Origin of the sequence: Flavobacterium adiutor (assembly GCF_048282555.1) — a bacterium.
GTDB lineage: Bacteria > Bacteroidota > Bacteroidia > Flavobacteriales > Flavobacteriaceae > Flavobacterium.
Genome location: NZ_CP182487.1, coordinates 519,041 through 576,711, shown reverse-complemented (window position 1 = coordinate 576,711; position 57,671 = coordinate 519,041). Strand labels below are relative to the sequence as shown.

Here is a 57,671-nt window from a genome sequence, read left to right as displayed (position 1 = left end):
CGCATGCTCATCTTTTACCGTTGTGACTTTAATAGTAGGTTGATGCCAACTCACTATACTATGGGGTATTAATCCAAATTTCTCTGGGCTATCCCCCTGTAAAAGGTAGATTGCATACGCGTTACGCACCCGTGCGCCGGTCTCAAAGCCCGAAGACTTCTACCCCTCGACTTGCATGTGTTAAGCCTGCCGCTAGCGTTCATCCTGAGCCAGGATCAAACTCTTCATCGTATATTTTAATATTATATTGCGATGAATATCTATCGGTTCTTCCCTAATCTATCGATTCCATTACTCTTATTCTTTTGTCCTAACATCTCTGTTAAAACGGCTGTCAATTCAATATGTCTACGAACGTAATTTTCTTTATTTTTTTCGCTTATCGTTTGTTTCTCAAAGCGGGTGCAAAAGTAAAAATTCTTTTTGTTTCCTGCAAGAAAAATTTAAAAAAATTGAAACTTTTTTTTCGTTTCTTTTTTCTCCTTTTTCTTTCAATCTCTCAACGAACTTTCCGTGTTTTGCGGGGTGCAAATGTAAAAGCATTTTTCAAATCTCGCAAGCTTTTTCTAATCTTTTTTTTGAAAATCTCTTTTCTCTCAATCAGCATGCTTGCCAGTATTTCAGTGAACGTCTTTCGTTATTGCGGGTGCAAAAGTAACACCTTTATTTACATTTACAACTCTTTTTTTTTATATTTTTTCAATATTTTTAAACCTTTTTTATTAACTAACTCATAACAAATTCCTTACAGATTAGACTTTTTTGAAAAATTGTAAGTTTTTTCTATTTTAAACTGATTTTCCCTTATTTCAGCATGCTTTTTGAATTCCGTTTTTGAGGAGTTTTTAATCTTTAATACTGTTTGCTTAACAAAAGTTATGTTTTGAAAAAACTTCTTTTCACCCTGAAAAGCTTTGATTATATCTTTTCTACAGCTATTTCTCTTTAAAAAGCACTTCATAGCCCCGATAGAAGTGAAAATACTTTTGCTTTTTTCTTTAAAAAGCAAAAGATTGAAACCAATAGCGGGAAACAACTCCTTATTAAATAAAATCTTAAAAGAGTTTCGAACACAATAATCCGAACATTTTATTTCTAGATATATAATAATAAAGCCGGAGAGTTTTAAAAACACTGCCGGGCTCTCAATTACTCATATATGTTAGTTAATCAAAACGGATTGCTTTTACCGGAGAAATCTTTGTTATTATATAGGATGGAATTAATAATACTAAGAAACAAATCGTAACGGTCATTAAATTCAATAAAACCACATAAACCCAATTTATATAAACTGGTGCCTGATTGACATAATAGTTTTCTGGATTCAATTGGATAATACCAAATTGCTGCTGAATTAACAATATTGAAATACCAATTAAGTTGCCCCAAAACAATCCTCGTATTATAAGATAGAAGGCATTGTACAAAAATATTTTTCGAACTGTCCAATTGTTAGCACCTAAAGCCTTTAAAATACCTATCATTTGTGTACGTTCCAAAATAAGCACCAATAAAGCAACTACCATATTTATTGTTGCAACCAAAATCATGACAGCCAAAATAACAATAATATTGAAATCAAAAAGCTGAAGCCAATCGAATATATAACTGTACTTCTCAATTATGGTTTTTGTATCTAAACTTGAGGAAGTTTGTTCATAGATTTCATTTCCTGTAGTTTTAATATTATCGAAATCTTTTACAAAAATTTCGAATGCACCAACCTGATCAGAAGCCCATTTATTAATTCTCTGAATATGACGAATATCACCAATTATATAAGTTGCGTCAAAATTCTGAAAACCGGAATTAAAAATACCCGTAATTTTGAATCGGCGACTATTGGGCATCTTCCCTTGTTCATCTTTAATAAAAAAAGTATTAAAGCTATCGCCTACTTTTAAATTTAATCTGTCTGCAAGAAATCTAGAGATTATAACATCTTCATTTAATGATTTAGAAAAATCCGGTAACTTTCCCTCTACTAGATATTCTTTTATATTATTCCAGTCATAATCTGATCCAACTCCTTTGAAAACAATTCCCTCGAAAGCATTTTCGGTTCTGATGATTCCGGCTTTACTTGCGATTGCCTGGATATGACTTACCTCAGGAACTGATTTGAAATCAGGATAGAAATCCTGATTTTTAGAAACAGGAATCAATGTTACATCAGAATTATTATTGTCATAATTCGAAATAATGATCTGACCGTTGAAAGCGGAAACTTTGTCCCGAATTTTTTGCTGTAATCCGATACCGGTAGCAACTGAAACCAACATCATGATAATACCAATAGCTATAGCCGAAATAGCAATTTTTATAATAGGAGCCGAGATACTACTTTTATAATCTTTAGCAGTGATAAGTCTTTTAGCTATAAAATATTCGAGGTTCAATTTATAAGTTCTATTATATTTATAAAATCAGTTTATTTCTCTCAGTAAAAATACATTTTAAAAAGTAAAAAAGAATTGTAACGCGGAACAATTACAAATTATTTAAGCCTATCATAATGGCATTTTCTTCTTCATTTCTTCCACAATATTATAAGCAGCAGGGCAAATTGCTACATTCTTCAAAGTAAGATCTGCTATTTGATGAAACTTTTTTCTATCGGTATGCGGAAATTCTCTACATGCTTTTGGTCGAACATCATAAATCATGCAGTAATTTTCATTATCCAGAAAAGTACAGGGAACACTTTTTAAAACATAATCGTTGTCTTCATCAATTCGAAGATACTGTTCAATAAATTGTTGTGGTTTTTGCCTGAAAGATTTTGATATTCTCTCAATATCTGCCAAAGTAAATAATGGACCGGTCGTTTTACAACAATTGGCACACTGCAAACAATCTGTTTTTTTAAATTCTGCATCATGCAAATCCTGCATAACATAATCTAAATTCTTAGGCTGTTTCTTTTTCAGCTTATCAAAATACTTTTTATTTTCGATATGCTTATCTTTGGCTAACTTATTTAAGTTATTTAAAATTTGTTTCAAGAGTATTCATTAAATATATCTGCAAAATTAAACAACTTTAAATTCCAAACCTTAAACTTTGAACTAAATTACAATGAAAGATCTTTTCGGAAAAGCCATGTTTGATTTTCAAACTAATAATTCACCAGAAGACATTATTACCGAGACTTCAATTTCAGAAGAAGATGAAATGAGCGTTGCCTATCTGTTCCGCTCTTATAAAGACATGCCGAAATTAGAACAAAAAGCTTTACAATTGGCTTTCGGAAAGACTTTAGATGTTGGCTGCGGAGCCGGAAGTCATAGCCTTTCACTGCAAAAAGACCGCAAATTAGATGTGACTTCGATTGATATTTCAGAAAAAGCAATTGAAACTTGTAAATTGCGAGGTATAGAAAATGCCAAAACTTTAAATATATTAGATTTTGAGGGAGAAAAATTTGACACGATACTTTTGCTAATGAACGGCACGGGGATTTTCGGAAAATTACAGAACTGCAATAAATATTTATCTAAACTAAAATCACTTTTAAACGAGGGCGGTCAAATTTTGATAGACAGTTCAGACATCATTTATATGTTTGATGAAGATGAAGATGGAGGAAAATGGATTCCGTCCGATAACGATTATTATGGTGAACTTGTCTTTACTATATCTTATAAAGGAGAAAAAGGAGAACCTTTCGACTGGCTTTATTTAGATTACAATACACTTCAGAATGCTGCGACTGCAAATGGGCTTAAATGTGAACTGATTCTAGAAGGTGATCATTATGATTATTTAGCCAGACTATCTATTTAACAATTTAAAAAAATACTTTATGGAAGAATTAGATTTGGAAAAACTAAAATATCCTTTAGGGAAATTTGAAATTCCTGCAGAATATACCTCGGGATACATTTCAAGCAAAATAGAAGAAATAGCAACTTTTCCTGAAAGACTTAAAAAAGAAACCATTCATTTAACCAATGAACAGCTGAATACTCCATACCGTCCTGGAGGCTGGACTATTCGCCAAGTAATTCATCATTGCGCAGAGAGCCATATGAATTGTTTTATCAGAATTAAATGGACTTTGACTGAAAATAATCCAATAATAAAAGCTTATGATGAGACTTTATGGAGTGAACTCCCTGATAATCTACAAATGCCAATCGAGCCTACGCTGAATTTATTAAGTGGATTGCATTTTAGAATAGCTTATCTCCTGAAAAGTTTATCCGAAACCGATTTAAAAAAGTCTTTTATTCATCCTGAGAGCAAATCAGAAATCAGTCTAAAACAAATCATTGGATTATATTCTTGGCATGGAAATCATCATTTAGCTCACATTACATCTTTAAAAAAATATAAAAACTGGAAATAAACATTATTTAGAATAATCTAAAACAAAAAAAAATCTCTTCAGACAAAGAGATTTTTTTGTTTTATGGAATATTCAAATACTTATGTGTCTGTAAGGAAACTCTCCATTTTGGATTATTCATTACATATTCTACAATCAAAGGAGTCATTTCCTCTTTTTTGCTCCATTCCGGCTGTAGAAATAAAATTGCGTTGCTATTTACCAATTCTGCCTGTTCTTCAGCAAAAATAAAATCATGCTTATTATGAATAATTACTTTTAGCTCATCTGCATTATCATAAACAGTCTGGGTTGGTAATTTATTTTTTTTAGGAGAAAGGCAAATCCAATCCCATGAACCAGATAAAGGATAAGCACCTGACGTTTCTATATGAACTTTTAAATTTTTATCTTTTAATTTACCTGTAAGCAAACTCATATCCCATGTTAGAGGCTCACCGCCTGTAACAACAACCGTATCAGCATAAACTGAAGCATTTTTTACAATTAAATCCACATTTGTTGGCGGATGCAATTCTGCATTCCAGCTTTCTTTCACATCACACCAATGACATCCTACATCACAACCCCCAATTCTTATGAAGTAAGCAGCTGTTCCTGTGTGAAAACCTTCTCCCTGGATAGTATAAAATTCTTCCATCAAAGGCAACATTGCTCCTTTATTTACTTCTAATTGTATTTCTTTTGATAACATTATTTTATTTTAAAGTGCAAAGATAGTCAATTAAATATGGAACAAAAAAACCGATAGCTTTTGAAAACTATCGGTTTTATATTTTAATAATTGTATTTTACTATTTCAAAGCTTTCACAGATTGAGCTGCATAAGTATTTGCAGGATCTAAGGCTAAAGTTTTATTGAAGTATTCAACAGCTTTCGCTTTGTCTGTATTGGCATAAGCAGCACCAATTGAATTATAAGACTCAACAATTTTTTTAACTGTCGCAGGTTTAGCTAATTCTTCAGCTCCTTTAGCAGTAATTTTATTAATATACTCTGTATAATACTTAATAATCAAATCATCTTTATCCAATAAACTGTTGATTCTGGCTTTGTAAATGTAAGCCTCATCATAAGTAGGAGAAGCTACTAAAATTTTGTCAAAAGTAGCATCTGCATTTGCTAAAGCGGCTTTATCACGGCTCTCTGCCGGTTTTCCAGCATTCCCGTAGTAAACAGAAATTCCATAATATACGGAGTCATCTAAATAATTCTTAGATTCAGTGTTAGCAGCTCCAAGTTCAAAAATAGCGGCAGCCAGAGCATATTGTTTTTTCCCGAATAAAGCTTTTCCAAAATCTGCAAGCTCTTCTACAACTAAAGGCTCTAATTCAATTGCTTTTTTGATATCAGCAAAACCAGCATCAAAAGCAGCCTGATCTACAACACCTTCGGCATTTGTTCCTTTTTTAATTTTAGACAAACCTAAATATAAATAATCTCTTCCAATTACTTTATTAGTTGGCACTTTAATAAAGTCCTCAATAGATTTAATCGCCACATCAGGGTTTCCGTTTTCATATGCAGCATAACCCAAATATCTGAAAATTCTAGGATTCACTTTATCCTCTGCAATCATTTTATTTGCAACCTCTTCAAGTTTTTTATAATCTTTGACCAAGATTAAGAAATCTGCATGACGCATTTTAGAATCTAAAGAATAGTCTGTCAGACTTAAATACTTTTCGTAATTTGTAATTGCATTTTGTAAATTCACCTTTGCAGTTGATGGCTTATTTCTTGCCCATTTGTAATATGTTTCAGCCAACTCTCTGTAAACAGGTCCATAATTAGCATCTAAAGCAATAACCTCATTAAATGATTTTATTGCTTCATCATATGATTTGGCTCCTTTCAATAAAACTCCTAATTGCATTTTTGCTCTTAAAAGTGTCGGATCAGCAGTAAAGGCATCACGATATGCTTTATAAGCATCATTCTGATTATTCGCGCCATAATACGCATCCCCAATTGCTAAAAGAGCAGTCGCATTTTGTGGTTCAATCGCCAAAGCACGCTTAAGAACAGCGATAGCATTATTGTAATCTGGATTATCAGAATTAATGTAGGCACGTCCGATATAAATAAATTCTTCTACATCTTTACGTTTCATATCTTTTGTTGCCAAGCCGAAATTAGCCTGGGCAGCAGCAGCATTTTTCTGATCCAAGTCTAGCTGACCTAATCCAATATAATTTAAATTCTTTTTATCTGATGCCTCTAGCCCATTTAAATAATAGATTTTAGCAGAGTCAACTACACTTTCATTTAAATATATATTCCCTAAAACAAAGTTAGCTTCACCATCAGAAGGTTTGGCTTTTATGATTGATTTCAGTAAAGACTTTGCTTTCTGAAATTGTTCTGCATCGATTGCCTTTTTAGCCTCTTTGATATCTTGCGCTTTTACAACAGAAGCTGAAGCAACTAAGGCAAGACTTAAAATTTTGAATTTGTTCATCTTTATTGTAATTAATTATTTTCTTTATCGTTTGTAATCTGATTTCTAATCTGGAGTTTTCTTCCCGGAGTTTTAACAGGCATTAGTCCAGACTTCAAAACAATACGCTGACCAATGTCTCCGGCAATGAAGGAAGCAAAACCCATTCCTAATCCTGTATATCCTTGACAATTTATGATATACAATTCACGTGCCAAAGGATATTTACCTTCAGCAATGTCATTCTGAGTAGGACTGTAATAATTATTATCTTTCTCTCCTTTAACACTCAGAACGCTTATATTATGAACTACATCCTGCATTTCGGGAGCAGGCTGTGAAAGCCAATTAACTCCTACTACACCTATCATTCCATCATTTTCTGAAACAAATTTTATTACTTCATCGTTAGTTTTAAAAGAAAAAACACCGTCAGCAGGAATATCTTTAACTTTAGCCAAATCTTTGATGTAACGTACTGTACTTGAGTTAGGATTATCAAATACAAGTCCTTTTATTCCAGAACTTGGTATTCCTTTCATAAAATCAATTACAGTTTTCAACGCAATTAGTGTATCTTTATTGCTCTTATTGGAAATAAAAGCGATCGCATCAATCGCAAACGGTGTAACTCTTGGATTTATTTTAAGCTTTATAAATTTATCTTTTTCTGCCCGAGTTAAATCTCTAGCTGTAATAGCAACCTTAGTTTTTACATTCAGCAGATCATTAATCACTTCCGCTTCAGATTTAGCCTTAGTATTTACTTTGGCATTATAATATGTCCCTTCAAAAACAGCAACCTGATCATCCACAATTGGCTTCACAGTTTCATCAACTGCAATTTCTATTGTTCCTTTTAAAATTGTTTCATTATTAGAATCACTTTTACTTTTTTGATTACACATTGCAAACAACAAAATAAAAATGACTAAGCCCAAAACTTTAACATTCTTTAACATACTTATTCAGTGTTAGAATTTATTAATCTCAAAAATCGAATTGCGGAATATACTATCAATAAGATACCAAATGCGTATCTGTACATAGGATCCATGTTCAATGGCAGCTTCTTCCAAAACATAATCATTAAACCCAGTACAAGATAAATTAAAAAAAACAATATTCCTAAAACGAGAAGAAATCGCTCTTTGAGCGATTTCTTCTGAATACTATTAAGTATATTTTTTAACATTATTCTGCAGATTGAATAGTAATTGGTAGAGAGTAAAGTACCCTTACTTTTTTACCATTTTGTTCGCCTGGAGTCCATTTTGGGCATTTTTTAAGAACCCTGATAGCTTCTGCTCCAGTTCCGTAACCGATATCTCTCAATACTTTAATATCTGTTAATGAACCATCTTTTTCAACTACAAAAGTAACATATACTTTACCTTTTAAACCTTCTTCTTCCGGAGTCTTATAGTTGTTTCCTACGAATTTGTAGAATTTCTCCATTCCTCCAGGAAAGTCTGGTTTTACTTCGATACCAGCTGTGTTGTATACGTTGTTGTCTTCCTGAACGATTTCAGCAACCGGACCTTTACCTACTGGCTCATCAACAGTTAAAACTGCATCCGGATCACCTTTGATCGTTTCAGAACCGATTTTCTTTTCCTTAAGATCCACAATTTTTGGTGGTTCCTCGGTAATCTCCTCAGTCTTAGCCACTACTGGCTTAACAAATTTCACCTGATCCACTTTTGGTGGTGGTGGTGGTGGAGGTGGCAAATTTGGTTTTACCGGCTCTTTTGGCTTAGGCGGTAATTTTACCGTCGTAATTTTAATATCGTTATTTACTTCGTCTTCCCCTGACTCAGGTAAAAAGCTGGCAATAAGAGGGGCAGCAATAGCTAAGCTGAAAATAACAGAACCAATGATAAGTGCTCTTACCGTAGTTTTTGTATTTGACTTTCTCAGCTCGTATGCTCCATATATCTTATTACGTCCTTCGAATACGATATCAAGCCACTGATTTTTAATAATATCTAATTTCATATTTCTTAATTATTAGGTTATTGACAAAATAAAATTGCTTTTATTTTTTCTCTAACAATTCTGTTTCTTTAGGTTGAAAGTCATTAACAATTGCATAAGTTCCAACTCCTGTAATAGCCATTTCATCCAAAATATCTACTAAGTTTTTATACTTAGATTTTTTACCCGGCTTGATGATTACAATGATACCTTTATCCTTATTTCCTGTGTATTCAATTACAGACTTTTTACGAGCCAGTAATTCTTTACGAATACCGTCTTTTCCATAAGCGATATCTTTAGGTCCAGCTATAGGAGAATCTAATAATCCCATATAATAGATAAGTTTATTATTCTCACCCATCATAATGGTCATAGTACGTTTTTCATCAACTTTTATGTTCTTATTTTTAGTTTCATCCTCATCTTTATCTGGCAAACCTAAACTCATCGATTGAGGTTTTGACAACGTCGTGGTCAACATAAAGAACGTGATTAATAAGAACGCCAAATCTACCATTGCCGTTAAATCGACTTTAGAGTTTTGCTTTTTACTTCTTACTTTGCCACCTTTCCCGCCGCCACCGTCGCCGGTATTTAATTCAGCCATTTTAGTGTATCTTTTTTAATTAAAAATCTTTCCCTCTCATACCTGTAACCAAGTTAAAGGTATTAACTTTCTGATCTTGTAAGATATCCATAATCTTTTTGATTTGTGGATAATCTTCTTTAGCATCTCCTTTTATTGCAATCTGCAATTCCTTATCATCTAAATCAATCGCAGCTCTTCTTGAAACTAAAAGCCATTCTTTTAATTGATTGTTTAAAGAATCAATCGGAATACCTGGCTGATTAGCCTTACTTCTGTCAGCAGCTTTCATATCGATAATCTGCTTTAGATTTGCAAGAGGTACACCAAAGTCATCCATTAGTGCAAATTTCTCTTTATCCTGATCTGAAAAAGAAACGCCTAATTTATTCCCCATTCCTTCAAGAGTTTTTTTACGCAACTCTCTTCCTTTTAGATCAAAAAACACTTTGCTTTTTCCGTCTTTTCCTTTACCTACTGAGATAATAGCCAAATCTGAATCCGGCAGTTTAGTTTGTACAGTAGATGATGGAGTATCAACAGGAAGTGCCTCTGGCACCTTAGCAGTAGCGGTCAAAATAAAGAACGTAAGCAAAAGGAACGCAACATCACACATGGCAGTCATATCTGTCGATGTTGACTTTTTTTTCATTTTTATTTTAGCCATTCTCTTTTTATTTTATTTTGATAATTAATTGCAATTATTATCAAAAATTAATTATTGTCTTAAGCTTCCTCTGAATTTTCTGTAAGTATTAACGATTGTAGTACCAGCCTCGTCGATAGAGTAAGTTAAATCGTCAATTTTAGCAGTAAAGAAGTTGTAAGAAATGATTGCTAATACAGAAGTAGAGATACCTGTTGCCGTGTTGATAAGTGCCTCAGAGATACCTGTTGCAAGAGCAGCCTGATCCGGAGTACCAGCAGAAGCTAACGCACCAAACGCTTTAATCATACCAGATACAGTTCCTAATAATCCTCCTAATGTTCCTAATGATACTAAAGTAGAGATGATCGTCATGTTTTTCTCTAACATTGGCATTTCTAATGAAGTTGCCTCTTCAATTTCTTTGTGGATTACTTCTGAAGCTTCTTCACTGTTGAATCCTTCTTTTTTAACGTCCTGATATTTAATCAAAGCAGATTTAATTGCATTTGCAACAGAACCTTGTTGTTTGTCACATGAAGCGATAGCAGCCTCGATGTTTCCTTCCTTAATACTTCCTTGTACATTTTTCATGAATGTATCTAAGTTAGCTTTACCTGCAGCTTTTGAAATAACGATAAATCTTTCAATAGAAAAAACAACAACCATTAAAAACATACCTAATAATGCAGGTACAATAAAACCTCCTTTATATACCATTCCAAGTGTATTGATTGGGTGACCTGTTTCTGGATTACCTCCTTCAAAGTTAGCAGGAGATCCCATAACGTATTTCCAGATAATAATTCCAACTATGATACACGCCACAATAATAATCCCTGAAACCATTCCTCCCCCATTTGAAGTGCTCTCTTTTTTAGCTTTAACGTTTGCCATTTTTTTTAATTTTAATAGTTTTAAATAATTTTTATTTTTAGTTATAATTTAACTTGTAGGGTAGCAAATTTATACGTTTAGTTTAAATAAAAAAACTTTTTTTAATTTAATTGAAGCAAATTTAACTTGAATTTAAAAAAGTTCTCATTAAATTGCCCTCATCATTTTTTTAATAAACCAAAAAAAAGGTCGATTTATGGAAAAATTACAACGTTTTAGTAAATATTCAAATATTCCTTTGCTATCTTCTTAAAATGTTGCGAAATTTTTTTTTACATTATTTTCAACTAAAAAAAGGACTTTAGTGTTAAAAAAATCACATCAAAACTATTAAACCCTAAGCAATACTCTTATAATCATCTAAATCACAAACAAAAAATGAATAAAAAGGACAGTTTTATTGAGGATATAAATAAAGGATATTCTTTTAAAGGAGACAGCATCATTTTAGGTGGCGCCATTCTGGACGGAGAAGCAATACCGGGAACACATGTAAAGGTACCTTTAAAAACTTTAAATCGTCACGGACTCATAGCAGGTGCTACCGGTACAGGTAAAACAAAAACAATCCAGGTTTTTTCCGAGCAGCTTTCAAATGCAGGAATTCCTGTTCTGATGATGGACATAAAAGGTGATTTTAGCGGTATTGCAAAAGAAGGAAAAGAAGAAGGTTTTATTACGGAACGTCATGCTAAAATAAACCTACCTTATACTATAGCTGCTTTTCCTGTTGAGCTAATGTCATTATCTAAACAAAACGGCGTACGTTTGCGTGCCACTGTTTCTGAATTTGGCCCCGTATTATTTTCAAGGATTTTAGATCTTAATGATACACAGGCTGGCGTCGTTGCTGTAATTTTCAAATATTGTGATGACAAAAACATGCCTTTATTAGACTTAAAGGACATTAAAAAAATCATCAACTATATTACAGAAGAAGGCAAAGAGGAAATTGAAGAAAATTATGGAAAAATCTCAACCTCTACAACAGGAACTATTTTAAGAAAAATAATTGAACTCGAGCAACAGGGAGGCGATTTGTTTTTTGGAGAATTATCTTTTGAAATCGATGACTTGATGCGAATTGATGAAAATGGAAAAGGATACGTAAATATCATTCGCCTGACCGATATTCAGGATAAACCCAAATTGTTCTCTACCTTTATGTTAAGCCTACTCGCGGAAATTTATCAGCAAATGCCCGAAAAAGGAGATCCTGAACAACCTGAATTAGTTATTTTTATCGATGAGGCCCATTTAATTTTTAATGAAGCCAGCAAAGTCTTGTTAGAGCAAATTGAAACGATTGTAAAACTAATTCGTTCTAAAGGCATTGGTATTTATTTCATAACACAGAATCCGATGGACGTTCCAAGTGGTGTTTTGGCGCAGCTGGGATTAAAAATTCAGCATGCCCTTAGGGCTTTTACCGCAAATGACCGTCAGGCAATTAAAAAAACAGCAGATAATTATCCAACTTCTGAATATTATAAAACCGATGAATTGCTTACAAGCTTAGGAATTGGGGAAGCACTGGTGACTGCTTTGAGCGAAAAAGGAGTTCCGACTCCATTGGTTGCAACCATGTTGCGCGCTCCTCAAAGCCGAATGGATATTTTAACTTCTGATGAAATTGAAGAAATAAACAACAAATCCAAATTAGTAAAAAAATATAGTGAAGAAATCGATCGTGAAAGTGCCTACGAAATTCTGAACAAAAAAATTGAAGAGGCCGCAAACGCAGCTACAGAACAAGAAAAGCAAGCTCCGGCTAAACCTTCAAAAACAGAACCCAGCACTACCGAAGTGGTTACAAAATCAGTTCTTAAAGTTGTTACAAGCGCTACATTTATAAGAGGAGTCTTTGGAGTTTTATCGAAAATATTAAAAAAATAAAAAACAATTACAATGTCAAAAATCAATTACAATAGCAATTTCTGAATTGATTTTTGACATTGAATTTATTTGTGAAGCAATTCCAGAATCTTGTTTTCAACTTCTGGTGAATTCCAGATGTTTTCGATATTATCTAATTTTAAAACTTCTTCCATGATTTCGTTTTGGAAATCTCCTATCGCCAAGGCTTCTGCGTAAGGACGATCACTAAATGTTACACGACTATAAAGCGGAATCCATTTGTCTGGGTGTTTGTCTGAAAAAACTTTTTCTATCTTCTTTTGCAACAGAAATTTTTCATCTGCCGTTTTAGTGCTCATTTCTATAAAATTGCGATACGAAAGTTCTGCAATAGCATCTGCATTTGGTTTTCTTGAAATTTGATATTCTGAGAAAATCTTTATCCAGTCGTCGGCGTACTTTTCTATCATTTCATTTAAAACCGTAATATCTTCAAAACCGGCATTCATTCCTTGCCCGTAAAACGGAACAATAGCGTGACATGCATCTCCAATTAATGCAATTTTATCTTCATAAGTCCACGGAAAACATTTCATTGTTACCAAAGTACTCGTTGGGTTTTTAAAGAAATCATTTGCGAGTTCTGGAATTACCTCAATCGAATCCGGGAAGTTTCTCGTAAAGAAATCTTCTACCATTTTTCGGTCTGTTAAAGACGCAAATGAATTTTCTCCTTCGAAAGGCATAAATAAAGTACAGGTAAAACTTCCATCAAGATTAGGAAGTGCAATCAGCATATATTCTCCTCTTGGCCAGATATGAAAAGAATTTTTATCCAGTTTATGAGATCCATCTGCATTTGCCGGAATATTAAGCTCCTTATACCCCATATTCAAAAATTCCTGTGAATAATTGAACATGCTTTGTCGCTGCATTCTGTGACGAATCCTCGAAAAGGCTCCATCGGCTCCAAAAACCATATCAAATTTTCGTTCTTCCCACTCACCTCTTTCGGTTTCTCCAATGTGCAAAGTCGCATCGCTCAAAGTAACATCCCAAACTTTCTGTTCAAAATAAAATTCGGCACCTGCTTCTTCGGCCAGGTCAATCATTCTTCGGTTTAGTTTTCCTCTTGAAATTGAATATATCGATTCTCCTTCCTGACCGTAATTCTGAAAATTAAGTTTATCAACCAAATGAATCGCACGTTTGTCCATTGGAATTGCAATTTCACGAACCGAGTCTCCAATACCAACAGCATCCAGCGCTTTCCAGCCCCGATTGGACATGGCAAGATTTATAGAACGTCCGGAGAAATTAATTTGGCGAATATCCGGACTGCGATCATAAACATGAACTGTGTGTCCGGCTTTTTTAAGATAAATTGCCAAAAGTGATCCTACGAGTCCGGAACCGACTACAGCAATTTTTAATGAAGTTTGCATCAAGGGAAAATCTAATATTGGGTCGTAAAAATAAGTAATAATTATACATAAGCTTTAAAACACAGCAATTATTTACCGTAAAGGCTACGAAAATCTAAATATTTACATGGGCATGACCCGTTGAAAAAGCGGGCCGGGCTATTCGCTAAATCTTTTGTTGCGTTTCTCTTCACAGAAGGATACCGCTGCTATCCCTCATGCGGCACTCTCTTTCATAAGGAAATCCTTTTAATGATTTATCAATAAAAAAATGACCGATGTTGAAACCAAAAACTAAATCAATCGTCTAATATTTTATGAGATAAATCAATTCATTAAAAAACCGTAAATTGAACACAACTTATTGAATATCTAACAATTAAAAAACAATCATCAATCAAAAAACGAATCAGTCATTATGAAAAAATCAATTAAACTTATCTTGTTCGTGGTAATTATCCACATCTGCTCACCAACTATTTTTGCCCAGGATAAGGCAAAAAAAATCGAACAGCTTTTAAACAAATACAACGAGTATGGCCTTTTCAATGGTTCGGCCTTAGTTGCTGAAAACGGAAAAGTTATTTTTAAAAAAGCGTACGGTTTTGCCAATATGGAATGGAATATTCCAAATAAAACAACTACAAAATTTAGGTTAGGCTCAATCACTAAACAATTTACAGCCTTCTTAATTGTGAAACTTGCCGAAGATGGAAAACTAAAACTTGATGCCCCTGTTACCACTTATTTGCCGGATTACCCGAAAGAAAACGGCAACAGAATAACGATTCATAATTTACTGACACACACATCCGGAATTCCAAATTATACTGATGCCCCTGATTTCTTTAAAGATAAAAGCCGAAATCCTTATACTCCTGAAGAATTTGTAAAAACATTTGATAAACTGCCTCTTCAGTTTACGCCAGGAGAAAAATTCAGTTACAGCAATTCTGGTTATTTTTTGCTAGGTTATATTATTGAAAAAGTTTCGGGTAGAACATATGAACAATATTTGCAGGAAACCATACTTACGCCTTTAAAAATGGTTAATACAGGCTATGACCATAGTGATATTATCATAAAAGACAGAGCCTCGGGTTACGAAAAACAAGGAAAAAGCATTCACAATGCTCCCTATATAGACATGAGTATTCCGTATGCAGCAGGTTCTTTATATTCGACTGTTGAAGATTTATATCTTTGGGATCAGTCACTTTACACAAATCAATTGCTCTCTGAAAAATCCATGGATTTATTGTTTAAACCTTATATTACTACAGGCGGAAATGATTCCTATGGCTACGGATGGTCTGTAGAAGAAGCTTCAAACGGCACTCAAAACAACGTAAAAATCATCGGACATGGTGGTGGCATTAATGGCTTTAATACCTTTATTTCACGAATTCCTGCCAACAAGAATCTGGTCGTTTTACTGAACAATACAGGCGGAACAGTTTTAAACGAAATGAACGATGCAATTCGCGCAATTTTATATAATCAGCCTTTTGATAAGCCTAAAAAATCATTAGCACTTGAATTACTGGATGTTTTTATGACAAATGGCACTATTGACGGCCTTGATACTTATACAAAATTAAAAAATGATCCGACCTATAAAATCAAGGAAGGCGACATGAACCGGGTTGGATACTTGTTATTAACGGCGGGAAAAAAGAAAGAAGCAATCGAAGTTTTCAAAATCAATGTTGCTACTTATCCTAAATCAGGAAATGCTTACGATAGTTTAGGAGAAGCTTATTTAGCCGATGGTAACAAAAAACTCGCGATTGAGAATTACTCAAAATCTGTAGAATTTGATCCGACAAATGAAAATGGGAAAAAAGTTTTATTAGAAATTTCAAAAAACTAACTATAATAGAATCATTTATTAAAAAATCCTCTCTCAGTAAAAAGTTATATTTTAGATTATTGCTAACGAATAAATAATTAAGATGAAATTCCATACTACAAATTATCAAAATACATTTATTGAAGTTGTAGAAGATTGCCCTGTAACAAATGGGGAAATCCCACCACTAAAAGGTGAAAATAAAACAATAGCCAATATTGAATTTGATATGATTAGTAAAAACCCCTACAAATATTCATCGGATGATGTTTTGTTTCAGGTCTTTGCAGAGAAAAATGATGTAACAAAATCAGATTACAAAAATGCGAGGGCAACATTTTTTTCTAAAGGACAAGCATGCCTAAGAGCTTCTCCTTTAACGAAACGTTATGGTTGGGGAATTCATAATGATGAAAATGGAAAAAAGCCCTTTACGGAATGGAAACTACTGAATATGAGAAGTATTCAAAAGAAAAAAATATTAAAGTTGTAAAAGCAATGCGAAGCTCCAGAAAATAATTATACAATAAGTATATCATTTATTCTAACCATTACACTGCTTACTCCGACAGTACTTTTTTTTTAATTTGTATTGTCGTTTTTTTTATTAAAAGTCATTATTGTAAATCGAATATTTAAAGCAAAAATATTATTTTAGCGCTACCCTAATCAATTTGCAACTTTAATAACCTATGAAAAACTTTACTAAGTACCCTTCTTTGATTTTATTACTATTTATGTTTATCCCTTGTGTAAGTATTTCACAGCAATACAAGACTGCAGTACAGATGCCAACACAACAAAATGCAATTATTGTCAATAAAATTATTGAGGCAACTCAATACAAAACTTACTTTGTCGATTATTGCTTAAATAAAATAAACGAAACTGCCAGCAAAGAAAAATGGGATGAACAAAAAACTATGAAAATAACCGAGACAATCAACTTTAGAAATTTCAGGGATGCAGTTTACAATTTATTTGCATTTCATGATGAAATAGAACTGGAAACTCTTTTAAAAACATACCAAAAAGATAAAATATATCAAACCACAAATATAATGACAACGAATAAAGTACTTAATTATAACCTCGACATATATGCCAGAGATATTGTTAAGGGTAAATATATTTCTAAATAAGCTGCTGAGATTATTAGGTTCTAAGCTTTCTTAGAACCTAAAAAAAATCTACCTCTTAGGTTTAAAAACCAATTTTGTTGAAGTCCTTATAATCTCGTCTTTATTCAGTTTCATTTTTCTAAATTTTCCGGCGTTGTACATTTCTGCCTGATCATCATAATGTTTGCTAAATGGGTTCCCGGATTGACCTGTCGGTAAAATGCTCCAGCTGTTTTCTATATCCGAAAAATCAACGACTCTTCTTGTCGAAGGACCGCCTTTTACATCATATTTACCTTCGTCATTATATCCAAAAAACAAATTATTGATTACTTCATTGGAACCTGGAGAATTGAAAGGTCCCACATTAAATAATCTGCGGAGTGCTGCAACTTTCCCTAATGGATGTTCGTGCTCAACGGTATGTACCTTACCCCAATTCCAGTCAGAAATATTTTCACCTAACTGATTTTGCAAAGCACTAAGGGCATCGTGAAATGATTTTGAAACAACTTCTTTTCTGGTTTCTTTTACATTTTTGGTTTTGATATTATCCCACCAAACCGAATTTTCATTTTTGATCTGATTGGCAATAACTTGTTTTCCTAAAGAAATCCCTAAAAACAAATTGAAATTGCCCTTACCCATTTCATCTTCGAATGTATTTTTAAGATATAAATAAATCCACTTGTTGTAAATCGTAGGTGCAACCTCTTCTATATTCGTTGTCCCTTTCCATGATTTTAAAACCTTCAATGCTTCTTTTTCATTAACAGAAAGAGCTTTATTATCCAAAATTCGAATTAAATTTTTAACTACTTCAACTGCAACATCAGAAGTGTTATCGTAAATCATTTTACTGATCTCCTCTTTATCCCAATCGGATTTTGCGTCTAGAAGCCCCGAAATTCTTTTGGCGCGGTCTTCTGGCAAATAATACCCCGGGTAAAGAAATCCGTTATCGATAGGCTCAGGCTGATTATTGGCAGAATAAACATAACCCCAATTCGGATTTTCAGCTGAAGGATTTTCTTCAAAATCTAAAAACTTCGTAATATCATCTTTACCTGTTGAGCCATCTAAAATTAAGTGTGTGTTGACCCCCTCATTGTGCCTATACAATTTCCCGCTCGCCCACCAACCCACATTACCTTTGGCATCACCGTACATCACGTTTAATCCAGGGGCAGCGATCAGACTAACTGCTTTTTTAAAATCCGTTGTGTTTTTAGCATGCGAAAGTCCGTAAGCTGCATCTAAAATCAAGATAGGTTCTCTAGTGTATGTCCATGACATCGCAATTGGATTTTTCTTATCTAAGTGCTCAATTAAATCATTCATAACAGGCCCGTGGCGCGTTATTTTGACTGCAAGCACAACCTCTGCAGAATCTTTTACTTTGATTGTTTTTTTTCTGATTTCATATTTGCTAAAACCTGTCGGCGTTTGATATTGAGAAGAATCATCTGTTTTGTTTTTTTCCTGATAAAAATCGATATCATCATTTTCGAACATCGTCAGACCATAAGCATAATCCCTGTTATGTGCCAAAAGCGGAAATGGAGTTCCTGCCAGATAACAGCCATACAATTCGTGCATTGGTGTAACTATATGTGCTTCATACCAGGTTCCGGGCTGAGAAAATCCAATATGCGGATCATTTGCAAAAATAACTTTTCCTGTTTTGGTTTTATTTGACCCCACAACCCAGCTATTGCTTCCAACAAACGGTGGAACTGGAGACTTATCCAACAGAAGAGCAACTGATTTTGCTATCTCAGTATATTCTTCAACATTTTCTTTTGAGTTTTTAATTTGTGTCGTATTGAATTCGCCTTCGATTCCTAAGTCTTTCAAATATTCAACACCATATTTATCTCGAATTTCCGTCAGCAAAGGATCCGTTTTTTGCGCCATTGCAAAACTAAAAGACATATAGCCAAAAATATTGTACACATCTTCTATCGTAAATTTTTGCTTTTTTACTCCTACCAAAGTAAATTCTATTGGAGTAACCCCATCCTCTAAATATTGATTTATGCCGTCCAGATAAGCTTGAGTAAGTTTATAGCTTTCGCTGTTTTTATCTAATTTCGCGATCGCTTTTGCAGAAGCTTCTTCAATACCAATTCCGGCAAAAAATTTATCATTTTTAAGCGCGACGCCTCCAAAAATTTCAGATAATCGTCCCGGAGCAATTCGGCGCAGTAATTCCATCTGCCATAATCTTTCCTGTGCATGAACGTAACCTAAAGCAGTCATAGCATCTTTTTCTGACGCAGCATAAATATGAGGCACCCCAACATCATCAAAATATACGGTAGTTTGTTTTTGGAGATTGTTTAATTGCACTTCCCCTTCATATTGGGGTTTTAAATGAAAAATATAAGCAAATAAACTTAACGCAGTAGCTACTATTAGCACCAAAACGGCTAACGAAATTTTTTTAATTATCTTCATATTAAAAGCTTAGAACAAAAGTAATATTATAACTTAAAATCAAAATCGTGTAAAAAACAACATTTTTAAAAACCTAAATTTATGTAATTAATACCAATACGATATAATGTCAATCTACAAAAAAATAGCAATCGGTTTCATTTCTGTACTTCTTGTTGGAATATTTCTGAACATTGGGCTTAACTACTGGATCAAAAAGCAGCTTCCCATTATTATTCACGAGAAAAACAATACCGCTTATGATATCAATTATGAAAAAATTGAAGTTTCATTATGGTCCAGAAATATCTATGCACAGACGTTATTAGTAAATCCGAAAAACGCACCGAAAGACAGTAAAAATGGACTATTTTCTAAAATTGAGTCCATCACAATTGGACATTTTAATATTTGGGATTTAGCCTTTAATGATGTGATCCAGGCTGAGAGTATCATTATTAATAAGCCCCGGGTAATTTTATACAAAAAAGGCGAAAAACTTTTAAACAACAGCAAAAGCATTAAAACGCAAATTATTGAACCTTTTAGAAAAATAATTGCTGTTTCAAATATTTATTTAAATGATGGAGCTGTCGATGTTGTTTCCTTAGATACTCAAAAACCTATTTTCAGCATTAAGAAAATTATATTAAAACTAGAAGGGATTTTAATTACGGATGCCACTCTTAAAGAAAAAATTCCGATTCAATATAAAAGTTATGCATTAGTTCTGGATAGTTTGTTTTACAGACCAAGCGCTTCTTATCATATTAATATTGGTAAAATAAGTACTGAAAAGAACTTTTTAAAAATCGATAATTTCTCTAACCTGCCACAATTCAGCCGCCGTGATTTTACGAAGCGTTTAGAAAAAGAAAAAGACATTTACACCCTTAAATTTGACTCGGCACAAATTAAAAAAATGGACTGGGGTTTTAAGAATGACCGCTTTTTCTTCAAGGCAAATTCGGTTGTAATCAATCATTTTGACGCCAATATTTATCGTGGTAAAATGCCAAAAGACGATTTAAGCAAAAAATATCTTTATAATCATTTATTGAGAAATATTAAGTTCCCGCTTCAAATTGACACTTTGCAGGCTTTGAAATCAAAATTGGTTTATGAAGAAGAAATAGATTTTTCTAAAGGCCCTGGAATTCTAAATTTTGATAAATTTAATCTGCAGGCGACCAATCTAAGAAGTGGTTTTGGCCTGAAAAAAACCAATGACGTTACGATTAAAGTAAATTGTATTTTCATGAAAACTTCACCTCTAAATGTTGACTGGAGTTTTAATGTTTTAGACAAAAAAGACAGTTTTCATATACAGGGCGTCATTTCAAATTTTGATGTTGCGGCAATGGGACGATTCAGTAAACCTTATATGAATGCATCATTTGCAGGAGTTTTTAATAAATATCGTTTTAATTTTTATGGGAATGACAATATTTCAAAAGGAAATGCATCATTGGATTATGACGATCTTAAAGTGAAATTATACCAAAAGAAAAAGCCTGAAAAAGAAGCCAAACTCAAAAGTGCTATCGTTAATCTGCTAGTTAAAAACGACTCAAATGAGAAGACAAAAAATGCAGATGTTGAATTGGAGCGTATTCAGGAAAAATCCTTTTATAACTTTTTATGGCGCAGTATAGCCGAATCCCTTAAAAAGATCTTGATTTAAATTTGACCCAATCTCAAACCTGACAATTATCAGGTTTAGAGAAAATGTTTTTTTCAATCTTTGTTTTTATTTTAATCGAAAACAAATGACAAAGAAACGTTTACACACTTTTCATATTCCGGTAATGGGACTTGCCTATACTATCGACAGTCCTATTCGGGTGGCACAATACGGCATTTCGTCTGTAATATCAATTGCCGATGATGATCTGATTGAGAAGATGCGTAATTTTTACAGCACCAAATTCAACCTTCCGTATGAGGAAATAACGCAAAAATTTCACGATTACCGAGCTGAAAGAATTACATCATATCTAAATATGGTTGATAAAATCGTAAAAGAGAAATTCGAAAATTTTAAAACAGAGATCGCCGAAAGCAAAACTGCCTTAGAAAATTTTATCACGATGCTGCCTAATACATCCGATATCAAAAAAGGTTTTCAAAATTTACTTGAAGACGGAATCTCTTTTAAAGAAAACATTCAAAATTATATCGAGTCCCATCTTTTTCCGGGAGAGATTGATGTGAATATTATGACGAAACTAGACAAAGATAATTTTGTCAAAAACAAGCAGCTTCCAACTGAGTTTAATGATGCACATGCTGCTTTAAGAGGCTTTGCCAACAGTAATCTCCAATCATCAGTGGTGCTTTCTGCCGGAATGAATCCAAGACTTTATAGTTATTTTGAAAATTTCAGTGATTTTTTTCCTGATGAAAATAATCAACTTAGAAAAAAAATCATTCTGAAAGTCAGCGACTTTAGATCTGCGATGATTCAGGGAAATTTTTTAGCCAAAAAAGGACTTTGGGTTTCTGAATACCGAATTGAATCCGGACTAAATTGTGGCGGACATGCTTTTGCAACTGACGGACTTTTACTTGGGACGATTCTCGAAGAATTTAAACAGAAAAAACAGCAATTGATTCAGACATCACATGATTTAATGACAAAAGTACTGCAACAGAAAAATGCATATTTCCCAGAGCATCCTTTAGAATTAAAAATTACCGTTCAGGGTGGTGTGGGTACGTCTGAAGAACACGAATTTTTACTACAGAACTACAATGTAGATTCGGTTGGCTGGGGATCACCTTTCTTATTAGTTTCAGAAGCAACATCTGTAGATGATGATACCCGAAAATTATTGATAAATGCTAAAGAAGAAGATCTTTACTTAAGTCATATTTCGCCTTTGGGAGTTCCGTTTAATACTTTGAAAGGAACGACAAATGAAATTCTGAAACAAAAGCGCATTCGGGAAAACAAGGCAGGAAGTTCCTGTCCAAAAAAATTTCTGGCATTAAGCAAAGAATACGATTCACACGGAATTTGTACTGCGTCAAAAAAATACCAGGACATTAAACTGGAAGAACTGAACGCTATAAAAAATACGATTTCACTCAATGCTTTTGAGAATGCTAAAGCTAAAATTACAGAGAAATCCTGTTTGTGTGTTGGTTTGGCAAATGCTGCTTATTTAGAAAACGAGATTAAAATAAAAGGACAGGCTCAGGGAGTCGTAATTTGTCCCGGACCCAACATGGCGTATTTTGATCAGGAAGTTTCTTTAAAAGATATGCTACAGCATATTTATGGAAATAAGTCTATTTTAAGATCTCCTAATCGCCCCAATTTATTTGTGAAAGAATTAAAGATGTATGTAGAATATTTTAAAAATGAAATCGAAACAGTTTCAGGAGAAATAACCGCAAATCAGCTTAAGAAATGGCAGACTTTTAAAAGCAATATTTTAGAAGGAATCGACTATTATCAAAAGCTGTTTTCGCACACTTTATGGTTTAAAGATGATGAAGAGAAAATGAAAAACCAATTTGATTTTTATAAATCAGAATTAAATTCAATTCAAATACCAATATCAAAACTGGCTTAAAATCACAAAACCCCGATCGTGAAATCGGGGTTTTACTTATCCTTTTATTATAAAATTAAATCTTATTCATTTTTCTTTTTGCTGCCATCAATAATAGCTCCGGTCCCGGCTCCAACACCAGCTCCGGCCAAACCACCAATTATGGCTCCTTCGCCTTTTTTCTTACTGACTGCAGCACCTGTAATTGCTCCAACTCCGGCACCAATCACTGCACCTTTTGCAGTAGAACTCCAGCCTTTCTTTTTAGCAGGAGCCGCTGTAGTTGTAGTTGTTGCATCCTGACGCACTACGACAACTTTTTGTGCTTCTGCTTTTCGTGCTTCTTCTGCTTTTTCTTTTTCCTCCTGCAGATTAGCCATTTCTGTTTTCATCGAATCAATAACTCTTTGTTTGTTAATTTCAACTTTCATTGAATCAATACTGGCTTGCTTCGCTTTCTCAATATCAGTTTTTCCCTGATTTTGACAAGAAATTACAGTTAATGCGACTAATAAAGAATATAACGCTTTCATAATTGTATTTTTTAAAAAAAATTATACAACAAAGTAAAACCGAATGCCTTAATAATGTGTTACAAAATTTTGAAGAAAATTTACAGAATTAAATGAAAGAGTTTTTTATTTTGCGAGAATTCCATCTTTTAAAATCTGTCCAAAATCATACATATCCTCAAAAGAACAATATAAAGGAACTGGTGCCAGACGAATGACATTAGGCTCACGCCAGTCTGTAATCACGCCGTTTTTCATCAAATAATCGAATAAACTTCTTCCTTCTCCGTGTAAAAAAACAGATAATTGAGACGCTCTTTCTTCAGGATTTGAAGGTGTTATAATTTCGAAATTACTATCAACTTCCTTATCAATTTCATGGAGTATAAATTCCAGATAAGACGTAATTTTATCTCTTTTGGCGATTAAAGCATCCATTCCTACCTCGGCAAACATTTCTACCGAAGCCAAATAAGGTGCTAAAGAAAGAACAGGCAGGTTACTGATCTGCCAGCCACCCGCTCCCTCAACTGGATCAAAATTAGGTTCCATTTTAAATCGGCGCTCCTTGTTATGTCCCCACCAGCCTGCAAATCTTGGTAAATTAGCATTATGATGTCTTTCATGAACAAAACATCCGGAAGCATTTCCAGGTCCTGAATTCATGTATTTGTAACTGCACCAGGCAGCAAAATCAACATTCCAGTCATGAAGTTGTAATTTGATATTTCCTGCCGCATGCGCTAAATCCCATCCTACTTTTGCACCTGCTTTTTGTCCGGCTGCAGTAATGGTTTTAATATCAAAAACCTGCCCGGTATAATAATTTACGCCTCCAATTAAAACTAAAGCCAACTCATCACCAACTTCTTCAATTTTAGCCAGAATGTCTTCAAGGCGAACATTGTGTTCGCCTTCGCGGCGTTTAATTTCTACAATAGCATCTTCCGGTTTATATCCATGAAAATTAACCTGGCTTTGAAACATATACTGATCTGACGGAAAGGCTTTTTCTTCACAGATAATTTTATAACGGGTTGCTGTTGGCTGATAAAAAGAAACCATCAATAAATGAAGGTTTACGGTAAGGGTATTCATAACCGTAACTTCTGAAGGCAGGGCACCTACAATTTTACTTAAAGGTTCCGGGAATCTTTCCTGATAATCCCACCATGGCTTTTCTGCATAAAAATGCCCCTCTACCGCAAGATCTGCCCAGTCATTCATTATTTCATCAATATACGATTTAGTTCTTTTAGGTTGTAACCCTAAAGAATTTCCCGTAAAATAAATAACCCGTTTATTATTTACTTTAGGAAAAATAAACTGATCCTGATAATGATTTAAAACGTCTTGTGAGTCAAGTTGTTTTGCGAATTCGCGTGTATTTTGAAAAGTCATTGTTTTTGTTTTGCCTGCTAAAATAACAATTTTTGTTTGTTTTGTTTGAAGTTTCAGGTTTCATGTTGATATTCTGTGCGTGATTTACAGCAAAGTTCGCAAGGATTTTCTTGTTCAGTTTATGTTTGCCTTATGAAAAAGAATGCAAAGCTTTGCGAACTTAGCGTTTGTAAACGTTATTCTTGATAAAAATCCTTGCGCCCTTTGCGGTTAATTTAACTACAAACCTGAAACCTGAAACTTGAAACCATTAAAAAACAAAAAACCCGACAGTTTCTAAAAAACTATCGGGTTTTATATTGAATTAATTCCGATTAAAGAATTAACATTGCATCTCCGTAAGAATAAAACTTATACCCTTCTTTGATTGCTTCTTCGTAAGCTTTTTTCATTAAATCATGTCCACAAAAAGCTGAAATCATCATTAATAATGTTGATTTTGGCGTATGGAAATTAGTGATCATACAGTTTGCAATACTAAAATCGTGAGGAGGAAAGATAAATTTATTTGTCCATCCTTCGTAAGGATTCAAAGTATTTGCAGAAGAAACAGAACTTTCAATTGCACGCATAGAAGTTGTTCCTACTGCGCAAATGCGTTTTTTCTTTGCTTTTCCTTCGTTTACAATATCACAAGCTTCCTGAGTGATGATTAATTCTTCAGAATCCATTTTGTGTTTAGATAAATCTTCTACCTCAACAGGGTTAAAAGTTCCTAAACCTACGTGTAAAGTTACCTCTGCAAAATTCACTCCTTTGATTTCCAGTTTTTTCAAAAGGTGTTTTGAGAAGTGTAAACCAGCTGTTGGCGCTGCTACAGCTCCTTCTTCTTTTGCATAAATAGTCTGGTATCTGTCTGCATCTTCCGGAGTTACTTCGCGGTTTATATATTTAGGAATTGGAGTTTCTCCAAGTTCTGTCAATTTATTTCTGAATTCCTCATAAGAACCATCATATAGAAAACGTAAAGTTCTTCCACGTGAAGTCGTGTTATCAATTACCTCAGCAACTAAAGAGTCATCATCGCCAAAATAAAGCTTATTACCAATTCTGATTTTACGGGCCGGATCAACCAAAACATCCCAAAGACGCTGTTCAGAGTTTAGTTCTCTCAGTAAGAAAACTTCGATTCTTGCTCCGGTTTTTTCTTTATTTCCGTACAAACGAGCAGGGAAAACTTTTGTATTATTTAGAATTAAAACGTCTCCATCATCAAAATAGTTGATGACGTCTTTAAACATTTTATGTTCGATAGTATTCTTTTTACGGTCAATTACCATTAAACGAGATTCATCTCTGTTTTCTGCCGGGAATTCAGCCAAAAGTTCTTTTGGTAAATTGAAATTGAAGTGTGATAATTTCATATTTGAAGATTGATTTTAAAGTGTAGATTTTAGATTTTGTATCTAAAATTGTAAATCGGATGCAAATATACGATTGTGAGACAGGCGTTGTCAAGTGTTTTGCTGTTTATTTTCAAAAGTCGTTGATTCAGTGGTGTTTCGACAACATCAAAAAACGTTTTTCTACTATATAAGTGATATAAATTCATTTAATTTGAATGCTTGAAAAATTAGTGCCTATTTTTTTGTTTGGCTAAAGCCGAAAAACTAATGATAAAAAAAACCTCCAATTGAAACTGGAGGCTATTGAAATTATGCTCATTTTATTTAACGTGAGTTCGATATAAGAATATTTAAGCAACAAGTCTGTTATTTTCAAAATCGACATTTATAGAAGGCTTTTTAGGAAAAAAAGAATAGGCTATAAGTCCTGATAGTAAGTTTGTTATAAAATTATCAAAACTCCTATGTCTTGTATGTTCTATTTGGCAAATATTTTTCAATTGATCATAAACAGTTTCGATTAATGATCGTTTTCTAAGCATAATTTTGTCTTGTAAAAGCATTATACTATTCTTCATATTCTTTTTGATTTTAGTGACCAAATGGACTCCATCAATAAAAAGTTGTTCAAACAAATCTTTTCCAATATATCCCTTATCTCCAAAAAGTTTTCCGAATATTCTTTTATGAAAGTTGTTGCTTTTTAATGGTTCTCTATCGTCAACATTGGCTTGAGTAAGCATAAAATCAAGAATTTCTCCTTTGTCGTTTATAATCAAATGCAACTTAAATCCAAAAAACCATCCTGTTGAAGTATGCCCTTTTGTTGCTAAATCCTTAAATGTTTTGTGTTGTTTTTCTCGTCTAATATGGCATGATCGTAAAGGGGTTGAGTCAATAATAGAAATTCCTGTACATTGTCCCAAACAACAAGTTTTCAAAAATAGCGCCATTGGGACAATAGCTTTTTTTTGAAGTTCTACAAATCTGTTATAGGAAACAAGGTTTGGGAATTCTTTTTTCAAATGCTTCCCAATATAAAACAAATAAAAATGCTTCAAATTTTTGTAACCCATAGCGTGGAAAAGCACTAAAATAGTCATAACTTCACTATCAGTCATCGTAAATTTTCGGTTTCTTTTCTTTGGAGAATCTTTTTCATTTAAGCTATGAGCAGTCATGGTTTTATCAAATTCTTTCGAGAATTCGTCTATAATAAAGTAAATTTCTGTAATTTTAGCATTGGATAACATAGGGATGGTTTTAATTGTAATTGGTTGTTTGTCAGACATTAATATACAAAAACCATCTCTGTTTTCCAAATATTTTTTACTTCCTTATATCGAACTCACGTTATTTAAATGAACTTATATCACTTATATGGTTAATAATTTTTACAGTTCTGAAATTTCAAAGTTTAACTCTTTTAAATCATTCCAGAAATCCGGATATGATTTTGAAACTACTTCTGCATTTTCGATAATAATTGGAACTTTTAAGGCCAAAGGCGCAAATGCCATTGCCATACGATGATCGTTATAAGTGGCAATTTTCACATTATGATTAATTGTATCAGAAAGTCCTAAAGTCAAACTATCATTTGTCACCGAAATATTGGCTCCTAATTTTGTAAGCTCGATTCGGAGTGCTTCAAGCCTGTCTGTTTCTTTGATCTTTAAAGTATGAAGCCCTGTTAAATGACAGCCAATTCCTAATCCTAAACAAGTAACCACAATCGTTTGAGCAATATCAGGTGTGTTATTAAGATCAAAATTTACTGTTTCAAGTTTAAAATCTGGCTGTCTTACTAATGTCATTTTATTTCCCTCGAAAGTAGTTTTGACACCCATTTTTTCATAAATAGAAACCAAAGCCGAATCTCCCTGCAAACTATTTTCTTTATAACTACTCAAAGTTATAGATGCTTCGTTTGCTAAAGCAGCCAGACTAAAGAAATACGATGCCGAACTCCAGTCAGATTCTACAACCATTTCTTTTGAAACTACAGTCTCTTTTGGATACACTTTAATTATATTTCCTTCAAAACTGGTCTTAATATCCAGATCATTCAGCAAAGCCAAAGTCATTTTGATATACGGAATAGAAGTGATTTCTCCTTCTAACGTAAGTTCTAAGCCGTTTTCTAATTTTGAAGCAACCAATAAAAGAGCCGAAATATACTGACTGCTTACATTTGCTGCCAGGCTTACTTTTGAAGCGGTAACTTTTTTTCCTTTAATTCTGATTGGCGGATATCCTTCTTCTTTTTCATATGAAATTTCAACACCTAACTGTGCCAAAGCTTCAACTAAAATTTTTATCGGACGTTCCTGCATTCTGCTTGAACCTGTCATTACAACTTCGCGCCCTTCATTTACTGCAAAATAAGCCGTTAAAAAACGCATCGCTGTTCCTGCATGATGAATGTCTACAATCTCATGATTCCCCACAAGGGCTTTTTGCATTACCTCGCTGTCATCAGAGTTGGAAGTATTCGCAAGTGTAATATTTGGGAATAATGCCTTTAAAAGCAACAAACGATTGGTCTCGCTTTTTGATCCTGTAACTGCAATCTGGCCTTGTAAGTTTTTATGGTTGGTTTGAAGTAATAAATTCATCTATATAAGTAATAAGTTGTAAATTATGAATCATGAATGATTAAAAACGTAATTCAGACGCGCAATTTACCACTCCCCATTCATAATTCAAAATTGAAAACTCATAATTCAAAACTTATGAGTGATATTTCACAATTATTTCAGTTTATCGTTGTTTTTGTGACGATCTTTATCTCTAACCGATTTTAAATCCATTTTTTTATCAAAAGCGGCCTGCAAATCGATTCCTGTTTGATTAGCCAGGCATAAGACAACAAAAACAACATCAGCCAGTTCTTCGCCTAAATCTTTGTTTTTATCACTTTCTTTTTCTGATTGCTCTCCGTATCTGCGGGCAATAATCCGGGCAACTTCACCTACTTCTTCTGTAAGCTGTGCCATATTGGTTAATTCATTAAAATAGCGGACACCATGTTCCTTTATCCAGGTATCAACATCTAATTGTGCATTTTTTAAATCCATCGTTATGTTTTTTTAAGGACAATTTTCTCGCTCTGACTTATGATTATTTTTTGAAAAATTTCCTTTAAGCCATCGTACTGATCAGCTGCAAAAATACTACTGTTAATTTCTTTTACGCAAATAACCTGAATTTTGTTTCCTTCATTACTAATATTAAATCTATACAGAATTCCATTATTCTCAGCTAAAATCTGAATAGGTTTTGGTAGCGCCTCAATAACATATCCTTCAGGAATTTCAAGATTGATACTTAATTTTTCCTGAGTGGGATAGCCAAAATACACCGGCATTTGTCTTTTTTCCTGATTAAAATAATTTTTAGTTGTTGTAAAAAACAGCATCGGAGATATAAACATTTTGTCCCCAATAAGTTCACATTGATTTTCTGAAATAAAGTCGAATGCTTCAATAACAGGCTTTTCAAGATTTGTTTTTATATTTTCAACTACATAGTTTGAAATTTTAGAATTTGCTAATTGCTCTTCTAATTTTTCCAGATAATTCCCGGTAGTTTTGTTTGCATTTACAATTCTAAAACGATAAGCATCATAGTCTAGTTTATGATTGCGGATTTTACCTTCAATCATACCTGAATTATTAATTTTAGCAATCATCATCGCACTTTCTTTTGACTGTTTAGCTGGAACCAAATTTATTTCTTCAGAAGATCCGTCTGATTTTATAAGTCTCCCTTTCCAATTCAATACATTTAATGGCAGAATATTAGGAGAAGTAAATTTATGCGAAGCGTCTAATAAAATTTGTTTCCCATCAATTTCTGCAGCAGCGATAACATAATTAAAACCAGTTCTTGTAGGACATACCGGAGTACCGTTCTCAATAGTACTTACTAACACAGGATTAGCTTTGATACCTGCAAACTGAAGCATATTAATCAGAATAAAATTAATTTCGGCTACATTTCCAATTTGGTTTTTATAAGCTTCTTTGACTCCTTTGTCAGTGTAATAATCATTCTTTTCGTCCCAGTTCATCTTATTCTGGACAAATTTAAAAATGATATTCAATCTTTCTTCTGGGGAATTAATATTAATCAATATTCGATTTAGATCTTCCGTTAAAAACATTTTTTCATTGAGTTGCTTCCCAAAATTTTCATTTTTAAAAATTGTTATAGCAACTCCCTCCCAGGTTTGTGCATAATCTTTGACAGGCTGTTCTGGTAAACGAACCCTTTCCAGTTCATGACGAATTGAAATTCTGTAATTCTCAAGATTATCTACATAAGGTTCCTCTAAAAGCGCTGGAATGTCATTACATGAATATACCGCATTGATCTGCTTATAGTTAAAAGATCTGGATTGATTAAATTCATTGGTGAAATTCTGATTTCCTACAACCATTTTAGATTCAGATACAATATTCTGGTATCCAATTAGCAATGGTTTATAAATATAAAACTCAGGGATTTCTGTTTTATATTGAAAATAATTTACAGGAACATCATACTGACATTGAAAATCGGGAAAATTGACAATGTTTTCAGACTTCAAAATGTATTTGAATTCTATAATTGAGCCCACTTTTACATTAGGAAAAGTAATTGTTTTTTCATTCCAGTATTTATTCACATTGGTTTTAAAAACTCCCTGCCCGTCTAATTTAGTTTTTATAATATTTTTATTTTCAACATTATAAGTAAAAGCATTAGAAAATTCCAAATAATCTTTATTCATATTTTCATATCCTACATAATACTTTACTTTTTGATTGGCCCAGCTAAGTCCTTCCTTTTTATATATTTTAATTTTAAATTCATAAACATGATTTGCTGTAAAACCGTTTTTAATATCATAAACAAAAAAAGTTTTGGCTTTTTTAAACAATATAGCTGCAGGAGCAGAACTGTCTTTTGGATGGACTCTTTCTTCTAATTCAGTAACTGTTACTTTTCCTAACTCGTAATTTTGAGCCTTGGCTGTAATACAAGTTAAAAATAAAACTATTAAAATAATTATGGCGTTTAACTTCATTTTAAATTTTCTTTAAAACAATCTTCTCGCTTTCTTTTGCAATCATCCCCTTGTAATAATCTTTGAGCATTTCATATTGCTGTGTTGACACGATTGCTTCATTAATTTGATGCGAAATTACCACCTGAAGCGTATTTTCATTAACGGCAATATTAAATTTGAAAGAGCCTAAGTTATCTTCCATGGTGAGTGCAGCTGGTACAGGCAGTGTTTCAACTGCATAGCCATCAGGGATCTTAATTGTAATATTATACTTGTCCATAAATGGAAATCCAAAATCAACCGGATATTCTCTTGTTTCCTGATTGAAAGGATTTTTTTCATTAGCAAAAAACAACATGGGGCTAACATATATTTTACCCCCTATTACTTCACATAAATTATTTCCCGTAAACGAATAGGTTTCTATAATCGGTTTCAAAATATCCTTTTCGTTTGTCTTTGAGTAGTCGCTGATTTCTATTTTATTATTTTTGTTTTCGAGTTTTTCCAGATATTCATCTTCTTTTGTACTAAAAATATTCTTTCTTGTAATCATGGCGTTGTAATCTGTACATTGTCTTCTTGCCTGTCCTGTAACTTTGCCTTGGTCATCAATATTATAAGTCAAAAAAACAATATCATTAGATGTGTTTTTAGGCATCAGGTCGATTTCTTCAGAAGTCCCGTCTTTTCTAATCAATCTTCCTTGCCAGTTTAAAGTTCTAAGCGGTAAAACATTTGGAATAGAAAATTTATCCGACGCATCTAATAGTATATAGCCCTTTTCAGTTTCTACAGCTGCAATTACATAGTTATAGGCTGTTCTATTAGGGAATAATGCTACCCCATTTGATCTTGTACTAACCAAAACCGGATTTGCAGTTAATCCCGAATAACGTAGCATTGCTGTTAGCATTAAATTTATCTCGGCAATATTTCCCGATTTTTCCTGATAGGCTTTACGTACTCCTTTATCGCAGCTATAGCCATAGTATTCATTCCATTTTACATTTGATTTAACATGATTTAAAATAGTTAATATTTTCTCCTCAGGGCTTATTATTCCTGCAAGCAATGCTTTTAAATCATCTTCAAAATATCCTGTCTTATTCAATTCAGGACCAAAATCATCATACTCATAAATGGTCTTCGCTACTGAATTCCAATCTGTAGAAAAAGTTTTAATTGGACTATTAGGAAACTTAACCATTGAAAGTTCCTGCTCCAAACTGGAAGTATAATTGTCTATGTTATTAACAAATGACTCCTCTTTCATCGCTGGCAAATCTTCAGCTATATAAGTAGTTTTTGCTTCGATATAATCTATTTTATCCTGAGAATACTCTGTTCTTGTTGCACCTCCTCCAAATCCTCCTGTTGAATATCTTTCTTTAGAGTTTATCAGGATCGATTTATTGTTTTTTTCTGGAGTAACTTTAGGAAACACATATCCCTTTTGTCTGACATTAAAAATATAATATTCAGGAATGTAGGTTATATACTCCGAATAGTTAACTGGAATACTGGTTTGAAAAGCCCATTCGCGCATCATTGTAATGTTAGATGTTCTGATTGTATAACTGTATTCTAGTACTGATCCTTCTTTTACATTTGGCATTGCAATTTTTTTTCTTCCCCAGTACTTATTTACTTCTTCATTAAAAATCCCATCACTTTTAAGTTTGGTTTTTTCTATTTTTCCATTTACTAAATTAAAAGTACACACATCCGAAAAATCAACTTTTTCTCTTGAATCATTACCTGCATTGTAATATTTCACACTTTGGTTTGCCCAATCATAGCCTTCTTTTTTGTATATTTTAATACGTGCTTCAATATGAGTAATTAAAACAAATCCTTCTCGCTCATTATACTCAATTGTGGCAGTGCCCTTTTTGTACAATATGGCTGCTGCTGCAGATGAATCTTTTGGATGTATTTTCTGCTCTAACTCTGCAACAGATACTTTTCCTAATTTAAATTCCTGTGCAGTCGTATTAGAAAGAAAAAAAAGCACAAATAAGAAACTGTAGAATTTAATAAATTTCATATGATTGTTTTTTTGATTGATTCTGATTAGTTTTTGGTTAGTATAATTTTGGCATTGTCATTTCTGGAAACCTGCTCCATAAAAAGACGGTATTCATCATATTCTGTGTTAGAATATTTTCCTTTATTTAAAAACATAGATCGTTTGTAAGTAAGTTTATTATCTCCTTTTTTAATGATTTCTGTTTTATATTCACCAAATTTTCCTTTTAATTCAAAGTTCGAAGGAATAAATTCAATTGAAAATCCGGCTGGAAGATTAATTTCAATTTCATCTGTATCATAGTAGCCATGAAGAACCTGAAATGGGTTTTTTCTATTTCTGATACGTCGCACTGTTTCTCTATTTTGATTAAAAGCATCAACAGTAAATAAAATTTTGTTTCCTGTAATATTTCCGTAATTGGTTGCTTTTAATTGAATATTTTCTGTAAAATTGATTTTTTCTTTATCATCAGAATATGATATCTTTTCAAGTTTTAAGTTATTAATGTTACTCCAATAATTTTTATAATACCTTTCTTTTTCTTCAGGCTGAAATCTTACAACTTTTTCTTTGCTTCTGTACTGTGATCCTTGAGAAACGATAACTATCTTTCCGGAAAATGTTCCATCCTGTTCAATACTATAAGATCCGTTGCTGTTTTGTGTATTTTCGTTGGACTCATAATTTTTAGTCCTAATTATTTCAGCTCCTCCAGGTTTTATAACTATTGCGTTTCTGTCGTCTGTGAAATTTGCCTGATAACCGAATGGATTATTTTGACTGGTACACTCTAAAAAAACATTTTTATTACCATCAGGCACACAAAGAATAACGTGGTTTCCCTGAATGGAAAAAAAGTCTTCTTCTATATCAATTGGATATTGATCCCCATATAATTCTGTATAGTACGACGGAACGTCGACTATATTTAAAAGCGCTCTTGTATAATTGGAAAGCGCTTTACAATCTCCGTAGCCTAAACGATCTACATCCTGAGCCAACATTGGTTTGAAACCTCCAATTCCTACCTGAATACTAACATATCTAGATTTTTCCTGAACATATTTGTAAATTATTCTGGCTTTCTTTATAGGATCTTTTTCATCTCCAACCAAAGCTTTTATCTTAACTTTCGTTTCCTCTGGCAGAACTGTAGTACCTGTTAGAATTTTTTCAGAAAACCATTTTCCATATTCTATCCAATCTTTAGCATTACCGTCAACACCTTCTAAATTAAAGAATTCTAGACTCATCATAACTTTTGGATATAATTTTGAAAAAATCGGACTGTAATCTTCTAATTTTTGAGCTGGAATGTTAGACACTATATAAGAAAGCTGCGTATCTGTTTCTATCGTTTTTTGGATATTAAACATAGAAAGTAAAAATTCCTTTTTTCTAAATCCTAAAGCTTTTGGAAAAGTGACATTTAATATACTTTTTTCTACACTGACAAAATACCCTCCAAGTGGTCTCCATGAAGGAATAGCAGCTGTAGTTGAAGTTTGATATTCACAACTATATATAATTGTAAATGGATAAGATATAGGTGTATAGTCTAAGTACAAAATTCGACTATCAGAAAAAATTGTACTACCGTCTACAGTGCTACGATCGGTAAAATCTTTTCGCTTAATCTTTTTGATTTCGTTACCAAAAGCATCATAAACAATGGCTTCGATACTTTTTATTGAGGTTGTTTTGTCATAGTGCTGATAAGCATCAATATCATTTAATCCTTTTTCATTAAAAACCGATACTACTCTTTGTGTTTTGATATTCATGCTTCTTTGGGAAACAATGGCAATATCCATTTGATCTAATCGCACAACCGCATTTGCATTTTCTTTGAGACTGTCTTTAATTGCAGAGATAGGGTAATTGCTTTTTTGGGCTGAAGAAACCAGAGCAAACAATAATAAAAGTAAGGTGTAACAAGGAGTTTTCATTAATAAGTATTTTCGCCAAATATATATTATTTTACGAAATCCATTAACAAAAATTTAATAATTTTATTCCCTGTTTTTGCTATCCATTGTAATCGTTACAGGACCATCATTTAACAGGCTGACTTTCATATCTGCACCAAAAATCCCGGTTTGCACCTTTTTTTTGAATTCTTTCTCTAAAGACTTTACGAAATTTTCATACATCGGAATTGCAAAGTCTGGTTTTGAAGCTTTTATATAAGAAGGGCGATTCCCTTTTTTAGTAGAAGCATGAAGTGTAAACTGACTAACTACAATCATATCGCCGTCAACATCCTGAACCGAACAGTTCATGACATCATTCTCGTCTCCAAAAATTCTCATTTTAATTATTTTACCAGCAAGCCAATCGACATCTTCCTGTGTGTCGGCATCTTCAATTCCAACTAAGACTAATAATCCTTTTTTAATAGCAGCAACTTTTTTACCTTCAACGGTTACGGATGCTTCTGAGACTCTCTGGAGAACTATCTTCATTTTATTTATGATAAAAGTTTAATTCCTTCAAAACTTCAATCAAAGAATTTCTAAATTTTAAATAAGAAGGTAATTTTTTCAATTCTGACAATTCAACTTTTTGACCAATAATTTGATATAAGTCAGAAATATCCAACCCTTTATTTCTTTTTCTTTTGGTTTTACCTTCTTTAGAGAGCCTAATAATTTCTTCTATTAGAGCCTTAGGATCATTTAGTGTTTCAGGATTTAAATGAATTCCTAATTCAGCATCGCTTTCTTCAATACCAATCTCGCTTTTTAAAAGATTTCTATCAATAATCATCCAAGATTCTGTCATTCTAACAGGAACAATTGGAACCATTTTTTTACAACAAATGTTATCTTTTTGATTTGAAAGAAATTCCTGAGCAGGAATTATTTTATTTCTAAAAACTTTATCATCGTCTCTATCATCCGCATCAGTATGTACAAATAACAATAATATACTAAATTTTTCAAATGCTACTTTTGACGCTTCTAATATTTGCTCATTAAAAGTCAAATCTGTCTTGGTAATTTTAATTATTTCTAAATCAACATCTATATCACCAGTACAATCAAATGCTACATCTTCTAATGTTCTTTTAACAACGCTCTCTAAAAATCGATTATCCGTAGTTCCTTCCGTAAATAATCCTGTTAAAATAAAATTACTCATTATATTAAACAATATTATCTTCAAATTCAGCAGTCTGCAAATAATCTTTAACAATTGCTAAAGTTAGTTTTCTATCTTGTTCCGAAAAAATTAAATTTAGTTGTTGTAATGTATCATCTTTAATTACTCTACTAATTTTTGTAGTACTAATTTTTAATCTATCCTCATTAATTTCTGTAATAGTATTTCGCATTTGAGAATACCAAATACTTACACTTATATCATTCTGCCATTTCATTAAATTCCCTACTAATACTGGAGAATGAGTATTAACAATAACTTGTCTGAGTGGCATTTCTGTTTCATTAAAATCAGCAGACAGATCTTTAAGTAGGTCAGTCATAGCCTTGATTCTAAACGGATGTATCCCATTTTCGGGTTCTTCAAAACACAACAAACCTGTATGCTTTTCATCAAACTCCAAAATACAAAGTGCTAAAATTCTTAAAGTCCCTTCAGATAAAACTCTAGAAGAGAACTCTTTCTTTTCAACATCTTTTATTTTGATTAAATATTGTTTATTCTCCTTATCATCAATAACATCAATTTCAACAAAATTGGGCAAAAACTTGTTTAGTTTTCTTGAAATTTCTTTTAATGCATAATTATCTTCCTGCTTAATTCTATACAATGCTGCAGCTAAATTTCTTCCACTAGTGGAAATTGTGTCTTCTCCATTATTTTTACTAGTTGCTTGACGCAAATCCTCAGGATTAAGCTGTAGAAACTTCCAGCTTTTCATTTCTTCTTTCGCTGCCAAAACATGAGGAAAATCTATAGTATCAAAACTACTTAGTACAGTTCTTGTAGCGTTATTTAGAGGAAATCTTCTTTTTACTCCACCTGCTCCATCTTGTGGCACAATAACTGCCAACATACCATTTTCAATTTTTGTCTCTATGTAAGGAATCCCTCTTTTACCAGTAACCACCTTAGGCCTCCAATGCTCTAATGTTTTCTTTGAAATCAATTTAATCCATTTATCATCATCATGATTTAATTTTATTAAATCCTCCTTAGAAACTAATAAATCTTCTATACCAGAAGAATTAGTAACTCTTTTTATTGATAATTCATATCTTAATCTTGTGTATTTTAAAGTACTTTCGTTTCCCCAAGCATCTTTAATATTTTTATTGACTAACATTTCGACAATAAATTCAATTTCATTTGCAAAATTATCATCTCCATACTGTGTAAATAATTCTATAAACTCTCCTCTCTGTTCATTAAAGGCTTTCTTCAAATTATCAGAATCAGCAAGTCTCGATAATAATGTCAATGAATCAAACAGATTACTTTTTCCAGATGCATTAGCACCCGCAATTACAGTAAAAGGTGTAAATTCCATTTCAAAATTATGAAATGATTTAAATCCATTTATTTTAATGTATGTAATCATATTTATTGTTTTATTTAATCAAAAATATCAATTATTTATCTAATTCAAGATTAGTTTAACCTTATTTATTAACAAACTATTTCCTAGTTTCATCACTCGCTGCACGATCTTCACCATAAGTATCGGTACGGTAATGTTCATCATCGCCTTCGAGGATTTTAAGATAACTGTTGTAACGTGACCAAGCTATTTCATCTTTTTCCAAAGCCGCTTTAATCGCACAATGCGGTTCTTCTTTATGTAAACAGTTGTTAAACTTGCATTTATCTTTTAATCTGAAAAATTCCGGAAAATATCCACTGATTTCTTCTTTCTCTATATCAACAATTCCAAAACCTTTTATTCCCGGCGTATCTATGATCTTGGCATCAAAAGACAAATCATACATTTCTGCAAAAGTAGTAGTATGCTGACCTTGTTTACTTTGCTCTGAAATTACTGTAGTTTTAAGATGGAGGCTTGGTTCCATTGCATTAACCAAAGTTGATTTTCCAACTCCCGAATGTCCTGAAAACATGCTTACCTTGCCAATCATCATCTCTTTCAGCTTGTCAACACCTTTATTTTCTGTAGAAGAAATTCGGAGACATTTATATCCAATTTCAGAATAAATATGCTGTAAGTAAAGCTGATCGTCTAATGTTTGCTCTGTTAAAGTATCTATTTTATTAAAAATCAGGATAGCTTCAATTCCGTATGCTTCGGCCGTAACCAAAAAACGGTCAATAAAACTGGTAGTAGTGGGTGGATTATCAATCGTTACCAGTAAAAAAACCTGATCAATATTGGAGGCAATAATGTGAATCTGCTTAGAAAGGTTAACTGATTTACGAACGATATAGTTTTTTCTTTCGTGTATATTATGAATGGTTCCCGTAACGGCATCTGAAGTTTTGTCTAATTCATAATCAACAATATCACCTACAGCAATTGGGTTGGTACTTTTTATACCTTTTATTCTGAATTTCCCTTTCATACGGCATTCCACAAAATCTCCACTTTCAGATTTTACGGTGTACCAGCTTCCTGTAGATTTATAGACGGTTCCTGTCATTCAATTTTAGATTACTTTTTTAGCTTTCAGATTACTCTTAAAACTAAAAATTTTTAAAAGGCAAAATTACGTTTTTAGAATTGAACAATGCAACTTCGCCTTTTAAATTTGAAATCTATACTTCTATTTATTGTTCTTTACCAGACAATTTCAGCAAGAATTTCATTTTCTTTTACTTTTCCTAACTGAATTGTTTTTAAAGTTCTTACTGTTTTTCCGGCTTTAGTCGTATAAATTTCAACCATAATTGTTGCCGGACCGTTTTCCGTCAATTCCCTTTCGCCAAAATAGTTGGTTTTAATCTGGTATTTCCCTTTAATTGCATTTCGAATCAAATATTGCTCTGGTCCATAACCTTGCGTAAAATCTTTTGAAAACTTAGCCCCGGCTTCAGTTGTCGTGTGGCTGTAATAACATTCTTCGCCAGTTGGTTCAATGACATGCAGATCTAGATCGACATCCATTAAATTCCAATTCATGATGATTCGAATATCGACAGGCATTTTATCAAGATATTTTTTATCCAGTTTTGCTGTTTTCAAACCTGAATGTTCGGCAATCATTCTGTTTAAATCCATCAGAATAATATCTTCAACTCCTTCATACTGCCCACTCATTTCCCCATAATAATTAACTTCCAGTGCTTTAATCAATTCATCAAAAGCCTCCTGATATTTTCGGGCATCTTCAAGCGCCAAAGCATAATCTCTTAAACTTTGCGGTTCATGAACTCGCCATTTGGCAACTTGTTTTGCAGTAAATAAAGCATCCTCAAAATCCTGCCATTGACGAAGCGTATAAGTAAGTGTTTTATATAATTGATGATTTTCTAATCCTAAATCGGCAATATTGCTGATTACCTGCAATGCTTTTTTAACATCGCCCTGATTGTAAAAAAAGTGTGCTACATCAAAATAAAAGCTTGGGTTTCTTTCCTGTGCTTTTCTTAATTCGAAATACAAATCATATTGTTTTTCTTTTGGTGCCGATGCCAAAGCTTTTAAATATAATCGGTCAGGATTCCAGTTTTTAATTTCAGTTTGAGCTGCATCAACATCACCATTTTTTGTCGTAACCACAATTACTCCGTTTGACGCCCTGCTTCCATAAATAGCAGTTGCAGATGCATCTTTCAAAACATTCATTGAAGCAATATCTTCTTTATTTAGGTCTTCTATTTCACCTTCGTAAATTACTCCATTTACTACTATCAAAGGTTTATTTGCATTCGTAACTGAAGCATTACCTCTTATTGTAACATTATTATTTGGCGTCTCACCTACCTGGACTCCGGCAACTTTACCCTGCAACATTTGAGCAACATTATTTGAAAGTCCGGGTGCAACAGATCTTTTAGCTGCGTATCCCATCACTACTTCTTCTTTCAAATTTTTATCTGATTCTGTATTCGCTACTGTTGGCGCAACAAATTTCACCTGATCAACTCTTGGTGGGGGTGGAGTACTGTATACATTATTATCTTCTTGCACTATCTCACTTACTGGTTCTGAACCAACAGGTTCATCAGTTGTCAAAACTGCATCCGCATCGCCTTTTACAGTTCCGTAACCTATAGTAACAACTTCTTGTAGTCTGTTAGCGTTTTCTTTCAAGTGTATCGTAACCAAATTATTCCTGCCCACATTGACCTGTGTAGATTCAAAACCAATATAACTAATATTAAGATTACTGTTCACAGGCGCTTGTATTGTAAATTTACCATCAAAATCTGTGCTGGCTCCTGTTCTTTCTCCCTCTACTAAAATATTTACTCCTGGCAAAGGCACACCTGTTTGATCTAAAACAACACCTGAAATAAATCCCGCAGCAACATTTGTACTTCTTCGAAAACTGTTACTTGTTCCTAGTGAGTTTTTAACTTTCGTTTTCACCACTTTTTTAGGAGCTGTATATTTTATATTTTTTTTCCACCATGAATTTAATCCTGCAAAATAACTGTCAATATTCTCCCAGTTATTTTTTTGCAGAGCCAAATTCGTATCATGTTCCTGCTTTTTAATTCTTTCAAAATCAGCACGTAATTCAGCTGGTGGAATAATATCATACATAATATAATCCCGAATATCCTCTAAAACAATCAGCGAAGTGCTTTTAGTTATAATGCCGTATTTCTTGCCTAAAAGTTCGATTTCTTCTGCGTTTTTAGCATATTGCAAATCAAGACTGGCTATTTTTTTCTGTGCCCAAAGTTTTTCTATATTAATATCATTAGTATTTTGAGCTGCCCCATCAAGAGTAATTTTTTTCTCTAAAACTGCTTCATTATTATATCCGAATAATAAAGTGATTTCGTTTTTTGGATTTAAAGAAATTCCTGAAAAACTAAAATTCCCTGAAACCGAAGTCCCTTCCACCGGAAATAAATCAGTCACAGTCAGATTTTCTTTTATTCCTAAAAACTTCAGATTATTATTTATCAGTTTATCCAATGCATTTTCTATATTCAATTGATTCAGATTGATAAAATTTCCCTTTGTCTGCATGGATGAGAAATTTAAAAAAGCAAAATCTGCAGACGCTGACGAAGTAATCGTATAAAGCGGCTTTTTAGTCTTTGGCAGGATATTGTCACTCAAAGAAGATAATCCATCAGAAAAAAACAAATACTCCTCCTGATTTTCAAAATTGACCTGTGAAAAACGGGTTCCGCCATCATATTTCGTGTTTTCCAAAACGGTTTTCAATTCAGACCAGTTCCCGTTAACAATCACAAATTCTTTTTGTTTTTCGAAAATATAATTCAGCAAATACAAAGTCACTTTTGTATTTTTTATCTTTTGGAAATAAGCATCCAACAAATTCAATTCTTTCTTTAAATCCCTATTCTGACAGCTCAAAGAGTTATCCCAAATCAGACCAATTGCAGCCGGAACTCTTTTAGTCCCTTTATTTCCTTCTATAAAAGTATTTCCGTAAAAATAATGCTGACCTCCCACATTCTGCATGACTACACCTGGAATATTTTGCTGAAGCGGAATCTTGAAAAGCATTTTCTCAGAAGGCTGGTAGTTTTCTTTTTTAAGTGAAGTCTGAAAAGATTGATTCCATTGTGAAAAAGCAAGGATTTCTCCTGAATTTTCAGCTACACTCGGCGATGCGGAAGCTCCCAAAACTGAAACATTGATCTCAAATTTATCCAGCTTTTTAGGATAACGGCTCACCAACTGATACGCCAGATTATTTTTATCTGAAGCTGAAAGTTCTTCTTCGTAACCAATAATTACGATTCTTTCTCCGTTTGGCATTAACGGATAAACTCTTGTTCTAAAATTATTTCCGTCTACTTTTTCCAATAATCCCGGATCAACACGACGATGCTCAATAGCTTCAAAAACCTGTTTCCCTTTGTTTTTATTTACCGGAACAGCTTCCCGCATTTTTCCATTAATATCAATGGCATATCTCGAAACGGAAACATTTTCTGGTAATGGAAAAATAAGTTCTGCTTCCATCTGACGAGTGCCTGAATTAAAAAAATGCATTTCGGCTGTAGTGTAGGCAATATTGCCAACTACCTTAACATTAACAAGCAGCTGACTCATCCTGATTTTTTCAGCATCGTCACCCTTAATGTTTAGTTCAGGACTTTGAGCAAAAGTTTTTGTTCCAATAAACAGGAAGAGAAAAAGCATTACATTCAAATTCATTTGAAAAATGCCCGGCGCAGACGAAAACAATTTTAACTTCATGACACGAAAATTAAGGTTTATATTATTATAGAGAACAAAAACCATCAAAAGGTTGGGAAGATAAATACTTATTTCAAAAAAAATCTCCAAAGCCCTAGAGCAATGGAGATTTAATGATGAAAAAATCTAATTTCAATATCGAGTGATATAATAAAACTTAATGACAGATTTCAAAAGAAACTCAAATCATCTTATACCACTTTCATGGTTTAAAGAAAATTATGCATTAAAAATTTTCTCCTGGTGACCAATACTTTCCTGGTGAATCGCTTTGAACATTCTTAAAACAAACTCTTCAGTAAGTCCTTTTTTCTCACCTTCTAAAATCATTTTTCCTAAGATTTCGTTCCAACGGCTGTTTTGAAGAATCGCAACGTTAGCATCTTTTTTTACCTGACCAATCTCGTCAGCTACTTTCATACGTTTTCCTAACAACTCTAATAAGTTAGCATCAAGAACGTCAATGTTAGCTCTTAGTTTCGTCATTTTTGAACTGTACTCATCTGTAGTATCATCCGTTTTTCTGATCGTCAAATCTTTAATGATTTGTTTCAAAGCATCTGGAGTAACCTGTTGAGCAGCATCAGACCAGGCGTTATCCGGATCGATATGCGTTTCGATAATCATACCGTCGTAGTTCAGGTCTAAAGCTTCTTGCGTCACTTCGAAAATCATTTTACGATCTCCAGTAATATGAGATGGATCGATGATTAATGGTAAGTCAGGGAATTTATTTTGCAATTCGATAGCAATCTGCCACTCCGGAATGTTTCTGTATTTTGTCTTTTCGTAAGTAGAGAAACCTCTGTGGATCACACCTAATTTCTCAATACCTGCCATATGTAAACGCTCAACACCACCTAACCATAAAGCTAAATCCGGGTTTACAGGGTTTTTGACCAAAACAATTTTGTCAGTTCCTTTTAAAGTATCAGCAATTTCCTGAACCGCAAAAGGGTTTGCCGTTGTACGTGCTCCAACCCACAAAACGTCGATATCGTATTCTAAAGCCAGCTTACAATGCGCTGCAGTTGCCACTTCAGTTCCCATTAGCAAACCAGTTTCAGCTTTGGCTTTTTGTAACCATTTTAATCCAATTTCTCCAATTCCTTCAAATCCTCCGGGGCGCGTTCTTGGTTTCCAGATTCCGGCTCTGAATACACTAACTTTTGAATCTTTCAATTCGTGAGCTATTTTCAAAACCTGCTCTTCCGTTTCTGCACTACAAGGTCCAGCTATCACAAGTGGATGATCTAAATTGAAATCTTCTAACCACTTTCTCATTTCTTTCTTATTTTCCATCTTTACTATAGTTTACTTTTTAATTGTTAATCCGTTTAATATCTCTTTTATTTTATTTGTACTTTCCATTTCTTCAAAAATGGCGTTGTAATCTTCTTCTTTCAGCAAATCCCTAAACCGACTCAGGTTTGAAATATATGCCTCTAAGGTTTCCAGAACGTGTTCTTTATTCTGCTTAAAAATGGGTGTCCACATGGCTGGAGAACTTTTTGCCAGACGAACGGTACTTTCAAATCCACTTCCCGCCATGTCAAAAATATCCTGTTCGTCTTTTTCTTTATTCATTACTGTTTTTCCAAGCATAAAGGAACTGATATGCGATAAATGCGAAACGTAAGCAATATGTTTGTCGTGCGAAACCGGATCCATGTATCGAATTCTCATTCCTATTTCACTGAAAAGCTGTAATGCTTTTTCCTGCAATTTGAAAGCGGTTTTTTCCACTTCGCAGATAATGTTTGTTTTTCCTTTAAACAACCCTTTTATTGCTGCCGATGGTCCTGAAAACTCTGTCCCTGCAATTGGATGCGTTGCGATAAAATTTCTTCTTCTCGGGTGACCTGCCACTGCATCACAAATTGGCTTTTTAGTCGATCCTACCTCAAAAACAATTGTATTGTCTCCAACAGCATCCAGCACTTTTGGCAAAACGATCAAAGCAACATCAACCGGAACCGAAACAATTACAAAATCAGCTTCCGCCAAATCTTCAAAGCTTCCTGCCTGATCTATAACACCCAAATCAATCGCTTGCTGCAAATGGTTTTCGTTCTTATCGATTCCAAAAATAGTGGCATCCGGATGTTTTTCTTTAATGTCCAACACCATCGAACCGCCTATTAATCCTATTCCTATTACGTATACTTTCATATTCTTTTTTATTAGAAGCTATTTCCCGCTATCCGCTGTATCTTTTATGGCGAACCCCGCCATAAAAGGATGCCGCTTCTATCAGGGCTAGGGCTTCTCGTTTTTTAAGAACTTTTACTTTTCACATCTTTTTTGTCATTTCGACGAAGGAGACCCGAGCGATAGCGAATAGGCGAAGCAAATCTTCGCAAGTAGCTCCGCAACGAGAGTCTAATCTTTGTCGAGTTTCTCGTGGAGATCCCTCGTTCCTCGGGATGACAAACTGTAGCGAAAAAATCTAAAATCTAAAATCTTAATACTTAATTCTAAAGTCTTAATACCTAAAACCTATCTATCGCTTCTTGTACTTTTTCTTCCTTAACGCACAACGAAAATCTGATATATCCTTCTCCATTACTTCCAAAGATTGTTCCCGGTGTAATGAAAATATGTTTATCATATAATATTTCGTCAATGAACTTCTCTGCTGATTCGATTCCTTCCGGAAGTTTTGCCCAAACGAATAAGCCAACTCCTTCTTTATATACTTTGCAACCTAGTTTCTCAGCCAGTTTTTCAGTTAATTCTCTTCGGCGTCTGTAAATTTTATTATTATCATCAAACCACGATTTATCGCATTTTAAAGCTGCAATCGCTCCTTTCTGAATCCCGTAGAACATTCCGCTGTCCATGTTGCTTTTTACTTTCAGAACCGCATCGATAATTTCAGGATTTCCTAAAACCATTCCAACTCTCCAGCCTGCCATATTAAAGGTTTTACTCAACGAATTCAATTCTAAAGCCACATCTTTCGCTCCTTCCACCTGCAATAAACTCATCGGATTATCATTCAAAACAAAACTATACGGATTATCGTTGACCAATAATATGTTGTGTTTTTTAGCAAAAGCAACCAGTTTTTCAAATAACGCTAAGCTTCCTCTTGCTCCTGTCGGCATGTGCGGATAACCCAACCACATAATTTTTACTTTCGAAAGATCCAGTTTCTCTAAAGCTTCAAAATCCGGCTCCCAGGCGTTTGCTTCTTTCAAATCATAATACACCGGAACTGCCTGAACCAAATTGGTTACCGAAGTATAAGTCGGGTAACCCGGATTCGGAATTAAAACGTGATCGCCAGGGTTTAAAAATGCAAGCGAAATATGCATGATTCCTTCTTTTGAACCCATAAGAGGTAAAATCTCATTATTCGGATTCACTTCAACACCAAACTGATCATGATAAAAATCTGCCATCGCCTGCCTCATTTCCGGTAATCCCTGATAGCTTTGATAACCATGCCCGTTTTCGTCCTGAATTGCCTCAGCGACCGCTTCAATTACTGCTTTCGACGGACTCAAATCAGGGCTTCCTATTCCCATATTAATGATTGATTTTCCTTCAGACATCAATTGGCGCACTTCTCTCAGTTTTGACGAGAAGTAGTACTCTTCAACTGTATCTAATCGTTTTGCTGTTGTAATCATGATTCTTATTTATTCTCTTTTAGAGTTTCAACTTTTAACTTCTAACAAATAACCTCTAACTTGCTAAGGGTTTCGTATTTCTATATTCTCCCAGTACTTTAAAATACTCCGCCATGATATTTAATAATGCTTTTGCTTTTGCGTAATCTTCATATCTTTCAAAAGTCACATCTACGAAAAATGAATATTTCCAAGGTGTTTCAATTTTTGGAAGCGACTGAATTTTAGTCAAATTCAGTTTGCAGTCACTCATTACATTTAGAACTGCTGCTAAACTTCCTCTTTTGTGATCGAGTTCAAATTTGACAGAGGCCCTGTTGATTTCGTTTTCTGGCAAAAATGAATTTTGCTTTTTGATAATTACGAAACGTGTCATATTATTTTTGATCGTCTGAATCTCTGGCGCTATAATTTCAAGATCATACATTTCCGATGCCACTTTACTTCCTATTGCAGCAATTCCAACTAATTGTTTTTCCTGAATTCTTCTTGCTGTCTCTGCTGTATCTTTATCTTCTACCAGTTTGATGTTTGGATATTGCTTCAGGAAATCCATACACTGCAAAAGTGCCATTGGATGTGAATGAACTTCTTTTATGTCTTCTATCTTCTGACCTTTTAAAGCCATTAAATTTTGGTGAATGCTTAAATAATGTTCTCCTATAATGTGTAAATTATTCTTGTCAATCAAAGCATAATTCGGAATAATCGGTCCCGCTATCGAATTTTCAATTGCCATAACGGCCTGATCCGTTTTTCCGGAAAGAAGGCTGTCGATCAATTCTTCAAAAGACAGACATTCATCAATATCCACGCTTTCAGAGAAATACTCCTTCACAACCTGATGATGAAAAGAACCTTTGATACCTTGTATTGCAATCTTAGCTGTCATATAGTCAAAAAAAAATCCTGATTTTCATCAGGATTGTATATTAGTTTTATTTGTCTTTTAATTTTGTTTCAAATAACCATAGCACAATCCTAACTTCTACTAAAGAAGAAATAAAAATTGTTGCTAAAATAAAAACGGTTAGTTACCATTTTGTTTGTGTTATTTTTTAAATTCTGTGCGAATGTATAAATTATTTTAAACGCACCAAAAAAAATAATGCATTTTATGAAACAAAAAAGGAATTCTTAACAAAATCAGCTTGTTTTGTATGATATTTTAATAAATGAGGCTTAAAATGAGATTTTTACAATTGGTTTTAAGCACAATTTGGATGTTATCATTACCTTCATAGATCCCTATCTATATTATCATAACAAAAACAAAGATAAAAAAATATCAAACTACTTCTTTTCTCCATCTATTGAGTTCCATAATCAAAAAAATATTTGCTAGGGCTACAAAAGACAATAAAACTATCTGCGTCAGATTCGAAATATCTTCTTTTACTGTAGCCAATACATGAAATATATTTAACAATAATAGCAAAACAGCGTAAATAAATGCAATACATTTAAATGCCAACTTGTTCAAAAATAAGGTTAGCAAAACTAAAAATAACGGAATAATAATAACGGCTATATTAAAATAATGTACAGTATAAGGCATCTTTCCATTTGCATCCGGCATTTTAATATCTTCTCCAAAAAATAATCCTGATAATTCATATTGTGTATGATAAGAGAGCCCTATGCTGATAAGAATCCAGCAAAAAGCGATTTTAGTTATTGTATTCATAAGCCTTTATTTTGATTTTCCAAAACCAACAATTCTTCCTCCCTGAGTCAGGTTAAACAATCTCGTTCCTTTCGTCCCTTCTACTTTGTAAACACCATTCACATCTAAAGAAGAATTTGATATCAGAAAATGTATTTTATTATCTACTTCTACGACAGCCTCTTCATTTCCTTTAAATTCACATAACGGAATTCCGGAAATAGTCGTAGCAACTTTAGTGTTAATATCAATAATTGCAGGCTGCCAGATATCGCCATACAAATTAGAAAAATTAGCATTTATCCCTTCAGACGGTATTCTGGTATAAATTTTTCCATCTTTTGCAATGACATTCACAAAACACCCATTCACTTTATAATCGTCCATTTCTAATTTCCAACTGGTATCTATATCTGTCTGGCCTGCCTTAAAACGCAATATTTTAGAAGCTCCTCCTGCTACTTTTCCTAAAGTACAGAAATACAAAGCACCGTCATCTCCTAAATCCCACATTGCATTATCTGTAAACCAGCATACCTGTTGCGGACTTCCGGCAGTAAAAGTGGTTATTTTATCGAGTGTCCCTTTTGCTATATCGATTACTGCAAAACGAATTTTATCATCAATTGCATCCAGGAATCCTTTTGAAGCGGACTTCCCATAGTGAATATTAGCAAACAACTTTCCCTCTTTCGACATCAGGCAGTTCTGACCAACAGATATGTATTCTACATTGTTATCCGAAATCTGCCCTGTCAGATCAATCTCGCCAGTTCGCTGCATTGTTGTTGGATTGAATTTTTGTATTTTTAATGTTCCTCTGTCCCCATCAAAATAAAATCCTGTCGTTTCATCAACAATAGTATATTGTCCAGAACCCTGAATCGCATTTCCGCAAGCAATAAACCCTTCATCTTTGACTTCTCCTGAACTCAGAATACTAAATTTCTGAACTCCTTTTTCAGATTGGAAATTTGCCATTTTATAGAAAAATTTGCCCACACTACGCATTCCCAGACTTCCTAATAATTGTTTTGAAGATGACTTTATATTGGATATCTCTCCGTTTGGCAGGTTTTCTCCAAAAGACGTAATATAACCCGAAAAAGGATTCGTGGATTCTCCAGACATAACAACATAGTTTTTGTTCCCTGAAGACTCACCGCCATTATCATTATCGTTTGAGCAGGAAGACATAAATAAAGCAGCGACAATACTTAAAGCTACTGTTGCTTTGTAAAAATTTTGAAACATAATTTAATTTTTAAAAGTTAATAAAATAAATAACTTACTTTAAGGTAAAAGCTTCTTCCGGCTTTTTGAACCTTAAAATGGTCATATAATTTTTCATCGAATAAATTCCTGACCTCTAGTCCTAAATTTATTTTTTCCTTTTTTAGAGAATAAATGATCCCGGCAGAATGTAAATATTGTGTGGGAATAATTAAATCTGTATCGATTTTTGGCTTGCCAAAAATGTTCGATGACTCAGACGACTTTGGCACATTCGCCAGATAATAATTAAGCGTATAAGAAAAGTTGTAATAAGTACTAAAAGTATCTTCCTTAGTTATTATATTCCTCCCATTAAAGTCTAATGAAATGTTCCCAAATAAAAACGGAGTATTTCTAAGCCTGGCATCATTCAGGAATTTTTGTGCAGGATCTGAAATACCAAACAAACGCAAATCCTGATAGGTAAGATTGCCCGTTACACATAGAGATTGTATTATTTGATATGCACCATCTATCTCTACACCATAGCCTTTTACTTTACTGACGTTGCTATACTGTGAAAAGGGTAGAAAAACAGGCACCAGAATAATCATATTTTCTGTTTTGCGATAGAAAATACTGGTTTCAAAATAATTTTTATTGGCCGAATCATAACAATAGCCAAAATTGATATTCAGGCTTTTTTCTGGTTTCAGATTAAAATTAGACAACAAAAACTGTCCATCGCCATACAATTCGCCTTGTTCGGGCAATCGGTAAGCACTTTCAAAAGCTGTTCTGAAAAAGGACTTTTGATTAATGGTATATTTTAGGGCTTCAGCTATACCATAATGTGTCCCTTTATTTTTAACACTCTCTTCCTTGTAATTGGAAACTCCACCGTCTACTCCATCCGTTTCAAAATTATAATTCTTTATAATAAAATTATTGATCAGTTTATCTCTTAAATACTTACTCTCCCAGCCTAGTGAAATAACTAATTTTTCATAAGTCGCAGGAACGGACAAAATATCTCGCCCCGAAAAAAAATAAACTGGGCCATAAGGATCGCTTCCTTTGCGCATCTGATCTGAATAGACCAGATTAAAAGCTATCTTATTGAAATCATTAACAGTGTAACTAGTAAATGTTCGGTTGATAAAATTCTTAAAACCAATATCCGATAATGACCCATCGGCATCAGCTTCACCTTCTCTCGCCAGAACCTTTGTTTTATTTCCGTACCAGTCATATGAACATCCGCAAGTATCAATAACTTTACTGTTGATAACAGAATAAGCATTGAAATTTGTAAAAAGTAATTTATTATCTAAAAAGTTTTTTTTGTAATTAATCGTTGAAGCAATTATAGACTCTTTTATGAAAATCTCACCATATGGATTTGTCATCAAAGCACCGTGCTGCTGCTCTTTTTTGGTCTTGCTGAAAGTAATTCCAGCTTTTAGATCATCTGCAAAATATTTCCCTTTAACTCCTACATAAATTTCTGCAAAACCATTAGCAAACTTATCATGAAAACGTCTTACTCTCCTTTCAGATAAAGTCGAAGTTGCTGGATCTACAATTTTGACATCAACCTTATAATCATTATCAGAATAATTAAAAAAACCATCAATCCCAACAAAATGCTTTTTGCTTTTACTTACTGAAAGTAGATTCAGCGTAAACCTCTGAGTATTAAAAGAACCATACTCGTAACTTAAATTAAAGTGTTTTTTATGATTATTTTGGGTAACAAAATTTATTGCACCACCTAAAGCATCAGCCCCCAGATTAGCTGGAAGGACACCTTTGTAAACTTCAACCCGACTCAAAAAAACAGTTGGTAAAGTCAGCACATTAAAAGATTCTCCCAGATAATCAACAGGAATATCATCTTTGAAATACTTTACTGAACGACCCGTGAAACCATTCAGAATAATTGTATTTGAAGAACCTAAACCACCAGTCTCACGAATTCTTATTCCCGACATCCTATTGATGGCATCCCCTAGTGTAACAGCACTATTTCGCAAAGCCTTAACATCTAAAACATCCATTTTTATTGCTTCTTTGGTCTTCGTTTTAGAAGCGGCAGTTATTTCAACTTCGTTAAGCAGATTGCTTTTAATTGCATCCATTTGAACAGTATGCTGGGCTATAACGAATTGAAGCGGGAAGACCACTGCAAAAATGTTGCGTTTTAAAAAAGTAAATTTTAGAAAAGTAAAACATTGTATTTTTATATACATTTGTTTTTATTTAGTTTAAATAAGTTAGACGCGGCGAAATTATATTTTCAAAATCAATAAAAACTAACGCAAAACGCATTATTACGTACGCATTTGAGCAAACACAACTATCCTAAAACAGTTTTATTAAAATTAGTTTACTATACAAGATCCTGAATATGTTAAACAAGAGAGTTTTTTTAGATGGAGCTGTCATCATCCTGAATGATTTTGAAATTAACACTCCCCTGATATTCGATATAAAACAAGAATCTCCCTTTATTAAACTTCATTTCGAACTTCAGGGAAAAATTGATTTTCACCCAAATAACGATGTAGATATCTCCATAACAATTGAAGATAATCAGTACAATTTTTTTTATCTTCCAATAGTGGACGGCGTTTTAAACTGGAAATCCGGAAAAAGAAAATCAGTAGAAATAGAATGTTCTGAAGATTTTATCAGAAAGATTTTCAAAAATGATTTTTATAAGATAAGCGGGTCTTTTGGTATAGCACTGAGAGATAAAAAGCCTTATAAAATGTGGGAACGAGGAGAAAAAATCCCACAAGTTTTGAACAATATCCTGAATGTAATCATTGAGAATTCAAACAAAAAAGAAACTGATATACCATACTGGGAATCGGAAATAACTAGGATACTTCTCTACATGTTCTCTCAAATCAATAGTAAAGACGATATAAGTCGTCTGGTTTCTCTCAGCGAAATAGAAGAAGAACAAATAAAACAGGTTGAAACAAGGCTGCGAAAAAACATTCAAAACTCTCTAACTGTAGAAGAACTTGCCCTTACAATAGGAGTGAACCGATACAAACTGAACAGGAATTTCAAACAGGTTTATGGTGAGCCTATATTTCACTATCTAACCCGTTTAAGAATGGAAAAAGCAAAAACGATTCTCTCAGAAAAGAGTATGAATATTTCGGAAGTTGCTTATGAAGTTGGCTATAAAAACCCACAGCATTTTACGGTCGCCTTTAAAAAGTTTTTTGGTTACGTGCCCAGTAAACTGAAATAATAGATTTTAACGTCAGAGTCAATAGTATTGACTATTTTAAAACAATCCCGTAACCGGATTATTCTTAATTCCGATTTTTGAATAATCAAAATCCATTTTTTGCTGTAACAAAGAAGCGTATACTGATCTAAAATCAATTTGGTGTTTTAAATCACCATTATCCAAATCGGCTAAATTTGGATTACTGCCCAGAATTGTTCCTTTATTATTTCCTCCGATAATGAACATTGGCGCTGCAGTACCGTGATCAGTCCCGCTTCCGTTGTCTTTTACCCGTCTTCCAAATTCAGAAAACACCACGATTGTAACGTTTTGAAGCAATTTTGCCTGCTTCAGATCCGTATAAAAACTAAATAACGCATCATTCAGTTCTATCAATTTTCTTTCATGAAGAGAAAGCTGATTGTCGTGCGTGTCGAATCCGCCAAGGGATGTATAATACACTTTTGAATTCAGGTTTCCTTTTACGAGTCTCGCAATCCATTCCAGATTTTTAGACAATCCTGTTTTTGGATAACTGATTTCTGTTTTGGATTGTTTCAGCGCATTCTGAATATCATCTGAACCTTCTACAACCGAATTGGCAATTTTACGAACGAAATCCAATTGCGGATTATCGGATAGTTTTTCATTTTCCTTATTTGATTTCACTTTAAAGCGATCCGGATCTTTTACCGTGATGGTATTCGGCTCCAATCCTTTTAATGCCAGATTCTCTATTGAGTCCAGATTGATCCCGGCTGTTGGCTGATGATCATGACATTGTAAATCTAAATATCTGCCTAACCAGCCTTCGTTTATATATTTATTGGAATCTGCTGCGGTTTGCCAAATTTCCTGACTCCGAAAATGCGAACGAACCGGTTCCGGATACCCCACATTTTGAATTACGGTTAAATCGCCGTTTTGCTGCATCTGGACAAAATCTTTTAATGCCGGATGAAATGCCATTCCTTTATTTTTACCTACAACTGCATCTTTATTCAGGGCAATTTTGGTTCTGTATTCATAATACAACGGATCATCGTACGGAATAAAAGTATTCAGTCCGTCGTTTCCTCCGTTGAGCTGAACAAAAACCAGACATTGTTCGCCGATTACCAAATTACTTTGTTCGCCAAATGCATGTAAAAAGCTTGGAAGCATCAGCATTCCGCCCGTAAATGTTCCTGTCAAGGTTAGAAAATTTCTTCTGTTCATGATGATCGCATTTTAAATTAACTGATATTCCGGCAGCTTGGTGATATAATTAAACAAACGAACAACAGCATAATTAGCATTAGTATTTTTAGGGTCAAAATCATATTTCAACATGTTTTCCATGTCCTTTTGCATGGATTCGTCTACATTAAATAACAATCTGTTTGACAATTCGGCTATAATGGTTTTATTATTTCCGTTAGTATCAAATTCTATTTTTACTTCTCTTTTCTCTAATTCCATTTTAGGCTTCGGATTTTCAGAACTCATCGAATTGATTACTTTTTTCGAAAGCTTTCGTCCACTGCAAAGCAAGTCCGAAGTATTGTTTCGTTGTAGATAAACCTGCGAAGTCAGCCATGAATTTCCTCCATCCCAGCCTTTCACATTGACCTGATTGTACAAATCCATTCCCTGTTGTTTTAGAAAGGCAATAATCATCGCTTCATCGTAATCTTTTAGCTGCAATTCATTAATAAGCTGAAAAATATAAACTAAAGGATCTTTTATTTTTCTGCCCGAAACATCTTTAGCATATTCTTCAGTAAAGATTTTAGTAAGCAACGGTTTAATTTCAAAATTTACTTTCCTGAAATAGTCCCCATAATATTTTACCAATTCTTCTGAAGGATTATCGTAAAGAAACCACTTCAGAATTTTTCGTGTAATCAAATACGGAATGTTTTTTTGTTCGAAAATAATATCAACCAAATCATCCGCTTTCCAGTTTCCCGTTCTTCCGAAATAAGTTTTATTGCTGTTATCTTCTAAATTTTTTCTGTAAACAGCTTCTTCATCACCATAATTTAATCCTGCCAAGGCTCTTGCACCGTTTTTAATATCCTCTTCGGTATAATTCCCGATTCCGATGGTGAATAGTTCCAGTAATTCGCGACTCAAATTTTCGTTGATTTTACCTTTTTTATTATCGACATTATCCAGGTATTTGATCATGGCATTCGATTTCACTATCTTTTTGGTCATTTCCTTGAAATTTCCAAAAGCATTTTCGCGTAAAATCATATTATGCTGGTAAATCCAGTAATTGATTTTTACTTTCTGTGAAGTGGATACAAAATGATTGTGCCAAAAACAAACCATTTTTTCGCGTAGCGGAAATTCATCCGTATGCATTTTGGCAACCCACCATTTTTTTAATTCGCCTGTAGTTAGGGTTTCTTTTCTCTGAATTTTATTTTTCTCTTCGGGATCGAGATTTTTTACAGACTGACGTAATTCTTTGTATTCAGCAATTGTTTTGGGACTGTCTTGTAAAAAAGCAGGAAGTTGTGAATCAAATTTTGAATCATAAGATCGCTTTAGAAATTTTTCTAATCCTATTTTTTCAATTTTAGCAGCTTCTTTTCCTGAGAAGCCCAATCGTAACGACCAAAGATTGCTTTTTTTCATAACTAAGAGGTTAGTTTAAAATAAGACTTTTGTTTTTTGAAAAGGTTTAATTCAAATAACCTAAACCATTATCAAGATTTAAAAGCTGTTAACTATTGTAAAACAAAAATTTTCTCATGAAACTTGTCATTCCGAGAAACGAGGAATCTTCGCAAGAAACTCCAAACCAATAGGTTCACATATTTTTTAGCAAAACACATTTAAAACAAGAAAAATCTTTCTTTATTTGTGCTTAAAAAAAATTTATCATGCTAATATACGAAGGCTACCATACTTATTACATCTACATTATAACAAACAAATCAAAAACTGTTTTCTATACTGGAGTAACCAACAATTTAAAAATTCGTTTAATTCAGCATAAAGAAAATATTACTGATGGAAATAAAAGTTTTGCTTCAAAATATAAAGTTGAGTTTTTATTGTATTATGAAAAATTTACTTGGATTCAAGAAGCTATTAGTCGTGAAAAAGAAATAAAAGGCTGGAGTAGAAATAAAAAAATTGAGTTAATTAAAACTCTTAATCCAGATTTGGATTTTTTGAACAATTTGTTTGATTGAAATTACTATTTACAAAGTTTATTAATCTTAAAAATACTTGTAAAACTTGCAGTTATTAATCCTTAATGATTTTTATCACCGTTTTGTCATCCTGACGGAGGAAGGATCTTCACAAGAAACTCTGCCATGCAATCATCAATCTTTATCGAGTTTCTTGCGAAGATTCCTCGTTCCTCGGAATGACAAAGATTGCGGATAAAAACAAAATGATGTAAAAAAAAGCAGCTATCAAAAATGACAACTGCTTTCTATTAATTTCAATAAATCTTTTTTCTTTACTCTATAATCTTTCTTCTAAGAAAAAAAATTAAGCCCCACACATCTCACAATCCTCAGGACCTGCGGCTTGTGCTTTTAACAACATCGCTTTGTATTCCTCAATATTGATTTCTTCAGTTTCAGCAACTAAAGTTGGCTTTTCTTGTTTTTTATCGTTGTTTAATGTAAATTTAATCGCATCTACGGCCGCTTTGGTTCTTAAGTAATACATTCCTGTTTTTAAACCTGACTGCCATGCGTAAAAGTGCATTGATGTTAGTTTAGAATAGTTGGCATCCTGCATAAACAAGTTTAGTGACTGAGACTGATCGATAAAGTATCCTCTTTGGCGAGACATATCGATAATATCTTTCATCGACATTTCCCAAACGGTTTTGTACAATTCTTTCAGATCTTGCGGAATCACATCAATATTTTGAACTGATCCGTTATGACGCATGATTTCCTGTTTCAATGACTCATTCCACAAACCTCTTTCAACCAAATCATGCAATAAATGTTTGTTTACTACAATGAATTCACCTGACAATACACGACGAGTGTAAATGTTTGAAGTATACGGCTCGAAAGCTTCGTTGTTTCCAAGGATCTGAGAAGTCGAAGCAGTTGGCATTGGTGCTACTAATAACGAGTTACGAACTCCGTGCTCTACTACTTCTTTTCTTAATGAAGCCCAGTCCCAACGGCCTGATAACTCTTCATCTTTTAATCCCCACATATTGTATTGGAATTCTCCTTTAGACATTGGCGAACCTTCAAAAGTTGAATAAGGTCCTTCTTCTTTCGCCATTTCCATAGAAGCGGTTACAGCTGCGAAGTATAACGTTTCGAAAATTTCCTGGTTCAGTTTTTTAGCCTCATCACTTGTAAACGGCATGCGTAACATAATAAAAGCATCAGCCAGACCTTGCACTCCCAATCCTACCGGACGGTGACGCATATTTGAGTTTTCTGCTTCTTTTACCGGGTAATAGTTTCTGTCGATTACTTTGTTCAGGTTACGAGTTACACGTTTTGTAACATTGTAAAGTGCTTCGTGATCGAATTTTCCGTTTTCAATAAACATTGGTAATGAGATTGAAGCCAGATTACAAACTGCAATTTCATCTTTTGATGTGTACTCCATAATCTCAGTACACAAGTTAGAAGAACGAATAGTTCCTAAATTCTTGTGGTTTGATTTACGGTTTGCCGCATCTTTGTACAACATATATGGTGTGCCGGTCTCGATTTGAGATTCCAGAATTTTCTCCCATAATTCACGTGCACGGATAGTCTTTCTTCCTTTTCCTCTGAACTCGTAATCCATGTATAGTTTTTCGAATTCTTCTCCGTACACATCATATAATCCTGGACATTCATTAGGACACATTAACGTCCAGGGTCCATCTTCCTGAACACGCTTCATAAATAAATCAGATGTCCACATGGCAAAGAACAAGTCTCTCGCACGCATTTCTTCTTTTCCGTGATTTTTCTTCAAATCCAAAAAGTCAAAAATATCAGCATGCCATGTTTCGATGTAAATCGCAAAACTTCCTTTACGCTTTCCACCACCCTGATCTACATAACGTGCCGTATCATTGAACACTCTCAACATCGGAACGATTCC

At 33.5% G+C, this 57,671-nt stretch carries 45 protein-coding genes, 1 rRNA gene and 1 pseudogene (2 of these 47 running past the window's edge); 10 read left to right on the top strand and 37 right to left on the bottom strand.

Going from position 1 to position 57,671, the window contains the following annotated elements; genetic code table 11:
• From ACNC7R_RS02445 to ACNC7R_RS02435, 3 genes are all read right to left on the bottom strand, one after another.
• Positions 1-231, bottom strand: a 16S ribosomal RNA gene (locus ACNC7R_RS02445) (it extends 1,283 nt beyond the left edge of the window).
• A gap of 935 nt (positions 232-1,166) precedes the next feature.
• Positions 1,167-2,402: an ABC transporter permease gene (locus ACNC7R_RS02440; RefSeq protein ID WP_417939434.1), complete on the bottom strand. Its 1,236-nt coding sequence runs from the start codon at positions 2,400-2,402 to the stop codon at positions 1,167-1,169.
• 111 nt (positions 2,403-2,513) lie between these two features.
• Positions 2,514-3,008, bottom strand: coding sequence for a YkgJ family cysteine cluster protein (locus ACNC7R_RS02435; protein WP_417939433.1), 495 nt, complete (start codon positions 3,006-3,008; stop codon positions 2,514-2,516).
• A 73-nt stretch (positions 3,009-3,081) separates the two neighbouring features.
• On the opposite strand from ACNC7R_RS02435, the gene ACNC7R_RS02430 reads away from it, so the two are divergent.
• Positions 3,082-3,789, top strand: coding sequence for a class I SAM-dependent methyltransferase (locus ACNC7R_RS02430; RefSeq protein ID WP_417939432.1), 708 nt, complete (start codon positions 3,082-3,084; stop codon positions 3,787-3,789).
• Positions 3,790-3,808: 19 nt separating this feature from the next.
• On the top strand, positions 3,809-4,354 hold the full coding sequence (locus ACNC7R_RS02425; protein ID WP_417939431.1) for a YfiT family bacillithiol transferase: 546 nt from the start codon (positions 3,809-3,811) through the stop codon (positions 4,352-4,354).
• A 61-nt stretch (positions 4,355-4,415) separates the two neighbouring features.
• Here ACNC7R_RS02425 and ACNC7R_RS02420 read toward each other — a convergent pair whose 3' ends face one another.
• From ACNC7R_RS02420 to ACNC7R_RS02385, 8 genes are all read right to left on the bottom strand, one after another.
• Positions 4,416-5,048 (bottom strand): 7-carboxy-7-deazaguanine synthase QueE, encoded by a 633-nt coding sequence (locus ACNC7R_RS02420; RefSeq protein WP_417939429.1) that lies wholly within the window; start codon positions 5,046-5,048, stop codon positions 4,416-4,418.
• A 100-nt stretch (positions 5,049-5,148) separates the two neighbouring features.
• Positions 5,149-6,816, bottom strand: a complete 1,668-nt coding sequence (locus ACNC7R_RS02415) for a tetratricopeptide repeat protein (protein ID WP_417939427.1) — start codon at positions 6,814-6,816, stop codon at positions 5,149-5,151.
• Between the two features lie 11 nt (positions 6,817-6,827).
• Positions 6,828-7,757: a PstS family phosphate ABC transporter substrate-binding protein gene (locus ACNC7R_RS02410; protein WP_417939425.1), complete on the bottom strand. Its 930-nt coding sequence runs from the start codon at positions 7,755-7,757 to the stop codon at positions 6,828-6,830.
• A gap of 2 nt (positions 7,758-7,759) precedes the next feature.
• On the bottom strand, positions 7,760-7,990 hold the full coding sequence (locus ACNC7R_RS02405) for a hypothetical protein (protein WP_278011280.1): 231 nt from the start codon (positions 7,988-7,990) through the stop codon (positions 7,760-7,762).
• Positions 7,990-8,793: an energy transducer TonB gene (locus tag ACNC7R_RS02400; RefSeq protein WP_417939423.1), complete on the bottom strand. Its 804-nt coding sequence runs from the start codon at positions 8,791-8,793 to the stop codon at positions 7,990-7,992. The genes ACNC7R_RS02405 and ACNC7R_RS02400 overlap by 1 nt, the downstream gene beginning before the upstream one ends.
• A 40-nt stretch (positions 8,794-8,833) precedes the next feature.
• Positions 8,834-9,382, bottom strand: coding sequence for an ExbD/TolR family protein (locus ACNC7R_RS02395; RefSeq protein ID WP_417939421.1), 549 nt, complete (start codon positions 9,380-9,382; stop codon positions 8,834-8,836).
• A gap of 19 nt (positions 9,383-9,401) precedes the next feature.
• Entirely contained in the window at positions 9,402-10,028 is a 627-nt protein-coding gene (locus tag ACNC7R_RS02390) for an ExbD/TolR family protein (protein WP_417939419.1), read from the bottom strand.
• Between the two features lie 51 nt (positions 10,029-10,079).
• Positions 10,080-10,904 carry a MotA/TolQ/ExbB proton channel family protein gene (locus ACNC7R_RS02385; RefSeq protein ID WP_417939418.1) on the bottom strand — a complete coding sequence of 275 codons (825 nt, stop codon included), beginning with the start codon at positions 10,902-10,904 and terminating at the stop codon, positions 10,080-10,082.
• A 378-nt stretch (positions 10,905-11,282) separates the two neighbouring features.
• On the opposite strand from ACNC7R_RS02385, the gene ACNC7R_RS02380 reads away from it, so the two are divergent.
• A complete protein-coding gene (locus ACNC7R_RS02380) occupies positions 11,283-12,800 on the top strand; it encodes a helicase HerA-like domain-containing protein (protein ID WP_417939416.1) in 1,518 nt (505 codons plus the stop codon).
• 65 nt (positions 12,801-12,865) lie between these two features.
• On the opposite strand, the gene ACNC7R_RS02375 is transcribed toward ACNC7R_RS02380, so the two are convergent.
• Positions 12,866-14,206 (bottom strand): FAD-dependent oxidoreductase, encoded by a 1,341-nt coding sequence (locus ACNC7R_RS02375; RefSeq protein ID WP_417939414.1) that lies wholly within the window; start codon positions 14,204-14,206, stop codon positions 12,866-12,868.
• 397 nt (positions 14,207-14,603) lie between these two features.
• Between ACNC7R_RS02375 and ACNC7R_RS02370 the strand changes: the two genes are divergently transcribed.
• The 3 genes and pseudogenes from ACNC7R_RS02370 (at position 14,604) to ACNC7R_RS02360 (ending at position 17,179) form a co-directional block, all read left to right on the top strand.
• Positions 14,604-16,058 (top strand): serine hydrolase, encoded by a 1,455-nt coding sequence (locus ACNC7R_RS02370; RefSeq protein ID WP_417939413.1) that lies wholly within the window; start codon positions 14,604-14,606, stop codon positions 16,056-16,058.
• A gap of 82 nt (positions 16,059-16,140) precedes the next feature.
• A pseudogene (locus tag ACNC7R_RS02365) lies at positions 16,141-16,556 on the top strand (DUF6157 family protein).
• A gap of 173 nt (positions 16,557-16,729) precedes the next feature.
• A complete protein-coding gene (locus ACNC7R_RS02360) occupies positions 16,730-17,179 on the top strand; it encodes a hypothetical protein (RefSeq protein WP_417939411.1) in 450 nt (149 codons plus the stop codon).
• Between the two features lie 48 nt (positions 17,180-17,227).
• Here ACNC7R_RS02360 and ACNC7R_RS02355 read toward each other — a convergent pair whose 3' ends face one another.
• Positions 17,228-19,618, bottom strand: a complete 2,391-nt coding sequence (locus tag ACNC7R_RS02355) for a penicillin acylase family protein (protein WP_417939410.1) — start codon at positions 19,616-19,618, stop codon at positions 17,228-17,230.
• Positions 19,619-19,724: 106 nt separating this feature from the next.
• On the opposite strand from ACNC7R_RS02355, the gene ACNC7R_RS02350 reads away from it, so the two are divergent.
• Together ACNC7R_RS02350 and ACNC7R_RS02345 are read left to right on the top strand one after the other, a co-directional pair.
• Entirely contained in the window at positions 19,725-21,281 is a 1,557-nt protein-coding gene (locus ACNC7R_RS02350) for a hypothetical protein (protein ID WP_417939408.1), read from the top strand.
• A gap of 85 nt (positions 21,282-21,366) precedes the next feature.
• Entirely contained in the window at positions 21,367-23,178 is a 1,812-nt protein-coding gene (locus tag ACNC7R_RS02345; protein ID WP_417939407.1) for a hypothetical protein, read from the top strand.
• Between the two features lie 62 nt (positions 23,179-23,240).
• Here the strand turns inward: ACNC7R_RS02345 and ACNC7R_RS02340 are convergent, their stop codons facing one another.
• The 21 genes from ACNC7R_RS02340 to ACNC7R_RS02240 form a co-directional block, all read right to left on the bottom strand.
• On the bottom strand, positions 23,241-23,690 hold the full coding sequence (locus ACNC7R_RS02340; RefSeq protein WP_417939405.1) for a YMGG-like glycine zipper-containing protein: 450 nt from the start codon (positions 23,688-23,690) through the stop codon (positions 23,241-23,243).
• Between the two features lie 105 nt (positions 23,691-23,795).
• Entirely contained in the window at positions 23,796-25,070 is a 1,275-nt protein-coding gene (gene kynU / locus ACNC7R_RS02335; protein ID WP_417939403.1) for a kynureninase, read from the bottom strand.
• A gap of 314 nt (positions 25,071-25,384) precedes the next feature.
• Positions 25,385-26,434 carry a tRNA preQ1(34) S-adenosylmethionine ribosyltransferase-isomerase QueA gene (gene queA / locus ACNC7R_RS02330; RefSeq protein WP_417939401.1) on the bottom strand — a complete coding sequence of 350 codons (1,050 nt, stop codon included), beginning with the start codon at positions 26,432-26,434 and terminating at the stop codon, positions 25,385-25,387.
• Positions 26,435-26,766: 332 nt separating this feature from the next.
• Positions 26,767-27,669 carry an IS982 family transposase gene (locus ACNC7R_RS02325; RefSeq protein ID WP_417943122.1) on the bottom strand — a complete coding sequence of 301 codons (903 nt, stop codon included), beginning with the start codon at positions 27,667-27,669 and terminating at the stop codon, positions 26,767-26,769.
• Between the two features lie 141 nt (positions 27,670-27,810).
• The gene (gene aroA, locus ACNC7R_RS02320; RefSeq protein WP_417939400.1) at positions 27,811-29,034 is read right to left on the bottom strand and encodes a 3-phosphoshikimate 1-carboxyvinyltransferase; all 1,224 of its coding nucleotides are present in this window, start codon (positions 29,032-29,034) and stop codon (positions 27,811-27,813) included.
• A 135-nt stretch (positions 29,035-29,169) separates the two neighbouring features.
• Positions 29,170-29,496 (bottom strand): nucleotide pyrophosphohydrolase, encoded by a 327-nt coding sequence (locus tag ACNC7R_RS02315; protein WP_012022600.1) that lies wholly within the window; start codon positions 29,494-29,496, stop codon positions 29,170-29,172.
• A 2-nt stretch (positions 29,497-29,498) separates the two neighbouring features.
• Entirely contained in the window at positions 29,499-31,490 is a 1,992-nt protein-coding gene (locus ACNC7R_RS02310) for a DUF3857 domain-containing protein (protein ID WP_417939398.1), read from the bottom strand.
• A 1-nt stretch (position 31,491) separates the two neighbouring features.
• A complete protein-coding gene (locus ACNC7R_RS02305; protein ID WP_417939395.1) occupies positions 31,492-33,522 on the bottom strand; it encodes a DUF3857 domain-containing protein in 2,031 nt (676 codons plus the stop codon).
• Positions 33,523-33,548: 26 nt separating this feature from the next.
• The gene (locus tag ACNC7R_RS02300; protein WP_417939394.1) at positions 33,549-35,456 is read right to left on the bottom strand and encodes a DUF3857 domain-containing protein; all 1,908 of its coding nucleotides are present in this window, start codon (positions 35,454-35,456) and stop codon (positions 33,549-33,551) included.
• A 63-nt stretch (positions 35,457-35,519) separates the two neighbouring features.
• Positions 35,520-35,972 (bottom strand): D-aminoacyl-tRNA deacylase, encoded by a 453-nt coding sequence (dtd, locus tag ACNC7R_RS02295; protein WP_417939393.1) that lies wholly within the window; start codon positions 35,970-35,972, stop codon positions 35,520-35,522.
• Between the two features lies 1 nt (position 35,973).
• Positions 35,974-36,651, bottom strand: a complete 678-nt coding sequence (locus ACNC7R_RS02290) for a DUF4276 family protein (RefSeq protein WP_417939392.1) — start codon at positions 36,649-36,651, stop codon at positions 35,974-35,976.
• 4 nt (positions 36,652-36,655) lie between these two features.
• The gene (locus ACNC7R_RS02285) at positions 36,656-38,053 is read right to left on the bottom strand and encodes an AAA family ATPase (protein WP_417939391.1); all 1,398 of its coding nucleotides are present in this window, start codon (positions 38,051-38,053) and stop codon (positions 36,656-36,658) included.
• A gap of 76 nt (positions 38,054-38,129) precedes the next feature.
• Positions 38,130-39,107, bottom strand: coding sequence for a ribosome small subunit-dependent GTPase A (gene rsgA, locus ACNC7R_RS02280; RefSeq protein WP_417939390.1), 978 nt, complete (start codon positions 39,105-39,107; stop codon positions 38,130-38,132).
• A gap of 137 nt (positions 39,108-39,244) precedes the next feature.
• The gene (locus ACNC7R_RS02275; protein ID WP_417939389.1) at positions 39,245-42,817 is read right to left on the bottom strand and encodes a VIT domain-containing protein; all 3,573 of its coding nucleotides are present in this window, start codon (positions 42,815-42,817) and stop codon (positions 39,245-39,247) included.
• A gap of 219 nt (positions 42,818-43,036) precedes the next feature.
• On the bottom strand, positions 43,037-44,119 hold the full coding sequence (locus ACNC7R_RS02270; RefSeq protein ID WP_417939388.1) for a chorismate mutase: 1,083 nt from the start codon (positions 44,117-44,119) through the stop codon (positions 43,037-43,039).
• Between the two features lie 12 nt (positions 44,120-44,131).
• On the bottom strand, positions 44,132-44,989 hold the full coding sequence (locus ACNC7R_RS02265) for a prephenate dehydrogenase (RefSeq protein WP_417939386.1): 858 nt from the start codon (positions 44,987-44,989) through the stop codon (positions 44,132-44,134).
• A gap of 320 nt (positions 44,990-45,309) precedes the next feature.
• Positions 45,310-46,455: a pyridoxal phosphate-dependent aminotransferase gene (locus ACNC7R_RS02260; RefSeq protein ID WP_417939385.1), complete on the bottom strand. Its 1,146-nt coding sequence runs from the start codon at positions 46,453-46,455 to the stop codon at positions 45,310-45,312.
• 55 nt (positions 46,456-46,510) lie between these two features.
• Entirely contained in the window at positions 46,511-47,347 is an 837-nt protein-coding gene (locus tag ACNC7R_RS02255) for a prephenate dehydratase (RefSeq protein ID WP_417939384.1), read from the bottom strand.
• A gap of 396 nt (positions 47,348-47,743) precedes the next feature.
• Complete coding sequence (locus tag ACNC7R_RS02250; RefSeq protein ID WP_417939383.1) at positions 47,744-48,142, bottom strand: hypothetical protein; 399 nt, start codon at positions 48,140-48,142, stop codon at positions 47,744-47,746.
• Positions 48,143-48,148: 6 nt separating this feature from the next.
• A complete protein-coding gene (locus ACNC7R_RS02245; protein ID WP_417939382.1) occupies positions 48,149-49,375 on the bottom strand; it encodes a hypothetical protein in 1,227 nt (408 codons plus the stop codon).
• Between the two features lie 17 nt (positions 49,376-49,392).
• A complete protein-coding gene (locus ACNC7R_RS02240; protein ID WP_417939381.1) occupies positions 49,393-51,477 on the bottom strand; it encodes a TonB-dependent receptor plug domain-containing protein in 2,085 nt (694 codons plus the stop codon).
• A gap of 269 nt (positions 51,478-51,746) precedes the next feature.
• On the opposite strand from ACNC7R_RS02240, the gene ACNC7R_RS02235 reads away from it, so the two are divergent.
• On the top strand, positions 51,747-52,607 hold the full coding sequence (locus tag ACNC7R_RS02235) for a helix-turn-helix domain-containing protein (RefSeq protein ID WP_417939380.1): 861 nt from the start codon (positions 51,747-51,749) through the stop codon (positions 52,605-52,607).
• A 36-nt stretch (positions 52,608-52,643) separates the two neighbouring features.
• On the opposite strand, the gene ACNC7R_RS02230 is transcribed toward ACNC7R_RS02235, so the two are convergent.
• Positions 52,644-53,807 carry a DUF1501 domain-containing protein gene (locus ACNC7R_RS02230; RefSeq protein WP_417939379.1) on the bottom strand — a complete coding sequence of 388 codons (1,164 nt, stop codon included), beginning with the start codon at positions 53,805-53,807 and terminating at the stop codon, positions 52,644-52,646.
• A gap of 12 nt (positions 53,808-53,819) precedes the next feature.
• Positions 53,820-55,217: a DUF1800 domain-containing protein gene (locus tag ACNC7R_RS02225; protein ID WP_417939378.1), complete on the bottom strand. Its 1,398-nt coding sequence runs from the start codon at positions 55,215-55,217 to the stop codon at positions 53,820-53,822.
• Between the two features lie 248 nt (positions 55,218-55,465).
• Between ACNC7R_RS02225 and ACNC7R_RS02220 the strand changes: the two genes are divergently transcribed.
• The gene (locus tag ACNC7R_RS02220; protein WP_110307227.1) at positions 55,466-55,780 is read left to right on the top strand and encodes a GIY-YIG nuclease family protein; all 315 of its coding nucleotides are present in this window, start codon (positions 55,466-55,468) and stop codon (positions 55,778-55,780) included.
• A gap of 307 nt (positions 55,781-56,087) precedes the next feature.
• Here the strand turns inward: ACNC7R_RS02220 and ACNC7R_RS02215 are convergent, their stop codons facing one another.
• On the bottom strand, positions 56,088-57,671 hold the 3' portion of the coding sequence (locus ACNC7R_RS02215; protein ID WP_417939376.1) for a ribonucleoside-diphosphate reductase subunit alpha. It continues 807 nt past the right edge of the window; only the last 1,584 of its 2,391 coding nucleotides appear in the window; its start codon lies off the right edge, out of view — the gene reads right to left on this strand; it ends in the stop codon at positions 56,088-56,090.

Coding starts and splice junctions, on each gene's coding strand:
- ACNC7R_RS02430 (WP_417939432.1), top strand. CDS start 3,082: ATGAAAGATCTTTTCGGAAAAGCCATGTTTGATTTTCAAACTAATAAT.
- ACNC7R_RS02425 (WP_417939431.1), top strand. CDS start 3,809: ATGGAAGAATTAGATTTGGAAAAACTAAAATATCCTTTAGGGAAATTT.
- ACNC7R_RS02420 (WP_417939429.1), bottom strand. CDS start 5,048: ATGTTATCAAAAGAAATACAATTAGAAGTAAATAAAGGAGCAATGTTG.
- ACNC7R_RS02415 (WP_417939427.1), bottom strand. CDS start 6,816: ATGAACAAATTCAAAATTTTAAGTCTTGCCTTAGTTGCTTCAGCTTCT.
- ACNC7R_RS02410 (WP_417939425.1), bottom strand. CDS start 7,757: ATGTTAAAGAATGTTAAAGTTTTGGGCTTAGTCATTTTTATTTTGTTG.
- ACNC7R_RS02405 (WP_278011280.1), bottom strand. CDS start 7,990: ATGTTAAAAAATATACTTAATAGTATTCAGAAGAAATCGCTCAAAGAG.
- ACNC7R_RS02400 (WP_417939423.1), bottom strand. CDS start 8,793: ATGAAATTAGATATTATTAAAAATCAGTGGCTTGATATCGTATTCGAA.
- ACNC7R_RS02395 (WP_417939421.1), bottom strand. CDS start 9,382: ATGGCTGAATTAAATACCGGCGACGGTGGCGGCGGGAAAGGTGGCAAA.
- ACNC7R_RS02390 (WP_417939419.1), bottom strand. CDS start 10,028: ATGGCTAAAATAAAAATGAAAAAAAAGTCAACATCGACAGATATGACT.
- ACNC7R_RS02385 (WP_417939418.1), bottom strand. CDS start 10,904: ATGGCAAACGTTAAAGCTAAAAAAGAGAGCACTTCAAATGGGGGAGGA.
- ACNC7R_RS02380 (WP_417939416.1), top strand. CDS start 11,283: ATGAATAAAAAGGACAGTTTTATTGAGGATATAAATAAAGGATATTCT.
- ACNC7R_RS02375 (WP_417939414.1), bottom strand. CDS start 14,206: ATGCAAACTTCATTAAAAATTGCTGTAGTCGGTTCCGGACTCGTAGGA.
- ACNC7R_RS02370 (WP_417939413.1), top strand. CDS start 14,604: ATGAAAAAATCAATTAAACTTATCTTGTTCGTGGTAATTATCCACATC.
- ACNC7R_RS02360 (WP_417939411.1), top strand. CDS start 16,730: ATGAAAAACTTTACTAAGTACCCTTCTTTGATTTTATTACTATTTATG.
- ACNC7R_RS02355 (WP_417939410.1), bottom strand. CDS start 19,618: ATGAAGATAATTAAAAAAATTTCGTTAGCCGTTTTGGTGCTAATAGTA.
- ACNC7R_RS02350 (WP_417939408.1), top strand. CDS start 19,725: ATGTCAATCTACAAAAAAATAGCAATCGGTTTCATTTCTGTACTTCTT.
- ACNC7R_RS02345 (WP_417939407.1), top strand. CDS start 21,367: ATGACAAAGAAACGTTTACACACTTTTCATATTCCGGTAATGGGACTT.
- ACNC7R_RS02340 (WP_417939405.1), bottom strand. CDS start 23,690: ATGAAAGCGTTATATTCTTTATTAGTCGCATTAACTGTAATTTCTTGT.
- kynU (WP_417939403.1), bottom strand. CDS start 25,070: ATGACTTTTCAAAATACACGCGAATTCGCAAAACAACTTGACTCACAA.
- queA (WP_417939401.1), bottom strand. CDS start 26,434: ATGAAATTATCACACTTCAATTTCAATTTACCAAAAGAACTTTTGGCT.
- ACNC7R_RS02325 (WP_417943122.1), bottom strand. CDS start 27,669: ATGTTATCCAATGCTAAAATTACAGAAATTTACTTTATTATAGACGAA.
- aroA (WP_417939400.1), bottom strand. CDS start 29,034: ATGAATTTATTACTTCAAACCAACCATAAAAACTTACAAGGCCAGATT.
- ACNC7R_RS02315 (WP_012022600.1), bottom strand. CDS start 29,496: ATGGATTTAAAAAATGCACAATTAGATGTTGATACCTGGATAAAGGAA.
- ACNC7R_RS02310 (WP_417939398.1), bottom strand. CDS start 31,490: ATGAAGTTAAACGCCATAATTATTTTAATAGTTTTATTTTTAACTTGT.
- ACNC7R_RS02305 (WP_417939395.1), bottom strand. CDS start 33,522: ATGAAATTTATTAAATTCTACAGTTTCTTATTTGTGCTTTTTTTTCTT.
- ACNC7R_RS02300 (WP_417939394.1), bottom strand. CDS start 35,456: ATGAAAACTCCTTGTTACACCTTACTTTTATTATTGTTTGCTCTGGTT.
- dtd (WP_417939393.1), bottom strand. CDS start 35,972: ATGAAGATAGTTCTCCAGAGAGTCTCAGAAGCATCCGTAACCGTTGAA.
- ACNC7R_RS02290 (WP_417939392.1), bottom strand. CDS start 36,651: ATGAGTAATTTTATTTTAACAGGATTATTTACGGAAGGAACTACGGAT.
- ACNC7R_RS02285 (WP_417939391.1), bottom strand. CDS start 38,053: ATGATTACATACATTAAAATAAATGGATTTAAATCATTTCATAATTTT.
- rsgA (WP_417939390.1), bottom strand. CDS start 39,107: ATGACAGGAACCGTCTATAAATCTACAGGAAGCTGGTACACCGTAAAA.
- ACNC7R_RS02275 (WP_417939389.1), bottom strand. CDS start 42,817: ATGAAGTTAAAATTGTTTTCGTCTGCGCCGGGCATTTTTCAAATGAAT.
- ACNC7R_RS02270 (WP_417939388.1), bottom strand. CDS start 44,119: ATGGAAAATAAGAAAGAAATGAGAAAGTGGTTAGAAGATTTCAATTTA.
- ACNC7R_RS02265 (WP_417939386.1), bottom strand. CDS start 44,989: ATGAAAGTATACGTAATAGGAATAGGATTAATAGGCGGTTCGATGGTG.
- ACNC7R_RS02260 (WP_417939385.1), bottom strand. CDS start 46,455: ATGATTACAACAGCAAAACGATTAGATACAGTTGAAGAGTACTACTTC.
- ACNC7R_RS02255 (WP_417939384.1), bottom strand. CDS start 47,347: ATGACAGCTAAGATTGCAATACAAGGTATCAAAGGTTCTTTTCATCAT.
- ACNC7R_RS02250 (WP_417939383.1), bottom strand. CDS start 48,142: ATGAATACAATAACTAAAATCGCTTTTTGCTGGATTCTTATCAGCATA.
- ACNC7R_RS02245 (WP_417939382.1), bottom strand. CDS start 49,375: ATGTTTCAAAATTTTTACAAAGCAACAGTAGCTTTAAGTATTGTCGCT.
- ACNC7R_RS02240 (WP_417939381.1), bottom strand. CDS start 51,477: ATGGATGCAATTAAAAGCAATCTGCTTAACGAAGTTGAAATAACTGCC.
- ACNC7R_RS02235 (WP_417939380.1), top strand. CDS start 51,747: ATGTTAAACAAGAGAGTTTTTTTAGATGGAGCTGTCATCATCCTGAAT.
- ACNC7R_RS02230 (WP_417939379.1), bottom strand. CDS start 53,807: ATGAACAGAAGAAATTTTCTAACCTTGACAGGAACATTTACGGGCGGA.
- ACNC7R_RS02225 (WP_417939378.1), bottom strand. CDS start 55,217: ATGAAAAAAAGCAATCTTTGGTCGTTACGATTGGGCTTCTCAGGAAAA.
- ACNC7R_RS02220 (WP_110307227.1), top strand. CDS start 55,466: ATGCTAATATACGAAGGCTACCATACTTATTACATCTACATTATAACA.